At 64.2% G+C, this 57,532-nt stretch carries 49 protein-coding genes (2 of these 49 running past the window's edge); 30 read left to right on the top strand and 19 right to left on the bottom strand.

What is annotated here, in order from left to right:
- Positions 1–480: the 5' portion of a response regulator gene (locus PIN31009_RS22275; protein ID WP_150685015.1), read on the bottom strand. The gene continues 204 nt to the left of window position 1, outside the view; the window shows 480 of its 684 coding nt (coding positions 1–480); the start codon lies at positions 478–480; its stop codon lies off the left edge, out of view.
- Between the two features lie 392 nt (positions 481–872).
- On the opposite strand from PIN31009_RS22275, the gene PIN31009_RS22270 reads away from it, so the two are divergent.
- The gene (locus PIN31009_RS22270) at positions 873–7,016 is read left to right on the top strand and encodes an autotransporter outer membrane beta-barrel domain-containing protein (RefSeq protein ID WP_174997336.1); all 6,144 of its coding nucleotides are present in this window, start codon (positions 873–875) and stop codon (positions 7,014–7,016) included.
- Positions 7,017–7,108: 92 nt separating this feature from the next.
- Here the strand turns inward: PIN31009_RS22270 and PIN31009_RS22265 are convergent, their stop codons facing one another.
- The gene (locus PIN31009_RS22265; protein ID WP_150791606.1) at positions 7,109–8,119 is read right to left on the bottom strand and encodes a serine hydrolase; all 1,011 of its coding nucleotides are present in this window, start codon (positions 8,117–8,119) and stop codon (positions 7,109–7,111) included.
- Between the two features lie 297 nt (positions 8,120–8,416).
- Between PIN31009_RS22265 and PIN31009_RS22260 the strand changes: the two genes are divergently transcribed.
- The 3 genes from PIN31009_RS22260 (at position 8,417) to groL (ending at position 12,068) form a co-directional block, all read left to right on the top strand.
- Positions 8,417–9,826, top strand: coding sequence for a methyltransferase family protein (locus tag PIN31009_RS22260; RefSeq protein ID WP_150791605.1), 1,410 nt, complete (start codon positions 8,417–8,419; stop codon positions 9,824–9,826).
- Between the two features lie 257 nt (positions 9,827–10,083).
- Positions 10,084–10,374, top strand: a complete 291-nt coding sequence (locus PIN31009_RS22255; RefSeq protein WP_058377623.1) for a co-chaperone GroES — start codon at positions 10,084–10,086, stop codon at positions 10,372–10,374.
- A 47-nt stretch (positions 10,375–10,421) separates the two neighbouring features.
- Positions 10,422–12,068 (top strand): chaperonin GroEL, encoded by a 1,647-nt coding sequence (gene groL, locus PIN31009_RS22250; RefSeq protein WP_058377624.1) that lies wholly within the window; start codon positions 10,422–10,424, stop codon positions 12,066–12,068.
- A gap of 154 nt (positions 12,069–12,222) precedes the next feature.
- On the opposite strand, the gene PIN31009_RS22245 is transcribed toward groL, so the two are convergent.
- A complete protein-coding gene (locus tag PIN31009_RS22245) occupies positions 12,223–13,170 on the bottom strand; it encodes a LysR substrate-binding domain-containing protein (protein ID WP_150685011.1) in 948 nt (315 codons plus the stop codon).
- Between the two features lie 103 nt (positions 13,171–13,273).
- Between PIN31009_RS22245 and PIN31009_RS22240 the strand changes: the two genes are divergently transcribed.
- Complete coding sequence (locus PIN31009_RS22240) at positions 13,274–14,485, top strand: MFS transporter (RefSeq protein WP_150791604.1); 1,212 nt, start codon at positions 13,274–13,276, stop codon at positions 14,483–14,485.
- Between the two features lie 18 nt (positions 14,486–14,503).
- Here PIN31009_RS22240 and PIN31009_RS22235 read toward each other — a convergent pair whose 3' ends face one another.
- Entirely contained in the window at positions 14,504–15,034 is a 531-nt protein-coding gene (locus PIN31009_RS22235; protein ID WP_150791603.1) for a MarR family winged helix-turn-helix transcriptional regulator, read from the bottom strand.
- A gap of 77 nt (positions 15,035–15,111) precedes the next feature.
- On the opposite strand from PIN31009_RS22235, the gene PIN31009_RS22230 reads away from it, so the two are divergent.
- The gene (locus PIN31009_RS22230; RefSeq protein WP_174996128.1) at positions 15,112–15,996 is read left to right on the top strand and encodes an EamA family transporter; all 885 of its coding nucleotides are present in this window, start codon (positions 15,112–15,114) and stop codon (positions 15,994–15,996) included.
- A gap of 31 nt (positions 15,997–16,027) precedes the next feature.
- Here the strand turns inward: PIN31009_RS22230 and moaC are convergent, their stop codons facing one another.
- On the bottom strand, positions 16,028–16,504 hold the full coding sequence (gene moaC / locus PIN31009_RS22225) for a cyclic pyranopterin monophosphate synthase MoaC (RefSeq protein WP_058377629.1): 477 nt from the start codon (positions 16,502–16,504) through the stop codon (positions 16,028–16,030).
- Positions 16,505–16,621: 117 nt separating this feature from the next.
- On the opposite strand from moaC, the gene PIN31009_RS22220 reads away from it, so the two are divergent.
- Positions 16,622–18,190, top strand: a complete 1,569-nt coding sequence (locus PIN31009_RS22220; RefSeq protein WP_150791602.1) for a M48 family metalloprotease — start codon at positions 16,622–16,624, stop codon at positions 18,188–18,190.
- A 25-nt stretch (positions 18,191–18,215) separates the two neighbouring features.
- Here PIN31009_RS22220 and PIN31009_RS22215 read toward each other — a convergent pair whose 3' ends face one another.
- The 5 genes from PIN31009_RS22215 to PIN31009_RS22195 form a co-directional block, all read right to left on the bottom strand.
- The gene (locus PIN31009_RS22215) at positions 18,216–18,905 is read right to left on the bottom strand and encodes a DUF2946 family protein (protein WP_150791601.1); all 690 of its coding nucleotides are present in this window, start codon (positions 18,903–18,905) and stop codon (positions 18,216–18,218) included.
- Positions 18,898–19,935 (bottom strand): YheT family hydrolase, encoded by a 1,038-nt coding sequence (locus PIN31009_RS22210; protein ID WP_150791600.1) that lies wholly within the window; start codon positions 19,933–19,935, stop codon positions 18,898–18,900. The genes PIN31009_RS22215 and PIN31009_RS22210 overlap by 8 nt, the downstream gene beginning before the upstream one ends.
- A 24-nt stretch (positions 19,936–19,959) precedes the next feature.
- Positions 19,960–20,415 carry a nuclear transport factor 2 family protein gene (locus PIN31009_RS22205; protein WP_058377634.1) on the bottom strand — a complete coding sequence of 152 codons (456 nt, stop codon included), beginning with the start codon at positions 20,413–20,415 and terminating at the stop codon, positions 19,960–19,962.
- A gap of 48 nt (positions 20,416–20,463) precedes the next feature.
- Complete coding sequence (waaF, locus tag PIN31009_RS22200; RefSeq protein ID WP_058377635.1) at positions 20,464–21,489, bottom strand: lipopolysaccharide heptosyltransferase II; 1,026 nt, start codon at positions 21,487–21,489, stop codon at positions 20,464–20,466.
- Positions 21,490–21,592: 103 nt separating this feature from the next.
- Positions 21,593–21,790 (bottom strand): zinc-finger domain-containing protein, encoded by a 198-nt coding sequence (locus PIN31009_RS22195; RefSeq protein WP_058377636.1) that lies wholly within the window; start codon positions 21,788–21,790, stop codon positions 21,593–21,595.
- Between the two features lie 369 nt (positions 21,791–22,159).
- Here PIN31009_RS22195 and PIN31009_RS22190 point away from each other — a divergent pair, with 369 nt between their 5' ends.
- The 5 genes from PIN31009_RS22190 (at position 22,160) to fba (ending at position 27,419) form a co-directional block, all read left to right on the top strand.
- Entirely contained in the window at positions 22,160–22,942 is a 783-nt protein-coding gene (locus PIN31009_RS22190) for an AzlC family ABC transporter permease (RefSeq protein WP_246185806.1), read from the top strand.
- Positions 22,942–23,265: an AzlD domain-containing protein gene (locus tag PIN31009_RS22185; RefSeq protein WP_150685005.1), complete on the top strand. Its 324-nt coding sequence runs from the start codon at positions 22,942–22,944 to the stop codon at positions 23,263–23,265. Before PIN31009_RS22190 ends, PIN31009_RS22185 begins: the two co-directional genes overlap by 1 nt.
- A gap of 87 nt (positions 23,266–23,352) precedes the next feature.
- Positions 23,353–24,558 carry a phosphoglycerate kinase gene (locus PIN31009_RS22180; RefSeq protein ID WP_058377638.1) on the top strand — a complete coding sequence of 402 codons (1,206 nt, stop codon included), beginning with the start codon at positions 23,353–23,355 and terminating at the stop codon, positions 24,556–24,558.
- 239 nt (positions 24,559–24,797) lie between these two features.
- Positions 24,798–26,231 (top strand): pyruvate kinase, encoded by a 1,434-nt coding sequence (pyk, locus tag PIN31009_RS22175; RefSeq protein WP_058377639.1) that lies wholly within the window; start codon positions 24,798–24,800, stop codon positions 26,229–26,231.
- A gap of 123 nt (positions 26,232–26,354) precedes the next feature.
- Positions 26,355–27,419, top strand: a complete 1,065-nt coding sequence (gene fba, locus PIN31009_RS22170) for a class II fructose-bisphosphate aldolase (protein WP_150791599.1) — start codon at positions 26,355–26,357, stop codon at positions 27,417–27,419.
- Positions 27,420–27,456: 37 nt separating this feature from the next.
- On the opposite strand, the gene PIN31009_RS22165 is transcribed toward fba, so the two are convergent.
- A complete protein-coding gene (locus tag PIN31009_RS22165; RefSeq protein ID WP_150791598.1) occupies positions 27,457–28,065 on the bottom strand; it encodes a hypothetical protein in 609 nt (202 codons plus the stop codon).
- A 291-nt stretch (positions 28,066–28,356) separates the two neighbouring features.
- Here PIN31009_RS22165 and PIN31009_RS22160 point away from each other — a divergent pair, with 291 nt between their 5' ends.
- The 5 genes from PIN31009_RS22160 to PIN31009_RS22140 all read left to right on the top strand — a co-directional run bounded on the left by PIN31009_RS22160 (position 28,357) and on the right by PIN31009_RS22140 (position 33,916).
- Positions 28,357–30,087 (top strand): type 1 periplasmic-binding domain-containing protein, encoded by a 1,731-nt coding sequence (locus tag PIN31009_RS22160; protein WP_150791597.1) that lies wholly within the window; start codon positions 28,357–28,359, stop codon positions 30,085–30,087.
- A gap of 88 nt (positions 30,088–30,175) precedes the next feature.
- On the top strand, positions 30,176–31,066 hold the full coding sequence (locus tag PIN31009_RS22155; RefSeq protein ID WP_058377643.1) for a phosphoribosylaminoimidazolesuccinocarboxamide synthase: 891 nt from the start codon (positions 30,176–30,178) through the stop codon (positions 31,064–31,066).
- Between the two features lie 17 nt (positions 31,067–31,083).
- Positions 31,084–31,599, top strand: coding sequence for a 5-(carboxyamino)imidazole ribonucleotide mutase (gene purE / locus PIN31009_RS22150; RefSeq protein ID WP_150685000.1), 516 nt, complete (start codon positions 31,084–31,086; stop codon positions 31,597–31,599).
- 40 nt (positions 31,600–31,639) lie between these two features.
- The gene (locus tag PIN31009_RS22145) at positions 31,640–32,833 is read left to right on the top strand and encodes a 5-(carboxyamino)imidazole ribonucleotide synthase (RefSeq protein ID WP_150791596.1); all 1,194 of its coding nucleotides are present in this window, start codon (positions 31,640–31,642) and stop codon (positions 32,831–32,833) included.
- 3 nt (positions 32,834–32,836) lie between these two features.
- Positions 32,837–33,916: an L-threonylcarbamoyladenylate synthase gene (locus PIN31009_RS22140; RefSeq protein WP_150791595.1), complete on the top strand. Its 1,080-nt coding sequence runs from the start codon at positions 32,837–32,839 to the stop codon at positions 33,914–33,916.
- Here PIN31009_RS22140 and PIN31009_RS22135 read toward each other — a convergent pair.
- Together PIN31009_RS22135 and dacB are read right to left on the bottom strand one after the other, a co-directional pair.
- Positions 33,842–34,738, bottom strand: a complete 897-nt coding sequence (locus PIN31009_RS22135; RefSeq protein WP_246185805.1) for a sterol desaturase family protein — start codon at positions 34,736–34,738, stop codon at positions 33,842–33,844. The two genes, PIN31009_RS22140 and PIN31009_RS22135, sit on opposite strands and share 75 nt — an antisense overlap.
- A gap of 166 nt (positions 34,739–34,904) precedes the next feature.
- Positions 34,905–36,416 carry a D-alanyl-D-alanine carboxypeptidase/D-alanyl-D-alanine endopeptidase gene (gene dacB / locus PIN31009_RS22130; RefSeq protein ID WP_150791594.1) on the bottom strand — a complete coding sequence of 504 codons (1,512 nt, stop codon included), beginning with the start codon at positions 36,414–36,416 and terminating at the stop codon, positions 34,905–34,907.
- 426 nt (positions 36,417–36,842) lie between these two features.
- On the opposite strand from dacB, the gene PIN31009_RS22125 reads away from it, so the two are divergent.
- Positions 36,843–37,565, top strand: coding sequence for a response regulator (locus tag PIN31009_RS22125; RefSeq protein ID WP_246185804.1), 723 nt, complete (start codon positions 36,843–36,845; stop codon positions 37,563–37,565).
- A complete protein-coding gene (locus PIN31009_RS22120; protein WP_150791593.1) occupies positions 37,565–38,923 on the top strand; it encodes an ATP-binding protein in 1,359 nt (452 codons plus the stop codon). Before PIN31009_RS22125 ends, PIN31009_RS22120 begins: the two co-directional genes overlap by 1 nt.
- Before the next feature lie 45 nt (positions 38,924–38,968).
- Here the strand turns inward: PIN31009_RS22120 and PIN31009_RS22115 are convergent, their stop codons facing one another.
- A complete protein-coding gene (locus PIN31009_RS22115) occupies positions 38,969–39,361 on the bottom strand; it encodes a hypothetical protein (RefSeq protein WP_150791592.1) in 393 nt (130 codons plus the stop codon).
- A 354-nt stretch (positions 39,362–39,715) separates the two neighbouring features.
- Here PIN31009_RS22115 and PIN31009_RS22110 point away from each other — a divergent pair, with 354 nt between their 5' ends.
- Entirely contained in the window at positions 39,716–41,266 is a 1,551-nt protein-coding gene (locus tag PIN31009_RS22110) for a DegQ family serine endoprotease (RefSeq protein ID WP_150791591.1), read from the top strand.
- Between the two features lie 157 nt (positions 41,267–41,423).
- Positions 41,424–41,870, top strand: coding sequence for a hypothetical protein (locus PIN31009_RS22105; RefSeq protein ID WP_058377651.1), 447 nt, complete (start codon positions 41,424–41,426; stop codon positions 41,868–41,870).
- A gap of 136 nt (positions 41,871–42,006) precedes the next feature.
- Here PIN31009_RS22105 and PIN31009_RS22100 read toward each other — a convergent pair whose 3' ends face one another.
- On the bottom strand, positions 42,007–43,029 hold the full coding sequence (locus PIN31009_RS22100; protein ID WP_150791590.1) for an XdhC family protein: 1,023 nt from the start codon (positions 43,027–43,029) through the stop codon (positions 42,007–42,009).
- A gap of 339 nt (positions 43,030–43,368) precedes the next feature.
- Between PIN31009_RS22100 and PIN31009_RS22095 the strand changes: the two genes are divergently transcribed.
- The 5 genes from PIN31009_RS22095 to PIN31009_RS22075 all read left to right on the top strand — a co-directional run bounded on the left by PIN31009_RS22095 (position 43,369) and on the right by PIN31009_RS22075 (position 46,504).
- The gene (locus PIN31009_RS22095; protein ID WP_174997334.1) at positions 43,369–43,986 is read left to right on the top strand and encodes an SRPBCC family protein; all 618 of its coding nucleotides are present in this window, start codon (positions 43,369–43,371) and stop codon (positions 43,984–43,986) included.
- A complete protein-coding gene (locus tag PIN31009_RS22090; protein ID WP_150684992.1) occupies positions 43,976–44,437 on the top strand; it encodes a winged helix-turn-helix domain-containing protein in 462 nt (153 codons plus the stop codon). Before PIN31009_RS22095 ends, PIN31009_RS22090 begins: the two co-directional genes overlap by 11 nt.
- A 121-nt stretch (positions 44,438–44,558) precedes the next feature.
- Complete coding sequence (locus PIN31009_RS22085; RefSeq protein ID WP_150791588.1) at positions 44,559–45,230, top strand: cytochrome b/b6 domain-containing protein; 672 nt, start codon at positions 44,559–44,561, stop codon at positions 45,228–45,230.
- Positions 45,231–45,318: 88 nt separating this feature from the next.
- A complete protein-coding gene (locus tag PIN31009_RS22080; RefSeq protein WP_150684990.1) occupies positions 45,319–46,131 on the top strand; it encodes a molybdopterin-dependent oxidoreductase in 813 nt (270 codons plus the stop codon).
- Positions 46,132–46,162: 31 nt separating this feature from the next.
- Positions 46,163–46,504, top strand: coding sequence for a pentapeptide MXKDX repeat protein (locus PIN31009_RS22075; protein ID WP_150791587.1), 342 nt, complete (start codon positions 46,163–46,165; stop codon positions 46,502–46,504).
- Between the two features lie 72 nt (positions 46,505–46,576).
- Here the strand turns inward: PIN31009_RS22075 and modC are convergent, their stop codons facing one another.
- From modC to PIN31009_RS22055, 4 genes are all read right to left on the bottom strand, one after another.
- The gene (gene modC, locus PIN31009_RS22070) at positions 46,577–47,680 is read right to left on the bottom strand and encodes a molybdenum ABC transporter ATP-binding protein (RefSeq protein ID WP_150791586.1); all 1,104 of its coding nucleotides are present in this window, start codon (positions 47,678–47,680) and stop codon (positions 46,577–46,579) included.
- Positions 47,670–48,374 (bottom strand): molybdate ABC transporter permease subunit, encoded by a 705-nt coding sequence (gene modB / locus PIN31009_RS22065; RefSeq protein ID WP_237172081.1) that lies wholly within the window; start codon positions 48,372–48,374, stop codon positions 47,670–47,672. Before modB ends, modC begins: the two co-directional genes overlap by 11 nt.
- A 164-nt stretch (positions 48,375–48,538) precedes the next feature.
- Complete coding sequence (gene modA / locus PIN31009_RS22060) at positions 48,539–49,351, bottom strand: molybdate ABC transporter substrate-binding protein (RefSeq protein ID WP_246185803.1); 813 nt, start codon at positions 49,349–49,351, stop codon at positions 48,539–48,541.
- A 438-nt stretch (positions 49,352–49,789) separates the two neighbouring features.
- The gene (locus tag PIN31009_RS22055) at positions 49,790–50,455 is read right to left on the bottom strand and encodes a TetR family transcriptional regulator (protein ID WP_150684988.1); all 666 of its coding nucleotides are present in this window, start codon (positions 50,453–50,455) and stop codon (positions 49,790–49,792) included.
- Positions 50,456–50,947: 492 nt separating this feature from the next.
- Here PIN31009_RS22055 and PIN31009_RS22050 point away from each other — a divergent pair, with 492 nt between their 5' ends.
- From PIN31009_RS22050 to PIN31009_RS22035, 4 genes are all read left to right on the top strand, one after another.
- Positions 50,948–52,180, top strand: a complete 1,233-nt coding sequence (locus tag PIN31009_RS22050) for an efflux RND transporter periplasmic adaptor subunit (RefSeq protein ID WP_150684987.1) — start codon at positions 50,948–50,950, stop codon at positions 52,178–52,180.
- A 15-nt stretch (positions 52,181–52,195) separates the two neighbouring features.
- Positions 52,196–55,375: an efflux RND transporter permease subunit gene (locus PIN31009_RS22045; protein WP_087691584.1), complete on the top strand. Its 3,180-nt coding sequence runs from the start codon at positions 52,196–52,198 to the stop codon at positions 55,373–55,375.
- A 3-nt stretch (positions 55,376–55,378) separates the two neighbouring features.
- Complete coding sequence (adeC, locus tag PIN31009_RS22040) at positions 55,379–56,869, top strand: AdeC/AdeK/OprM family multidrug efflux complex outer membrane factor (RefSeq protein WP_058377661.1); 1,491 nt, start codon at positions 55,379–55,381, stop codon at positions 56,867–56,869.
- A gap of 408 nt (positions 56,870–57,277) precedes the next feature.
- Positions 57,278–57,532: the 5' portion of an acyl-CoA-binding protein gene (locus PIN31009_RS22035; protein ID WP_150791585.1), read on the top strand. Its footprint extends 6 nt past the window's final position; 255 of the gene's 261 nt are visible here — the first part of the coding sequence; it begins with the start codon at positions 57,278–57,280; its stop codon lies beyond the right edge, outside the window.

Raw genomic sequence — 57,532 nt, 5'->3', positions numbered from 1 at the left:
GGCCGTCTGCGATGGCCGGGTGACGCCGACAAGGCTGAGGATGTGTCTGGCCACAAACGGATCGATCGGCGCGCCCCCGCGTAACGCGCTGCGAATCGATAGCGCGATCTCCGTATCGTCGCGCTCCTTGAGCAGATAGCCGGTGGCGCCTGTGCGCAGCGCGCCCACGATGATCTGCTCGGTACTCCACGCGGAGATTACCAGAATCGGTAACGCCGGATCACGGGCATGAAGCTCGCCAATCAGGTCGATGCCACTGCCGTCGGGCAGGCCCATGTCGATGAGCGTGAGCGCGAACGGTTGATCGGCCAGAATCGCGCGCGCCTGCGCCAGACTGCCGGCCACGTGCACGGCGTCGTCCGTATAGCCAAGGGACGTGAGGATGCTGCGCATCCGCGTCTGGGTGGCGGGATCGTCTTCCACAAGCAACAGCGGGCCGGGCAGAACCGGCTCGGCAACGACGGGCGTGCTGGCAGACATGGCGGTGTGGGGAAGCGGAAAAAGGACCAAAAAGGATCAAAAAGGACCACAAAGTACCCAAGGCACCGAAAGGGACCGACGGATAACGCAAATTAGCACGCCGGCGCAACCGGCGCCCATCCCCGAAACAGGGGAGGCGGCGCCCCCCGGCTCCCCTTTGCTCCCCTTACTCAATTCGGGGGATAGTGCACAAGGGCTGCGTAGTGCTAAGTTTCTCCGGAAATTACCGCGCCTTTCCAAACGCACCAAAAACGATCAAAAGCGATCAGCAGAGCGGCGCGCATCCTGTCAGTCGGCACACGATTCGGAGTACGGGGGCAAGCGTGCGAGGCAAATCATCTCAGGTGGCGGTACCGCTTCGTTTGAAGGCGCTTTGCAGCGTCGCAGGCGTCATGCTCGCCGGCCCGGCGTTCTCTCAAACCTCGGGGCCGTTGTTCCTCGACTATCGCGGTGCCGCAGGCGGGTGCTGTCACAGCGACAACGGCTACGACGGCGCGCCCGGACAAATCGACGTCGAACGCACGATCACCGGCCTGAACATTCGCTCGGCCAATGGTGCCACCGGCGTGGCCGTCGACGTGAGCGGCGGCAACGGCGGCAACGGCAACACCAACGACGACGACAACGGTCGCGATCACTGGGGCGGCAACGGCGGCTTCGGCCGTATCGTCGACTTTGGGCTGGTCAACAGCACGGTCATCAGCAACGGCGCCGGCGTGTCGGTGCTCTCGAAGGGCGGCGATGGCGGCCTTTGGGGCAACCGCGGGAACGGCAATGGCAACGGCAGCGACGGCAATTTCGCACGGCTGACGATCGACGGCGGCGCGGTGACGGCCGTGGGATACGGCCTGTCGGCGCAGGCGATTGGCGGCAACGGTCAGGCGAGTACGATTCCCTCGTTCGCGGGCATCCAGCCCGGCTTGAACGCCGGGGTCGGCGGCAACGCCGGAGACGCCAGCGTGGTGGTGCGCGGCGGGGCCAGCATCACGGCGACGGGCGTTGGCAACAACGGCGGCGCGGCGATTCGCGCTGAGTCGCTGGGCGGACAAGGCGGCCTTGGCGTGGACGATTCGGAGAGCGGATACGTGCTCTCCGGATGGGGTGGAAACTCGGGCAACGTCACGGTCTCGATCGCAGATGGCACGGTCGCCGCCCACGGCAACGGCGTCGTGGGCGTGCTGGCGCGCTCGATCGGCGGCAGCGGCCCGGCGGGTGTGAGCACAGACGTGAAGGGCTCGAATGGCGGCAACTCGGGGCAGGTGACGGTGACCAATGGCGCCGCCATCACGACCGACGGTGCCAATGCCCCGGGCATTGCCGTGTACAGCCTTGGAGGGCGCGGCGGCGACGGCGGGGGCGGTGTGACGGGCAGCGGCTTCACCGGCGGCGATGGCGGCACGCCGGGCGGGGCCTCCGTGACCAACACCGGCAGCATCGCCACGCTGGGCCTCGGCTCGATGGGCATTCGCGTATCCGTGGTTGGCGGCGCGGGCGGCAACGGTGGGGCGGCGGGCCCGTGGTCGGGCCACGGCGGCAACGGCGGCGGAGGCGGCAGCACCGGACAGTTGGCCGTCACGATCCATAACGACGGCAATATTTCGACCGCAGGCAAAGACGCGCTCGGCATTCTCGCGCATGCCGTGGGCGGCGGCGCAGGCTCGGCCGACGTGAGTCAGGGCCTAATGAATATCGGCGGTGGCGCGGGCGGCAACGGCGGGCTGGGCGGCAATATTCAGGCCGACAGCAACGGTTCGATCTTCACGACCGGCGATCAGAGCGCCGGGGCCTTAATTCAGAGCATTGGCGGGGGTGGCGGACACGGTGGCGACGCCGATACGACCGGCATCATCGTGGGCATCGCCACTGGCGGACATGGGGGTGCCGGTGGCGCCGGGGGCACGGCCACGATGGATCTGGGCGGCGCGATCTCGACCGCCGGCGCCGGTTCTGCCGGCCTTATTTTGCAAAGCATCGGCGGTGGCGGCGGCGCTGGCGGGTCGGCCAGCGCCATCACTGTAGGTGTCGGGCTCGGCGTGTCGGTCAGCCATGGCGGCAGCGCCGGTGGCGGTGGCCAAGGGGGCACGTCCCGCCTGACGCTGGATAACGGCAGCAGCATTACCACGCAAGGCGCGGCCAGCGACGGTGCGGTGGTGCAGAGCATCGGCGGCGGTGGCGGCTACGGCGGTCTGGCCAGCTCGGCGGCCATTACTATCGCGCCCGATCTTGGGCCGGAAATCCCGACGGCCACCTTGAGCCCGCACTACACCGCAGGCGGCAGTGGCGGCGATGGCGGCAACGGCGGTTTCGCCCAAGTCGACAACGCGGGTGGCGTCTGGACGCAAGGCGACAAGAGCATCGGCATTCTGGCGCAGAGCATCGGCGGCGGTGGCGGGGGCGGCGGCAGTGCGGCGGCGGCGTTGCGCACGTCGACCATCGCGGCGGCGGGTAGCCGGTTCAATATCAGCGTGGGCGCGTCCATTGGCGGTTCGGGGGGGCAGGGCGGGTTCGGTGGTGTGGCAACGGTGACCAACGAGGTCTCCGGCAGCGTCGCCACCGCAGGCGATCACGCGCCGGGCATCGTTGCGCAGAGTGTCGGTGGTGGTGGCGGCAGCGGCGGTATCGTCCAGCAGGAAACCGCGCAATCGTTCTCCGCCACTCTCGGTGGGCCCAGCGCAGCGCTCGGGAGTCTGAAGTCGCTGGTCAACTGGCTGGCGAGCGGAAGCCAGCCGCCATCAGTCTCGTTCGGATCGCTGACGGTGGGCGTAGATGTTCGTGTGGGCGGCACCGGGGGCAGCGGCGGTGATGGCGTGGGGGCCAGCGTCTTCAACAAGGGGCGGGTGACGACGGCCGGTGACGGCGCTGCGGCCATCGTCGCGCAGAGCATCGGCGGCGGGGGCGGTCAGGGCGGGACGGCGGCCTCGACGAGTGTGTCGAGCCTGATGTCCAGCATCGACAATCTGCTCGGCGTGGTCGCAGGTAAGGTCGGCTCGTACTTCGATCTCTCGCCCAACGTCGGCACGAATGTCGCCGTCGGCGGTTCCGGAGGCAGTGGCGGCAATGGCGGTCCTGTGAGCATCGCCAACAGTGGCCTTCTCGCGACGAAAGGTTTTTCGTCCCCGGGGATCGTGGCGCAAAGCGTCGGTGGCGGGGGCGGTGCAGGCGTGGCCACCGCGCAGAACCTCGAAGCGTTCGTCGCCAACTGGGCACCCGACAGCGCGCCGGAAATCATCGGCGAAGTGACGCGCATCGTCGATCTGCTCGGCTCCAATCTCGCGAGCGCACAGCACAACGTCAATGTCAGTGTCGGCTCGCAAGGCGGCAGCGCGGGCGTGGCCGGACAGGTGAACGTGGATGCGAGCGACCCGACCAGCAACATTCAGACAAGCGGCGACAGCTCACCGGGCATTCTCGCGCAAGGCATTTCCGGTGGCGGCGGGATGGCGGGGGCCACCAGTTACACGTTCGGTTCGAGCAGCTTCGGCACCGCCGCCGGCGCATCGACACCAGCGTTGTCGCTTTCGCTCGGCGGGACTTACGCGGGCAATCTGGCCAGCATCAATACCGCCCCGTATCCCGTGGTGGTCAAGAGTGGCGGTGTGATTGCCACGCAAGGCGCCGATGCAAGCGGCATCGTTGCGCAGAGCATCATGGGCGGCGGCGGGGCGGCATCGGTTGGCCTCGCGGGCAACGCGAGTACGCATCTGGCCGATGGTCAGCAAGCCAGTGCGCCGACCATCACGCTCGGCAGCACGTTGAGCGGTTCAATGTCGCCGGCGCTGATGACGGCGAGCAGCGTCAACGTCCTCAGCGGCGGCAGCCTCTACACCAGCGGCACGCTGTCGCACGGCATTCTGGCGCAGTCGGTCTCGGGCGGCGGCGGGGTCGCCGGGCTGACGTCGAGCGCGTCGATGACGGCGTTGCTCGCGGGATCTGTCGTCACGCTGGGCGCATCGCAGTCGGGGAACAATAGCCTGCTTGCCAACGCCGGCAGCGTGCTTGTCGATCTGTCGAGCGCCACCGGCAACGCGAATGCGCCTTCGGTGATTGCAACGCAAGGCGCGCTCTCCTTCGGCGTGCTTGCCCAAAGTATCGGCGGTGGCGGCGGCTATGCGGCATTGACGAGCGGCGATGTGCCGTCGACGCTACCTGTGACTCGCCTGACGCTCGGTGCGCAGAATGACACCGGTGGCGCCGGGTCGGATGTCGCCGTGACAGTGGGCAATAACGTCGTGGTGCAAACGCAGGGACAGAATGCCCATGGCGTCGTCGCACAGAGCGTGGGCGGGGGCGGCGGTATCGCCGGTCTCACGACGGCGCCGGGGCTCGTCACGCTGGCGCCGGTGAACAACACGTTCAGCAACGCGGGAGCCAATGACGGCGGCACGGTCGAAGTGATGGTTGCCGGTGGCATTCGCACGCAGGGCGATGGCGCGGCGGGGGTGCTCGCGCAGAGCGTCGGGGGCGGGGGTGGTATCGCGGGCGATGCGGCTGCCGTGACTTATGGTCTGGACATGGTCCGCTTGGCCAACGTGTCCGGTGCAGTCGGGGCGGGCAACACCGTGCGAGTGAGCGCGTCGGGCAGCATCGTGACGTATGGCGTGAACGCCCCCGCCATTCTCGCGATGAGTCTGGGCGGCGGCGCGGTGTTCACCGACGGTGGCGTGCTGCTGAAGAACCCGCCGAACTGGAGTGGCAATGCTGGTGGCGAGATCGACGTGAGCGTGCAACCGGGCGCGACAGTGGCGGCCATGGGTGCTGGCTCCCCCGCCATTGCCGCGATCAGTATGGGCAATGCGGGCACGACCGGCAACAACGTCATGGAGGGCAAGCCGATCAGCGTCACGGTGGGCAAGGGCGCGACGGTCATGGCGAATGCGACGTCGGGCATCGGCATTCTGGCGATCAACACCGATGGCGTGACGATCGACAATGCGGGCACCGTCTCGGCGGCCACGGCCATCGAGTCGTTGGGCAAGGCGAGCGTCAACAACAGCGGCATCGTGCAGGGCAACGTACAACTCACGACCGACAGTACCTTCGTGAATCAGACCGGGGGCGAGTTGCGTGCGGGCCAAAGCGTGACGGTGGGACAACTTCAGAATTTCGGCACGTTCAGCCCCGGCGGCGCGGGCGTCTTTCAGGTGTCGCATGTGTACGGTGCGTTCTCGCAGACCGGCACCGGCGTGTATGCGCCCGATCTCGATTTCACGCATCACAACAGCGACTTTCTGGTGGTGTCCGGCGCGCTGACGTTCGGCGGCAGCGTGGTGCCGGTGCTTCACAACCCGGTGAAGAACGTCTGGCTCGGGATCGGTCACTTCGATCAGGCGCCGACGGGCGAGACGGCTGTCGCGAAGAGCACCGCCATCGTGTTCAACTACCAGATGAAAAACAACGGCGGCGGCTCGCAAGATCCGCTGATTTCCGTCGACGCCAATTTCCGGCCGGCGGGCGTCGCCCTGAACGCGAACCAGACGTCGTTCGCCAACTTTCTGCAGACGCATTGGGACATGGGGGTGGTGGATACGGGGCCGCTGTTCCAGCCGTTTGCGAATGTGAACGACGCGGCGTCGTACCGCAAGGCGCTGGATGTGCTCTCGGGGGCGGCAACGCTCATGCGCGCCGGTTCGCGCGGACACGAAAACTACGACTTCCTGAATCGGCTAATGAGCTGTCCGCAGTTCGACGGCGTGGGCACGCGGCTGTCCGAGGGCAGTTGCGTGTGGGGGCGCGTGATCGGCACGCGTGCCGATCGTTTCGATACGGCGGATGACGTCGGTTTCCGCAGCCAGCAGGTGACGTATCAGTTCGGGGCGCAAAAGGAGATTGCGCCGGACTGGTTCTTCGGCGGCTCGGCGAGTTATGTGGTGACGCATGCGCGCTCGTCGGATCGCTCGCTCGATGTGTCGAGTGACGGTTTCCGTGGCGGCGTGACGTTGAAGCGGCAGATGGGGCCGTGGCAAATCGCGCTGGCGGTGCTGGGCGGTTACGAGAGCGGTACGCAGAATCGGACGATCAATTATCCGGAGGCCGTCGCGCGAGCGACGAGCAAGCCCGATGCCTTCTTTGTCGGGGCCCGGTCGCGGCTGTCGTACCAGTTGAATTTCGCCGACTGGTATGTGAAGCCTTATGCGGATCTCGATGTCGTGTACGACCGCAGCGGTGCCTACAGCGAGAGCGGGGCGGGTGTGCTCGATCTCGCGGTGCAAAGTCAGGGACGCACGACGGCCGTGCTGAGTCCCGCCGTCGAGGTGGGCGGGCGCTTCGATTATCGCGGTGTGACGTTGCGGCCTTATCTGTCGCTCGGGATGAGTTTCGCGTCGAAAGGCGATGTGAGTACCGAAGTGTCGCTGGTGCAGTTTCCGAGTGCGCCGTTCGTGATTTCGTCGTCGCAACCCCGCGCCTACGGCAACTTCGCCGTAGGGGTGGAACTGCTCTCGGGCAAGGGGCTGGAGATGCGTGCCGAATACAGCTTGCGCACCGCGCCTTCGCAGACGGTGCAGAGTGCGGCGCTACGGTTGGCGAAACACTTCTGACGCGTTGCTGATGTGACGCAATGACAAAGGCCTGCCCGCTTGGATCGCGGGGCAGGCCTTTGTTTTGATGCGGATCGCCGTGGTTTCGCAGGTCAGGCGGCGGCCTTGGCCGCAGCCTTGAGCACGTCGCTGGCGGCGGCGATGAACTCGCCGGTGCGCTCGACGCTCGTCTTACCGTCGAGCCAGTTCGACGTGAAGCAGAACGTCACGGGGGTCTTGCCTACGAGCATTTCGCCCGCGAAGCACAGCGCGTGGAAGTTCTCCCAATCGAGACTGCCGCCCTTGCCGTACGCGAGCAGGCCGTCGGGAACTGCCATCCACACCGCATCCGCCATGGCAGAGATTCGCTTGAATTCGGTGAGCGACGACGGTTTTGCGAACAGCTTTCCGCGCAGCACCTGCCGATACCACTTGACCAGATCGGCGGCGGAACTCGTCATCGTTTCGTGATCGTTGATGACGTCGGTGCGCGGCTTCAGCCCGAGGTCTTCGTTGCGCTCCATCTTCTGCATGCCGGCCCAGCCGAGGTCGACGCCCGGTGCTGCGCCTGCCAAATACGAGAACAGCTTGCGCGTGGAGTCCGGGATGCGTGCCGTGGGCAGGCCCACACGCTTGAGCAGTTCGCGAACGCGGTCGGGGCCGACGGCAGCCAGTGAAATGTCGGTGCCCAAGTTGTCGCTATGCGAGATCATCGCTTCGAGGGCGGTGCGGTATTGGGTCTGTCCGGTGAGTCCGATCAGCACCGGGCTGCCCGGTGTTCGCACGGCGTCGTTGACGTCGCAGAGCTGGGACTCGGAGCGCTGGTTGTAGCCGGTTTCCACGTCGAGCAGAAACTGCCCGAGGATGTACGTTTTGACCGCGCTGCCGACGAACAGCATCCGGTCCGGCGCATAGGCCGACTGCCAGCCACCGGACGGAATGTCGGCGAGTACGAGACAACCCGTCGTTTGCGGTGCGAGGGCGCCGAAGCGGCGCACGGCGGCGTCGAGATCTGCACGGCCGGCTGCGATGGCGTTGGCGGCTGGTGTGAGCAACGCCGGTGTGGCGAGCGAGGCGGCGGCAAATTGCAGGGCTTGCCGGCGGGTGGGACGAAAGTCGGTCATTGCAAGAGGTCTCCGAAGCGTAGGCAGTGGGCAGGGCGGAACATGAGGCTTGTATGCCGCATGTTCTTGCCTGTGTTGCTTTGCGGCGAGGCCGGGGCTGACGTTAGCACGCAGTTTTTACGATGACGATCCCCTCTTTTGAGTAGTCGCCAATGCGCGGCCGCGCCACGCTATGATGGCGACGTGCGCGGGCTGCCCGGGTAGGTCAGGAAGGTCGGAGTCGTGGGGGCGGCATCAGTCGTGAGCGCGGACGTGACGAGCAACATCGTATCCCCGTAGTGCCACCGATTGGACGACATGACGGAAGACATGACGAACGACATGACTGGTACCGTGACCGACACCGCACGCCATAACCCCGACAGCCCCGGCAACCGCGACGATCGCGGCAACCGAGATATCCCCGGCAACCCCGGCGGCCCCGGCAATCCTGAAGGACCTGTGCCGGCGCGGCCCCGCTCGGCGACACACGGCGCGGTCGGCGCCGCCGGTTTCGCGGCCTTTCTCCTGTCGTTGATCCTGCTGCGCGCCTACCACCCCTTCGGGAACGACGTGGTGGCGAGCGCCCTGTTCATGGTCGGCATGACCTCGGCGACGGTGCTGCTGGTGGATCTGTTGTGGCAGAAGACTTACCGGCGCGCCTCGACCGGATTGAGCTTCGAGCGTGACGCTCCGTCGTGGTCCCGCACGATGGTCAAGTTCACGGGCCTGTTGGGCAGTCTGGGCTTTGTCGCGGTGTTGTACTGGCTGTTTCCGGAGTATCACGGCGACTTCTACGATCGCTACTACCGGATGCTTGCGCTGATACTGCCGCCATTGCTGGTGCTGGCGCTGCCGTATCTCTATTTCGTCGACCGCAGGATGCCGCAGCCGCACGACGGTTACTGGCACGTTGGCCAACTCGTGACATTGCAGTGGGCCAACATCGACCGCCGCATCGTCGGTCAGCATCTGCTCGGCTGGCTGGTGAAGGGGTTCTTTCTGCCGTTGATGTTCGGCTATTTGTGCAACGACCTTGCCCGATTCCTGAACGCCGATGTCAGTCAGCTCTCCGGCTTCAAACCGTGGTTCGATCTGTTGTACGGCCTGTGCTATTTCGTCGATGTCGGTCTGACGGTGATGGGCTACCTGCTGACGTTGCGCCTTGCCGATACCCATCTGCGCTCGGCCGAGCCGACCATGCTGGGGTGGGCGGTGGCGCTGGCGTGTTACGAGCCGTTCTGGTCGTTGATCGGCCGCCAGTATCTGCGTTACGACACGGGTTTCGCATGGGGCGAGTGGCTGTGGGGGTCTCCGCTGCTTTACGGCATTTGGGGCAGCGCGATCCTGCTGCTGACCATGATTTACGTCTGGGCCACCGTGAGCTTTGGCGGGCGTTTCTCCAACCTCACCCATCGCGGCATCATCACCAACGGCCCCTATCGCTGGACCAAGCATCCGGCGTATGTGGCGAAGAATCTGTCGTGGTGGCTGATCTTCATCCCCTTCGTGGTGCACGGGCCGGTGGATGAGGCGCTGCGCCACTGCCTGCTGCTGTTGGGCGTCAACGGGCTCTATGCGATGCGGGCGTGGACCGAAGAGCGCCATCTGTCGCGCGATCCGGTCTATGTGGCGTACGCGCGCTGGATCGACGCGCATGGGCTGTTTCGATTTCTGCCGAATTTGTCATGGTTTGGCAGGCGTCGGCAGGCACAGGGCGCCAGCTAGGCGGGGAACCCCCGGCGGCCGGGCATCGTCAAAAACGGGACAATCGCCCGTGAAAGTGGCGTCGATCCCGTCGATGTCGATCCGTCGCATCCAAGAATATTCACCTCCGGGAAAACCCCGCGTCTTGAAATCGTAAAACCCCGTCCCTATAATTAGCACTCGTTGGTGTAGAGTGCTAACGTCATGAATTCATCTTATATGCAACATCTTGCATATATCGTTTTGACAATCTCACTGAGAGAAAAGAGGAGCTTGTAATGAACCTTCGTCCCTTGCATGACCGCGTTATTGTCAAGCGCCTGGACAACGAAACGAAGACCGCATCGGGCATCGTGATCCCTGAAGCCGCCGCTGAAAAGCCGGATCAGGGCGAGATCCTGGCGGTTGGCCCGGGCAAGAAAGACGATCAAGGCAAGTCGATCGTGCTCGACGTGAAGGTGGGCGACCGTGTCCTGTTCGGCAAGTACGCCGGCCAGACCGTGAAGGTCGATGGCCAGGAACTGCTGGTCATGCGCGAAGAAGACATCATGGCCGTTCTGGTCAAGTAAGACTGTCCCCCCAGACATCTACGTAAAGAATTCAAGGAGTTATTGCAATGGCAGCTAAAGAAGTCGTTTTCGGCGATTCCGCTCGTGCAAAGATGGTCGAGGGTGTCAACATCCTGGCCAATGCCGTCAAGGTGACCCTGGGCCCGAAGGGCCGTAACGTGGTGCTCGAGCGCAGCTTCGGCGGCCCGACGGTGACCAAGGACGGTGTGTCGGTCGCCAAGGAAATCGAGCTGAAGGACAAGCTCCAGAACATGGGCGCGCAAATGGTCAAGGAAGTGGCTTCCAAGACCAGCGACAACGCCGGTGACGGTACCACCACCGCTACGGTGCTGGCCCAGTCGATCGTTCGCGAAGGCATGAAGTACGTTGCCTCGGGCATGAACCCGATGGATCTGAAGCGCGGTATCGACAAGGCTGTCGCCGCTGCGATCGAAGAACTGCGCAAGATCAGCAAGCCCTGCACGACCAACAAGGAAATCGCGCAAGTCGGCTCGATCTCGGCCAACAGCGATTCGTCGATCGGTGACCGTATCGCCGAAGCGATGGACAAGGTCGGCAAGGAAGGCGTGATCACCGTCGAAGACGGCAAGTCGCTGCAAGACGAGCTGGATGTTGTCGAAGGTATGCAATTCGACCGCGGCTACCTCTCGCCGTACTTCATCAACACCCCGGAAAAGCAAGTCGCCATCCTGGACAACCCGTTTGTCCTGCTGTTCGACAAGAAGGTCTCGAACATTCGTGACCTGCTGCCGGTGCTCGAGCAAGTCGCCAAGGCTGGCCGTCCGCTGCTGATCATCGCCGAAGACGTCGAAGGCGAAGCCCTCGCAACGCTGGTGGTCAACAACATCCGTGGCATCCTGAAGACCTGCGCCGTCAAGGCTCCGGGCTTCGGCGACCGCCGCAAGGCCATGCTCGAAGACATCGCCATCCTGACGGGCGGCCAAGTCATCGCTGAAGAAATCGGCCTGACGCTGGAAAAGGCAACGCTCAACGAACTGGGCCAAGCCAAGCGCATCGAAATCGGTAAGGAAAACACCATCATCATCGATGGTGCTGGCGAAGCCGTGAACATCGAAGCACGCGTCAAGCAAATCCGCGCCCAGATCGAAGAAGCCACCAGCGACTACGATCGTGAAAAGCTGCAAGAACGCGTGGCCAAGCTGGCCGGCGGTGTTGCCGTGATCAAGGTCGGCGCTGCGACCGAAGTCGAAATGAAGGAAAAGAAGGCACGCGTCGAAGATGCGCTGCACGCTACCCGCGCTGCCGTGGAAGAAGGCATCGTCCCGGGCGGCGGTGTTGCACTGCTGCGCGCTCGCGTGGCCGTTGCCGACATCAAGGGCGCCAACGCTGACCAAGACGCCGGTATCAAGATCGTGCTGCGCGCGATGGAAGAGCCGCTGCGTCAGATCGTTGCGAACGGTGGCGAAGAAGCCAGCGTCGTCGTGGCCAACGTGATTGCCGGTAAGGGCAACTACGGCTACAACGCATCGACCGGCGAGTACGGCGATCTGGTGGAAATGGGCGTTGTCGATCCGACCAAGGTCACGCGCACCGCGCTGCAAAACGCCGCTTCGGTGTCGGGCCTGCTGCTGACGACCGACTGCGCTGTTGCCGAACTGCCGAAGGAAGATGCCCCGATGGGCGGCGGTATGGGCGACATGGGCGGTATGGGCGGCATGGGCATGGGCATGTAAGTCTCGCAAGAGACGGCATGTCCGGGGCGCCTCCATGGTTTGGGGTGCCCCGATTGCCCGGTCGTCGGACTTCAACGGTTGGCTATGCTTTGCCGTCGAAGTCCGCGCCAACGAAAAGCGGCAACGAGTTCTTACGAATTCGTTGCCGTTTTTTTTATGGGCGCGCGGTTTTGCCCCCGCGTGCGATGCCCTTGCCGAGTGGCACCGTCGCGGCAATCTCATCCTGCATCCACTGCCAGAACGCGTGGATAGCGCGCTCGCGCGGATGATGTTCACGCCAGCTGACGTAGTACTCAAGACTCGGCGGGATGCAGACGTCACCCACCTGCACCAGTTCGCCCGCCGCGATGGCGTCGCGCACCAGCAGGCTGCGCGTGGTCGCGAGCCCTTGCCCCGCGACGGCGGCGCGTAGCAGCAAGCCCGCATCGTCGAAAATCGGCCCGCGCGTGGGCTCGTGTGGCGGCAGACCTGCGGCAACCAGCCAGTCGCGCCATGACCGGTGCGCGAAACGCAGCATCGGCAGCTTCGGGGTGTCGTCGATCGTGAAGTCCGGGAGCCGGTCGATCAACTCGGGGCGGCAGACGGCGATGACGTAGTCGGTCAGCAGTTTGCGAGACACGAACCCGGTCGCTTCCACGCGCTGATGCCAGATGCCGACGTCGACCGAATATGGGTCTGGCGCGGCGACATCCGTGTGGAGCCGGATCATCAGATCGATACCCGGGTGCTGCGCGCTGAAGCGATCGAGCCGTGGGATCAGCCACTGCGCCGCCAGATCGGTCATCACGCTGACTTCCAGCCGCACCGTGGCGGGCGATGCCCCCGCTGCCGTGCCCGCCCGGGCTTCGGTGAAAGCTTCGTCCAGTTCCGACATGCCGATGCGGATGCGCTCGGCCAGACGCGCCCCGACACTGGTCGGAATCATGCGGGCACCGACCCGGCGGAAGAGGGGCGTGCCGAGTTGCTGCTCGAGCGAGCGCATGTGATGACTGACAGCACTGTGCGTCAAATTCAATTCGTCGGCCGCCCGCGTAAAACTCCGGTGACGGGCAGCCGCTTCAAGTGCACGCAGCGATTGGAGGGGAGGGAGGTGTCGAAACATGATGTCAAATTCTACTCACAATGCGCGCTCAAAGGTTTCGTTGGCTTGGGATCGCCGTTCCTCGGACAATGGATACCCAAGTAAATTACTAAGGTATGGCTTCATGTCGAAAGCACTACGCATCTTTGTGCTGTTCGCCTGCGGGTACTTCGTTTCCTACGTGTACCGCGGTGTGAACATTGGGTTTGCGCCGTTCATGACGCGTGAACTCGGACTCTCCTCGGCCGATCTCGGCTTGCTCACGAGTCTCTACTTTCTAGGCTTCGCCGGTGCGCAGTTGCCGGCGGGTGTGCTGCTCGACAAGTTCGGGCCGCGCCGCGTGGCGTCGATCGTGTTGTTGCTGGCGGCGGCGGGCGCGGTGCTGTTCGGTCTTGCGCATGGCGTGGGCGCGCTGATGGTGGGGCGTCTGCTCATCGGTGTGGGCGTGTCGGTGTGTCTGGGCAGCGCGTTCAAGGCGTTGGCGCAATGGTTTCCGGTGGCGCGTCTGCCGTTGCTCAACGGGCTCGTGATGGCCGTTGGCGGCTTGGGCGGCGTGGTTGTCGGCACGCCACTCAACTGGCTGCTCGGCATGACCGACTGGCGCGTGGTGTCGTTCGGCTTGGCCGGACTGACCGTCTTCATGTCGGTGGCGTTGTGGTTTGGCGCACCGGAGAAGCAGGGGGCGCATGCGCAGGGTGGTTTGTCGGAGGCGCTGCAAGGCGTGCGCCAAGTGCTCGGTAGCGCCATGTTCTGGAAGGTAACGTCGCTCTCGGGGATCACGCAGGGTGTGTTCTATGCGATGCAGTCGCTCTGGATGGCGCCCTTCATGCGTGACTTCGAAGGCCTGTCGGCGGCAGAGGCGGCGTCGCTCGTGTCGGTGGTCGGGCTTGCGATGATGGCCGGCAGTGTGGTGTTCGGTGCGGCGGCACGCTCGCTCGAGCGTCGCGGGGTGAGCGTGTTTGCGTTCTCCGGCGTCGGCATGGTGATCTTCGTCGCGGTGCAGTTGCTGCTGATGCTGGGCGCGCCGATTCCGCCGGTCTGGCTGTGGACGGCTTACGGCATTTTTGGTGGCACGGGCATTCTGTCGTACGCCGTGTTGGCCGAGTATTTCCACGGCACGCTGATCGGACGCGTGAACACGTCGCTCACGCTCGTCATCTTCGTGCTGATCTTCTTGTGTCAGGTGGGCATCGGCGCAGTGCTCGGCGCTTATCCGGCACACAGTCCGAATGCGCACTTCACTGCGTGGGCGGCGCTGATCGTGCTTCAGGTGCTGGGCGCCGTGTGGTACTTCTGGCCGCAGCGCCAGCGTGTGGGGAATGCCGCGGCGGCTTAACGAACGGACTAGCTCAGGCTAGCGCTCGCTTTCCAGCAGCTTGAGCCAGGCGATCAGCCCGGCGTCGATCTGCGCGAGCGCTTCGGCCGACAGGGGAGCGAGCATGCGATGCTCGTTCGCCACGTGCGCGTCGACGGCGCGCTCGATCTGTGCGAACCCGGTGTCGGTCAACTGGACGAGCGTGCTGCGCGCGTCCTCCGGGTTCGGCACACGCGCGATCCAGCCGCGCGTCTCCAGACGTTGCAGGCGATGCGTCATCGTGCCGGACGTCACCATCAATGTGGAAAACAACGCCGTCGGCGCCAGTCGATACGGCGCCCCTGCGCGACGCAACGTCGCCAGCATGTCGAATTCCCAACCACTCATGTCGAACTCGGCGAACGTCGCGTCGAGTTGCTGCTGAACCAACGCGGCACAGCGCTTCAGCCGGCCGATGATCGCCATCGGCGCGACGTCGAGATCGGGGCGCTCGCGATTCCACTGCGCGAGGATTGTGTCGACCGCGTCGCCCGTACTATCTGCGCCCTTGCTAGTTTGTCGGCTCACCATGCGTGACCTCACTTATCTTGACATCAAGACAAAATGATACCAAACTGCAATTTATCTTGAATTGAAGATAAATAATCATGACGACTTCGACGTTGATTTCGCCCGCGCGATTGAACTGGATCGACGTGTTGCTGACGGCCTTGGCCCCGATGATCTGGGGATCGACCTACATCGTGACGACGCAGCTTTTGCCACCGGACCGGCCTTTCACCGCCGCACTGATTCGTGTGTTGCCGTCGGGGCTGTTGCTGCTGATCTACGCGCGCCGATGGCCGGTGACGCGCGATTGGGGGCGGTTGCTGGTGCTCTCGGCGTTGAACATCGGCGCATTTCAGGCGTTGCTGTTCGTGGCGGCATATCGCTTGCCGGGCGGCTTGGCTGCGGTTGTCGGCGCGATTCAGCCGTTATTGGTCATGGGCTTGGCGTGGGGTGTAGAGCGCAATCGGCCGTTGGCTCCCACGGTGTGGGCGGCGGTGGCGGGTGTGGTCGGCATGGCGATCCTGCTGCTTTCGCCGACGACGGTGTTCGAGCCGGTAGGCATTCTGGCGGCGCTCGCGGGGGCCGCGAGCATGGCGACGGGGACTTATCTCACGCGTCGCTGGCGCGTGGACATGCCGGTGCTCGCGTTGACGGGCTGGCAGTTGGTGCTGGGCGGGTTGATGCTGGCGCCGTTGGCGCTGTTCGTCGACGCGCCGCTGCCGTCGCTCACAACGTTACAGACGCTGGGATATCTGTATTTGTCGGTGGCGGGGGCGTTGCTGGCTTACGCGTTGTGGTTTCGCGGGATTGCGCGTCTTGCGCCGGTCGCGGTGTCGTCGCTCGGGTTGTTGAGTCCGCTGACGGCCGTGGTGTTGGGATGGGTGTTACTGGGGCAGGCGATTACGGGGGTAGCGTTTGTCGGGCTCGCGATGGTGTTCGCAAGCATTCTCGCCGTGCAGTGGACGGCGTCGCGAGGGAAGTGATGTCCCCCCGGCCGCTCGCGAAAGTCGCTGGTTACGCCGCGACCCAGTCGCCCGACTTGCCGCCGTGCTTCTCCAGCACGCGCACGTCGGTAATGGTCATGCCGCGATCGACGGCTTTGCACATGTCGTAGATCGTCAGCAGGCCGACTTGCACGGCCGTGAGGGCTTCCATCTCAACGCCCGTGCGGCCGATGGTTTCCACCTGCGTGCGGCAATGGACGGCATTCGCGCCGTCGTCGACGAGAAACTCGACCGTCACGCGCGTGAGCGCCAACGGGTGGCACAGCGGAATCAAATCTGCCGTGCGCTTGGCGCCTTGAATGGCGGCAATGCGCGCGATGCCCAGCACGTCGCCTTTCTTCGCGGTGCCTGTGCGAATCAGCGCGAGCGTTTCGGGTTTCATCAGGATGGTGCCGCGTGCTACGGCAATGCGGTGCGTGCTGTCCTTACCGCCGACGTCGACCATATGGGCCTGACCAGCGGTGTCGAAATGGGTGAGTTCTGCCATGGATAGGTGCCAAATGTGATGTGCGGAGCCCGTCGGGAAACACGCCGGGAACGTCCACACTTGGCTGCTATCATAGCAGCAGCCTCGAATGACCTGCGCCATGCCGCGCCCATTTCCATGACGCGTTCATCACGTTCGTTCCGCGCTTTGTCACGCACTTCCCCTTGGCGGCGGGCCGTCGCTTGGGCGTTGCTGCCGGTGATGAGCGTGATGACGTTCGCGGCGGCCGTGGTGCCCACACAAGCGGCGGCGCAGTCGCTGCCGACACTCGGACAAAGTTCGGCTTCCGATTTATCTCCCGCGATGGAACGCAAGCTCGGCGAGCGGGTGATGCGCGAGATTCGCGCCGACCCCGACTATCTCTCCGATCTGCTGCTCTCCGATTACATCAATACGCTTGGCGGCAAGCTGGTCGCGGCCACGCGCAAGGTGGGGCTCGATGCGAGTCAGAGCTTCGAGTTCTTCGTGGTGCGCGACGCCGCCATCAATGCGTTTTCGCTCCCCGGCGGGTTCATCGGCATCAATACCGGCTTGATCGTCACGACGCGTACCGAATCGGAACTCGCGTCGGTGGTCGGCCACGAGACGGGACACGTCTTGCAGCACCACATCGCGCGAATGCTCGGACAGCAGGCGCAGAACTCGTGGATTGCGCTTGGCGGCATGCTGCTTGGCTTGCTCGCCGGGATTGGCGCGCGCAGCTCCGATCTGGGGATGGGCATCGCGATGGGCGGGCAGGGGTTGGCGGTGGATCGGCAACTGCGTTTCTCGCGCGATGCCGAACGCGAAGCCGATCGTGTCGGCTTTCAGTTGCTGCAAGCGGCGGGCTTCGATACGTATGCGATGCCGACGTTCTTCGAGCGCCTGCAACGTGCGGATGCGATCAACGAAGCGGGCGTGCCCGAGTATGTCCGCACTCACCCGCTGACGACCGAGCGCATTGCCGACATGCTTAACCGTTCGCGCAACGCCGGCTATCGTCAGCCGGAGCAATCGCCGGAATATGCGTTTGCGCGGGCGCGTTCGTTGGTGTTGCAGCAGAAGTCGGCGAGCGATTTCGCGACGATTGCCGATGCGCAACGCACGGCCATTCGCTCGCAGACGGCACCGAGCGTTGCGGGCGCATGGTATGCGGTGGCGTTGGCGGAGTACAAGCAACATCGCTGGGAGCCGGCGCGCGAGGCGCTGGAGAAGTCGCGTGCCGCGTTTGGCGGTACGGGCGTAGGCACGCCGAGTCTGGCGGTGCTGGCGTCCGACATCGCGCGCATGCAGGGCAAGCCGGCCGAGGCGCTGCGCATTGCCACGGAGGCGCGGGCGGCGTTCCCGCTGTCACAGGCGTCCGACATGGCCTATGCGGATGCGCTGGTGGCCAGTCAGCGAATTCCCGAAGCCACCAAATTTCTGAAGGATCAGGTCGAGCGCTATCGCAGTGAGCCGATCTGGTGGCGCGCATTGGCGGGTGCGTGGGCGGCAGGCGGCAAGCGTGCCAAGCAGCATGAAGCGCTGGCTGAGCAGTACGCGCTACAAGGCCAATGGATGGCCGCCGTCAGCCAGTTGAAACTCGCCCGAGACGCCGGCGACGCCGACTTCTACGAGATGTCGACCATCGACGCACGACTGCACGAATTCCAACGTCGCTATAAAGAAGACAAGGAAGACGAGAAGGACTTCAAGCAGTTTGGGTGAAGAGGGCAGCCGTTCCCGTGACTTGCTAATTTGTCCCGTCGGCCTGCGGATCCCGCTCGAACCCATACGTCTTTGGCAACGTGCCCGCATGCACGGTGGTGAACGGTAACGATTCACCGTTCTGCCAATGCAGTCGAACTGCGGCTTCGGCGTCTGCCGTGTCGTCAGCGGTTTGCGCGATTTCGGCGGCCTGCGCCAGATCGGAGACGCGCGTCAGCAGATCGATGTCGTGATCGTGCAGCAGGGCCAGCGGCGCAACGGGGCGAACGCGATCACCCGCATCGTCTTCGCCATTCCCACCACTCCCAAGCCCAACCGGCGTCTCTCCAACAAACGCCACGTTGCCATCCTCATCGAGCAGACAAGCCTGCGGCACGAACGCATGCCCCAACTGATCCGTCAGCACCGGTGCACCCTTGCCCTCGTTCGCCGCGGCATCCCACGACAGTCGCACGACGAACGGCGCATACGCCAGCCCGACATACACGCGCTGCGGGCCGTTCTGGAAATACCACCGTCCCGCTTCGTCACTGTCGTAATTGCGAGCGATGAACGCCAGCAATGCCGTGTGGCGAATCGGATCGCCCGCCGTGCCCGCCGCCTGCGCAGCCTCGTCGCGCATGCGCCACTGCCCGCGACGGTCGAGCGAGAGCCAGCCGTAGCAGTGCGGCACGTTGGGCCACTTGGCCATGGCCTGTCGAACGATCTCATCCATGGGGTGCTCGGGGAAGGAATTGGCGGAAGTAATCGACGACGGTACGCGGCATCCACGTCATGCCGCCCGGAAACGGACCGCTCATGAAGCCGACATGCCCGCCATTGGCCGGTTGCAACAAATGCACGAAGCGGCCGACATCGGCCTCGCCGGGCAACGCGCTGGCCGGCTGGAACGGATCGTTGCGCGCGTTGAGCACCAGCGTCGGCACTTCAATGGCCGGCAAGATCGGTTTGCTTGACGCCCGCGTGTAGTAATCAAACGCGCTGTGATAACCATGCAACGGCGCCGTCACCACATGATCGAACTCGCCGAGATCGCGCGCCGACATCATCAGATCGCGGTCATACAGCCCCGGGTACTGCTCCAACTTGGCGAGAGCCTTCTTCTTGAGCGTGCCGAGAAAGTTGCGCGTGTACACCATGTTGAAGCCGTGCGAAAGCGCCAGTCCACCGGCACGCAGATCGAGCGGTGCGGACACGGCACTCGCCGCAGTCACGATCTGCGCAGCATCCCCTTCGCGCTCGCCGAGCCAGCGCAGCAACACGTTGCCGCCCAGCGACACGCCCGCCGCAAACATCGGCCCCGACACATGCGAGCGCAAGCGCCGCAGTATCCAGTCGATCTCGGTGCTGTCGCCCGAATGGTAAAAGCGCGGCGCACGGTTCATGCGGCCGCTGCAACTGCGAAAGTGGGGAATGACGCCGCGCCAGCCGAGCGCTTCGACTTCACGCATCAGCGTGCGCGCGTAATGACTGTCGGAACTGCCTTCCAACCCGTGGAACAACACGACGAGCGGTGTTTCGACAAGCCCGGTCGGGGCGGGCGGTGCCTTGTCCGATGCCGGTGGGGCGACCAGCCAGTCGACGTCGACGAAATCGCCGTCGGGGGTATCCCACGTCTCGCGCCGGAATTCGACGGGCGGACGCCGGCCCAGCAGCGCCGGGTAAATCGTCTGGCTGTGCCCGTCGGGCAACCACCGGGGCGACCGGTAATCGGGCGGGAAAAATGTCGCTGGCCGGGCCGTCATGTTGACCTCATGACCTTGTGACGATCAGTGCAGCCCGTCCGGACGGGCGTGCATCATCAAACTGAATTGCTCGACGGCGTGCTGCGGCAGCGGGCTCGAATGGATGTGCGCGAAGCGCCAGTCCCCTTGCTCGTGCACCAGCACGTACGTCGTGTGAATGAGCTGGGCGGTCGTCTGCCCAGCATCTTCCTTGCCCACGCGCATCGCTTCGGTGGCGGTGTGCACGACGGTGCCGACGGTGTCGTACTCGGTCGTATCGAGCGAATCGATCAACACCACACTCTGCGAGAACTGCGCGACCAGCCCGCTGCGAATCTGCTCCAGACCGTCCCAGCGCGTACCGTCGGGGCGGATGTAGCTCACGAAGTCTTCGTTCGCCCACAGCGACATCGCACGATCCGTCTGGCCCCTGCGCAGCGCGTCATAAAAGGCCGTGATGGTTTCACTGGCGGCATCGAACAGGCGGACAAAACGTGGCATGAGGATTTACCGTTGGGTTTAACCGTTAGGACTAACCGGGGGCGAAACTTACCGCTGCGTGAGCAGAATGTTGCGCAGATTGGCGAACACATGCTCCGGCATCAGCTCGTTCAGGCAGCGCGTATGGCCCAGCGGACACTCGCGCGCGAAACACGGGCTGCATTCCAATTGTAGCCACAGGATGTGGGCTTGATCGGACAGCGGCGGGGTGTGGCGCGGATCGGACGATCCGAACAGCGCGATCTGCGGGCGGCGCAGGGCAGCCGTCACGTGCATGAGCCCGGAATCGTTGCTCACCACGGCGTTGGCGCGTGCCAGCAACGCACAGGCTTCCGCCAGTGACGTCTGACCGCACAGGTTGCGCACGAACGGGGCGTCGGCAGCGATCTGCTGGGCCAGCGCACCGTCCTTGCCCGAACCGAGCGCGATGATCTGCGCATACGGGAACGAGCGGCGCACCAGTTGTGCCAGCTGCGCGAAGTGGCCCGGCGGCCAGCGCTTGGCCGGCCCGAACTCGGCGCCCGGGCAGAACACCACGAGCGGCACACGCAGATCGAGGCCGAAGCGCGCAAACACGCGCGCCGATTCGTTCAAGTCGGCTTCGATACGCGGCGTCGGCAGCGTTTCGGGCAGCTTGGCACCGGGCGCAAACGCCAGCGCAGCGTAATGCCGCACCATCGGCGGGCGCTCGTCCTTGCGCGGATTGGCGTGGCGCACGTTGAGCAGGCCGTAGCGCTGCTCGCCCTTGTAGCCGATGCGCAACGGAATGCGCGCCAGCCACGGAATCAGCGCCGACTTGAAGGAATTCGGCAGCACATAGGCGGCGTCGTAACCCTCGTCGGCGAGCACGCTCGCGAGCTGATAACGCGCGAGCGGCTGCAACTTGCCGTGCGCGAGGTCGGTCGAGACCACGCGCGAAATCTCCGGCATGCGCTCCAGAACCGGGGCGACCCAGCTCGGTGCGATCGCGTCGATGGTCAGACGCGGATGCAGACGCTTGAGCAGGGTAAACAACGGCTGCGCCATCAGCGCGTCCCCAATCCAGTTGGGGGCGATCACCAAGGCTTTATGCATCGTGGCGGAGACTCTAAACGTTAAGCGTAGCGATGAAACTCACAGGTGACCGGCACGGCGACTTCGCCCGCACGGTCAGGACTTGCATGACCTGTCAGGCAGCTTAGTGGTGACCCTTGAGTACCACACCGGCCTTCAGGCGATAGCGCGTGCCGCAGTACGGGCAGGCGGCTTCGCCATGGGTCACATCGATGAACACGCGGGGATGGGCGCTCCAGGCTTCCATCTTCGGGTTCGGGCAATGCACCGGCAGATCTTCGGCGCCGACTTCGACGATCGGCATTTGTTTGACTTCGCTCATGGGGTTCAGACCGTGATGGGTGTTCGGGTATTCGGAATTTCGGGGCCGGCACGGCTCACCGTACGGGGCGGCGTGCTCACCAAAAGTCGCTATTGTAAAGCAGCCGACCCCTTTGCGGACGGCTCGCGGCACGCACCGGCGCGCGTCGCACGGGCCATCGCCACCCCAACGTGGCGCATATGCGACACCTCATGCGTTGTACCTGCAAAAACCGGCAGTAACTGCCGCTTAGCTTACTAAGCAACTATTTACCGTGACTATAATGGCCTGTCGTCCGCCATAGATGATGAATATATTCAGGAGACAATCCGGCAACGCCAGGCGGGCGAACGGGCGTGCCGGGCGCCGTCGGGACCGCTTTGCCCCGCAATGCCATCCAGTGCGTCGCTTGCCACGGCGCTCGCCCCCAAGACCATGCCAACGCTTCGTTTGCCAGCCGCTGAACGTGAAGGGTTCGCGGCCGGTTTTCGCATTATTTCGCCGCTGTTGCCTGCCATCTTCTCGTGGGGCCTCGTGACCGGGGTGGCCATGAGCAAATCGGTGCTCACCGTGCCGCAAGCCATCGGCATGAGCCTGATGCTCTATGCCGGCTCGGCGCAGTTGGCCACGCTGCCCCTCTTCGCCGCCGGCATGCCGCTCTGGACGATTCTGCTCACGGTTGCCATCGTCAATCTGCGCTTCGTGATCTTCAGCGCGGCGCTGCAACCCCACTTCTCCTATCTGTCGCTGCCCCGGCGCATCGTGCTGGGCTACGTGAACGGCGATCTGGGCTTCGTGATGTTCATGAACCAGAACTTCGCCAATGGGTACGTGCCGGGCAAGGAGGGCACGTACTTCGGCATCACGATCAGCAACTGGGCGGTGTGGCACGTGTCGTCGATCCTCGGCATCATGCTCGGCGCCCTCGTGCCCGACAGCTGGGGGCTGGGCTTCGCGGGCACGCTAGCGCTCATTCCAATGATGGTGCACACGATTACCACCCGCTCGATGCTGCTCGCGGTGACGCTGGCGTCGGTCATCGGGTTGCTCGCGTTCGATCTGCCCTATCGGCTGAACCTCGTGCTGGGCGTCGTCGGCGCCCTCGCGGCGGGGATGGTGTGCGACGAGCTGACCGCACGCCACGCGCGCAAGCTGAGCGGAGGGCAGCGCTGATGAGCACGCTCGAAATCTGGTTTGCCTTCGTGGCCATGACCGCCGTGACCGTGCTCACGCGCACCTTCTTCCTGCTGGCCGGCGAGCGGGTGACGCTGCCGCAGCGCCTGCAACGCGCGCTGCGCTACGCCCCGGCGGCGGCGCTGGCGGTCATCGTGGTGCCTGAGGTGCTGCTGCTCGACCATCAGTTCGCGCTTCACATCGGCAATCACAAGCTGGCTGCTGCGGTGGCGGCCACCGGCTGGTTCGTCTGGCGGCGCAACATGATCGAGATGATCGTCATCGGCATGGCGGTCTACACCCTCGGGCGGTTGTTCCTCTAAGCAAAACCCCGGGGCACCCAAAATGGTCAATCGGGCGGTGGGATCAGTTAAAATGCATGTTTTTCCCACTATTTATTCCGGATTCTCATGGCTTCCGTCGTACGTCTTTCCGATTTGATCGCTCAGGGCCGCCTCGCCGGCAAACGTGTCTTCATCCGCGCCGATCTGAACGTGCCGCAGGACGATGAGGGCCGTATCACGGAAGACACGCGGATCCGCGCTTCGGTGCCGGCGATCCAGATGGCGCTCGACGCCGGTGCTGCCGTGATGGTCACGTCGCATCTGGGCCGTCCCACGGAAGGCGAATTCAAGCCGGCCGACTCGCTGGCCCCGGTGGCACAGCGCCTGTCGGAACTGCTCGGCCGTGACGTGAAGCTCATCGCCAATTGGGTCGACGGCGGTTTTGAAGTCGCGCCGGGCGCAGTCGTGCTGCTGGAAAACTGCCGCGTCAACAAGGGCGAGAAGAAGGACAACGACGAACTGGCGCAGAAGATGGCCAAGCTGTGCGATGTCTACGTGAACGACGCGTTCGGCACGGCCCACCGCGCCGAAGCCACGACGCACGGCATCGCCAAGTACGCCCCGGCCGCCTGCGCCGGCCCGCTGCTGGCCGCCGAACTCGAAGCGCTGGGCAAGGCGCTGAACGCGCCGGCCCGCCCGCTGGTGGCTATCGTCGCCGGCTCGAAGGTCTCGACCAAACTCACCATTCTCAAGACGCTGGCCGACAAGGTCGACCAACTGATCGTGGGCGGCGGCATCGCCAACACGTTCATGCTGGCCGCCGGCCTGCCGATCGGCAAGTCGCTCGCCGAGGCCGATCTGATCGAAGAAGCCAAGGCAATCATCGACGCCATGGCCGCACGCGGCGCATCGGTGCCGATCCCGACCGACGTGGTCTGCGCCAAGGAATTCAGCCCGACGGCCGAGGCGACCGTGAAGGCCGCCGCCGACGTGGCCGCCGACGACATGATTCTCGACATCGGCCCGCAAACGGCCGCCAAGCTGGCCGAACAACTGGGCAGCGCGGGCACCATCGTCTGGAACGGCCCGGTCGGCGTGTTCGAATTCGACCAGTTCGGTCATGGCACCGAGACGCTGGCGCGCGCAATTGCCGCCGCCAAGGGCTTCTCGATCGCCGGTGGCGGCGACACGCTGGCCGCCATCGCCAAGTACGGCATAGCCGATCAGGTGAGCTACATCTCGACGGGCGGCGGCGCTTTCCTCGAATTCCTGGAAGGCAAGACCCTGCCGGCCGTGGACGTGCTGCAACAACGCGCAGCCCAAGCCAACTAATTGGACTGAAGGAGATCTAAGTGGGGCGGGGCTGGAGGACCAGTTCGTCGGTCCGGAAATGGAGCGTGCATGGCCGTTTTGCACGCTTTATTGCGAACGTTTGAGTTCGAATCGAACGATTTCGTACGGACAATACGAACTTTTTGGTTAACCTCTGGCCGCGTAAATAAAGTACAACCATCGAAGCGCCAGCATTGTCGAACGCGCTGCTACCAAAAGAGGATGAAGAGATGGATGTAATGAACCGCTCCACCAAGATCGTCGCCACCATCGGCCCGGCATCGAGCACGCCGGAAGTGCTCTCGCGCATGATCGCTGCCGGCGTGGACGTCGTGCGGCTGAACTTCTCGCATGGCAAGGCGCAAGACCATATCGAGCGCGCGCAGATGGTGCGCGACGCCGCTAAGGCCGCTGGCCGCGAAGTGGCCATCATGGCTGACCTGCAAGGCCCGAAGATTCGCGTCGGCAAGTTCGAGAACGGCAAGACGACGCTCGAAACCGGCGCCCCGTTCATTCTGGATGCCGATTGCGAAGTCGGTAACGACGAACGCGTGGGTCTGGACTACAAGGAACTGCCCCGCGACGTGCGTCCGGGCGACGTGCTGCTCCTGAACGACGGCCTGATCGTGCTGACCGTCGACCGTGTGTTCGGTAACGAGATCCATACGACCGTGAAGGTCGGCGGCGATCTCTCGAACAACAAGGGGATCAACCGCCAGGGCGGCGGGCTGACGGCACCGGCGCTGACCGCGAAGGACATGGAAGACATCAAGACCGCGATGGCGCTGGGCGCCGACTACGTCGCGGTCTCGTTCCCGAAAAACGCCACCGACATGGAAATGGCGCGCCGTCTGGCCAATGTGGCCGGCGAGCCGTACGGCATCAAGCCGCGCATGATCGCCAAGATCGAGCGCGCGGAAGCCATTCCGGCGCTGGAAGAAATTCTGGCGGCCTCCGACGCCATCATGGTCGCCCGTGGCGATCTGGCCATCGAAGTGGGTAATGCTGCCGTCCCGGCGCTGCAAAAGCGGATGATCCGTCTGGCGCGCGAGATGAACAAAGTGACCATTACGGCCACGCAGATGATGGAATCGATGATCCACAACCCGGTGCCGACCCGCGCCGAGGTCTCGGACGTCGCCAACGCCGTGCTCGACGGCACCGACGCCGTGATGCTGTCGGCCGAGAGCGCTGCGGGCAAGTATCCGGTGGAAACCATCGCGACGATGGCGACCATCTGCGTCGAGGCCGAGCGCTTCGAGACGGTGGAACTCGACCGCGATTGGCTGGACCAAACTTTTACGCGCATCGACCAAACGATTGCCGCCGGCGCTCTGTTTACCGCGTATCATCTTGGCGCGAAAGCTATCGTGGCGCTGACCGAATCGGGCGCGACCGCGCTCTGGCTGTCCCGGCACAAGATCCACGTCCCGATTTTTGCGCTGACGTCGCAGCTCTCGAGCCTGCGCAAAATGTCGCTTTATCGCAACGTTTTTGCGATGGGTGTCGAGTCCACGCATGACCGCGATCAGGCGTTGAAGCAGGCTGAGCAATTGCTGCTCGCGCGCGGTGTGGTCAAGCGCGGCGACACGATCGTGTTGACGGTCGGTGAGCCGATGGGGCAACCCGGTGGTACCAATACGTTGAAAATCGTCCAGGTGGGGCACGCGTGATTGAATGGGCCGCGCGCGTGAGGCGAGGCGCAAAAGCGCATCGCCCCGTGCGAGCCGTCGTCATGAAGGGCACCCCTGGGTCGACGAAAGATTTGCTTAATTTGTGATTCCAAGGAGAACATCATGCCCCTAGTCTCTATGCGACAGCTGCTCGATCATGCCGCCGAAAACGGCTATGGTCTGCCGGCCTTCAACGTCAACAATCTGGAACAGGTGTCCGCAATCATGGCCGCTGCCGACGAAGTCGGCGCGCCCGTGATCATGCAGGCTTCGGCAGGTGCACGTAAGTACGCCGGTGAGGCGTTCCTGCGTCACCTGATTTCCGCCGCTGTGGAAGCCTATCCGCACATTCCGGTGGTGATGCACCAGGATCACGGCCAGTCGCCGGCGGTGTGTATGGCCGCCATCAAGAGCGGCTTCTCGAGCGTGATGATGGACGGTTCGCTCGAAGCCGACGGCAAGTCGGTCGCCAGCTACGAATACAACGTCGAAGTGTCGAAGAAGGTCGTTGAGTTCTCGCACTACATCGGCGTGACGGTGGAAGCCGAGCTGGGCGTGCTGGGTTCGCTCGAGACGATGAAGGGCGACAAGGAAGACGGTCACGGCGCCGACGGCACGATGACGCGCGAGCAACTGCTGACCGATCCGGATCAGGCCGCCGACTTCGTGAACCAGACGCAGTGCGACGCCCTCGCGATCGCCATCGGTACCTCGCACGGTGCCTACAAGTTCAGCCGCAAGCCGACGGGCGACATTCTCGCCATCGACCGCATCAAGGAAATTCACCGCCGTATTCCGAACACCCACTTGGTGATGCACGGTTCGTCGTCGGTGCCGCAAGAGCTGCTCGCCGAGATCCGTGAATTCGGTGGCGACATGAAGGAAACGTACGGTGTGCCGGTCGAAGAAATCGTCGAAGGCATCAAGCACGGCGTGCGCAAGATCAACATCGATACCGACATCCGTCTGGCCATGACCGGCGCGATCCGTCGCTATCTGTTCGAAAACCCGAGCAAGTTCGACCCGCGCGACTACCTGAAGCCGGCCCGCGAAGCCGCCATGCAGGTTTGCAAGGCGCGCTATCTGTCGTTCGGTTGCGAAGGTCAGGCAGGCAAGATCAAGACGGTGTCGCTCGACAAGATGGCCGAGAAGTACAAGAGCGGCGCGCTGTCGCAGATCGTGAAGTAAGTCGAGAAGTCAGTATCAGACTTGGGGTCTTCGGACCTCAGGTTGCAGGCCCGGCCTTCGCCAGCACACGCTGGAACAGAAGCCGGGCTTTTTCTTTGGGCATCTGCAACTGGAATTTGCCGCCCAGCTCGGAGCGGATGGTGGCGGTGAGCATCTCCACGCCATCGACGATCAGTGTCATCGGCTCGTTCATGTGCTGACGCGAGAAGTCGCGCATGCGCGTGGTTGCCCCTTCGCGCAGGCTCAGCGTGATCACCACGTCGCCGTCGGGCGCGATGCCTTCGGCCTGCATCGGGAACTGCAAACCCATCGTTTCGATATCTCGCGCCGCGTAGAGCGCGAAACGCGGAATAGCGTCGTCGGGCTCCGGCGTGGCGATGGCGATCAGTCGAGGCAGCACGGGGCGGTCGTCGGCGGTCGATGTGGAGGCCGCTGCGGCGCCGGAGGCGGCATGCGCCGGGGCGGGGCGGTGTACCGGAGCGTGGATATGCGGTGACGCCGGCGATGAGGCAGCGGGGGCGGACGACTGGCCGGGCGGCGCGGCGGACGACGCCTGCGCCCCGGCGACTGGGCTGGTGATTGTGGCGAGTGTGGTGAGTGCCATGACGGCCGCGATCACAACAGTGACGTTCGACGTGGTTGACATGACAGCCCCTCTCCCGGGTGGACATTTCCATTGTAGGCGGCGCAACCGTCGCGCCAAGCAACGCAAACCCGACCCGTGTCCTGTTTAGGTGCAGCTAAGGTCCAAGGTCGCCAAGTTCCCAGCAATTTCCCGCAATTTCCCGCTAAGGCCGCAAATCCGCAGCCGACTCCCGAATGCCAAAGCCCCGCCCCGGTGGACGTGAAAGTCTCTCGGGCCCTGATCACGTGGCCCGATCCTGATCTTGATCTTGATCTTGATCCGGATGCCGGCAGCCCCGCTTTGGAGTTTGCGATGCCCCGCATTTTCTCGTTCATTTCCCGTTCCCGCGCCACCGTCCCGGTCGAACCTCCGCCGCGGCAAGTTGCGGCGCCGGCCGATACCTTGTCCAACGCGCTGTGCGGCGTCGCGAACCGCCCTTCGGATCGCTCTGCCGGCGGAGGCGAGCCGCCGTCCCCGTGGGTTGGCTCGCCCATTCTCACACTCGGTCAACTAGACCCGTTCCAGCAAGGCGCGCTGCTCGCGAATTCGGAAAAGGCCACGTGGATCAACGCATACGGCGTGAATCCGCAGACGTTGATTTGCGTCGATGGGGAATGCACACGCTACGGCTTGCTCACATTTGGCGAACACCGGTTCATCGTGGGGCCGACGGCCACGTCCGCGGAAGGCGCCGCCCTGACCCGCATGCTCAAAGCGCATCCGGACATCGGGGCCATCTTCTCTGTCGAGCCGGGTGCGATTCAGCAGGCAGGGGAGGCAAACGAGAACGAGGAGACCAATCGCTATCTGCCACGATCGGCAGTCCGTTATCTCGCGAGGGTCTCCGCACAGCAGGGCCCCCATCCGCAGTCACGGCTCGCGGTACGCATGGCTGCCGATGTTTCGAAGGTCGAGGAAAGTCTCGCACACGTGACATGCATGGAATTCACCGGGATGGAACACGGCGGCGCTGCCATTTCCGGTGCAACGCTCTGGCAGGCGGGTAAGGGCGTGGCAGATTACCTTCGCCAAAACCCCGGCAAGATCGCACTCGTGTGTTCCGAGCAGGGCGTCTCGCGCCCGTGCGCCGTCATCGCCAGCGCCTTGCTGCAACTGCCTTCGGCCGACGGCAGGCCGCCGAGCGTGGACACGATCGTCGATCAGGTGCAGATGCAGCGTGCGCAGCAGAGCGCCCACCACATCGGACGGGCGCGCGCCAGCTTCGGGCAAATTGCCGAGTGTGCCGAACTGATCAACACACTGAGAAGCCCCGACGGCTGGTGCATGGCAGCGAACCGCCTGTTGCCCCGGGCGATCGACCGCCTGAAGGACTTCGATGCACTTCACGTCTCGGTCATCGCGCGGTGCGATCCGCCAGAGGGTTATCACGGCCCCGTCATGCCGCCTGCGACGAACCGGTCGAATGAACTCGCGGTCTTCGTCTCCAACGGCCTGTACTTCCCGACCCACGATCGGCACATGCCCCCGGCCATGCGGGCGTCCGATCCGGCCGGATTCCTGTCGGCGCTGTATCGCCGCCTGCAACGGGTGCGTGACAGTGACGCGAGGGGACGTACGCCGCCGATCGACCTGAACGCCGAAACGCAATGCATCGCGCGTTGGCGGCACCAGATGGCCGACTACCTCGAAGCCGACTTCGACCGTACTGTCTCGCTGCTGGCGTCGACTACCTTGCCCACGGGCACCGAATTGGTCTGGCTGCCGGGCCAGACCGACTACTTCACCGGCTTCCGGCACGCCAGTGAGCATTACCTCGGCCCGCACACCGACCGGATCTCGCTGGAGGATATCGACCCCGCCAGCCCAGACGCCATGCGCCTGATCACGCGCACCGACGACGCCACGCTCATGTGCGACAACAAGTTTTACGCGGCGGCGTCGGTCGAGCAGTGGCATCGGCAATGCCAGCGCTCCGGCAAGCCGATGTCGCATCCCACTTCGCGTGCACCGGTCGTGGCGCTACTGGTGGGCGAGGGCCATGCGGCGCGAATTGGCGCCCTGTTGCACGAGTTGGCGGTGTAAGTCCCGAAGGCCGCCGAGGGGCGCGCAAGGCGCGTATAATTACGCCTTTGCCCTTCTGACATCGGGTCCCGCCGTGACTACCCCCGCCTTGAACGCCCTGTACGAATCCTCCCTCAAGAGCCTGCCGCTGCTCTCCCGCGGCAAAGTGCGCGATAACTATGCCGTCGGCGACGACAAGCTGCTGATCGTGACGACCGACCGCCTTTCGGCGTTCGACGTCATCATGGGCGAGCCGATTCCGGGCAAGGGCCGTGTGCTCAACCAGATGGCCAATTTCTGGTTCGACAAGCTCGCGCACGTCGTCCCGAATCACCTGACCGGCGTCACGCCGGAATCGGTGGTGTCGGCCGACGAAGCCGCCCAAGTGGCCGGCCGCGCCGTCGTGGTCAAGCGCCTGAAGCCGATTCTGGTGGAAGCCGTGGTGCGTGGTTATCTGGCCGGCAGCGGCTGGAAAGACTATCAGGCCACCGGCGCCGTGTGCGGCGTGAAGCTGCCCGCAGGCTTGCAAAACGCACAGCAACTGCCGGAGCCGATCTTCACGCCGGCCGCCAAGGCCGAGCTGGGCGAGCACGACGAGAACATCAGCTTCGACGACATGGTGAGCCGCATCGGCCGCGAGTTGGCCGAGCAGATCCGCGAGATCTCGATTCGCCTGTACAAGGAAGCCGCCGCCTACGCCGCCACGCGCGGCATCATCATCGCCGACACGAAGTTCGAATTCGGTCTCGATGACGACGGCAAGCTGCATCTGATGGACGAGGCTCTGACGGCCGATTCGTCGCGCTTCTGGCCGGCCGATTCGTACGCCGTGGGCAGCAACCCGCCGTCGTTCGACAAGCAGTTCGTGCGCGACTGGCTCGAGACGCAAGTGTGGGGCAAGACCCCGCCCGCGCCGAAGCTGCCGGATGAAGTCGTCGAAAAGACCGCTGCGAAGTACCGCGAGGCGCTCGAGCGCCTGACCGGCCAGCAACTGGCCTGAGCGGGACGGAAACGACAATGACCGCAACGAGTGATAAGCAAGCCGCTGCGCCCCGCGTGGGCGTGGTGATGGGGTCCAACTCGGACTGGGAAGTGATGAAGAACGCGGCCGCCATTCTGGCCGAGTTCGGCGTGCCGTACGAAGCGCAGGTGGTCTCGGCGCACCGCATGCCGGACGACATGTTCCGCTACGCCGAAGCCGCTCGCGAGCGCGGGCTGGTGGCGATCATCGCCGGGGCCGGCGGTGCCGCGCACCTGCCCGGCATGATTGCCGCGAAGACGACCGTACCGGTGCTGGGTGTGCCGGTGCCGAGCAAGTACCTGCGTGGCGAAGATTCGCTGCTCTCGATCGTGCAGATGCCCAAGGGCGTGCCGGTCGCGACCTTCGCCATCGGCGAAGCCGGTGCGGCCAACGCGGCGTTGTTTGCCGTGGCCATGCTCGCTGCCGACGATAAGACGCTGGCTGAAAAGCTCGACGCCTTCCGCGCCAAGCAGACCGAAGCGGCGCGCGGCATGACGCTGCCGGCACTCTAAAAACAAGCCCGTCCCCGCACGCTTTCTCGCCTCAACGAAGATGAATCCTGCCTCCGCTGCGCCCATCCTCCCCGGTCAATGGCTGGGTATGCTGGGCGGCGGCCAACTCGGCCGCATGTTCTGTTTCGCCGCCCAATCGATGGGTTACAAGGTCTGCGTTCTCGACCCGGATCCGCGCTGCCCGGCGGGTGCCGTGGCCGACCGTCTGATCGTGGCCGATTATCGCGACGAAACCGCACTCGCCGAGCTGGCAGCGTTGTGTCCGGCCGTGTCGACCGAGTTCGAGAATGTGCCGGCGCAGTCGCTCGACTTCCTCGCGCAAAGCACCACCGTGAGCCCGGCGGGCCGCTGCGTTGCGATTGCGCAGGACCGCGTGGCAGAGAAGCGATTCATTGAAAGCTGCGGCGTGCCCGTGGCCCCCCATCTGGTGATCGAGTCGACCGACGCGCTGCACGCCATTGGCGAAGCAGCGTTCGAGACTGTGCTGCCGGGCATTCTGAAAACCGCCCGCATGGGCTACGACGGCAAGGGTCAGGTGCGGGTCAATACGCCCGCCGAAGCGCGTGCCGCGTATGCCGAAATGGGCGGCGTGGCGTGCGTGCTGGAGAAGCGTCTGGCGCTGGCCTACGAAGTGTCGGTGCTGAGCGCGCGTGGCGCCAACGGCACGGTCGCGACGTATCCGCTCGCGCAGAACGTCCATATCGACGGCATTCTGGCCACTACCACCGTCCCGGCGCCCGATGCGGCCCCGGCGCTCGCCGATGCAGCGCGGGCGGCGGCAGCGGCCATTGCGTCGCAAATGGACTACGTGGGCGTGCTGTGCGTCGAGTTCTTCATCCTCAAGGATGGCTCGCTGATCGCAAATGAGATGGCACCGCGTCCGCACAACAGCGGTCACTACACGATCGATGCGTGCGCCGCGAGCCAGTTCGAGCAGCAGGTGCGTGCCATGGCCGGCCTGCCGCTGGGCGAGACGCGTCAGCATTCTCCCGCCGTGATGCTCAACCTGCTGGGCGACGTGTGGTTCGAGGGCGACGCCAAGGATCAACCCCGCGCACCGGCGTGGGACGACGTCGTGGCACTGCCGTCGGCGCGTCTGCATCTGTACGGCAAGGAAGAAGCGCGCGTGGGCCGCAAGATGGGCCACATCACGTTTGCAGGCGCCACGCTCGACGAGGCACGCGATGCCTGCGTTGCCGCAGCGGCTAGCCTCAATATCGCGCTGGAAGACTGACCGATGACGTCGTCGCAGGCCCCTCGCATCGTCATGCCGTCGGCGCAAGCGATCACGCAAGCCGCCGGGCAACTGGCCGCGGGCGAACTGGTCGCGTTCCCGACCGAGACCGTCTACGGCCTCGGGGGCGATGCCGAGAACCCGCAGGCCGTCGCGGCCATCTATGCGGCCAAGGGCCGGCCGGCGAATCATCCGGTCATCGTGCATTTTTCGCCCGAGGGCGACCCCGGTTACTGGAGCGACGACGTGACGCCTGCCGCGCGCAAGCTCATGGACGCCTTCTGGCCCGGCCCCCTCACGCTGATCGTCAAACGCGCGCCGCATATTCCGGCGGCGGTGTCGGGCGGTCAGGATTCCGTGGGTCTGCGTGTGCCGTCGCATCCCGTTGCACAAGCGCTGTTGCGCGAGTTCGCTCGCGTGAAAGGCGGTGCCAGCGGGCAGGGCGGTGTGGCGGGCCCGTCGGCCAATCGATTCGGTCAGGTGAGCCCGACCGCCGCGCAACACGTGCGCGACGAGTTCGCCGGTCTGCCGGGCGTGACCGTGCACGTGCTCGACGGCGGCGAAGCGGCCGTGGGTATCGAATCGACGATTGTGGATTTGTCGCGGGGCTTCCCGGCACTGCTGCGTCCGGGGCACATCACGCCGGAACAGATCGCCGAAGTGCTGGGCGAGATGCCGCGCCTGCCGGGACAGGACGCCAATGCGCCGCGTGCTTCGGGCACGCTCAAGGCACATTACGCGCCGCGCACGCCGCTTTATCTTTGCGACGCGGCGCAGTTCGCGCCGGCACTGGCCGTGCATCCGAAAGGCGAGCGAGTGGCTGTGGTGGCCTTCACCGGCACGCTGGCGTCGCTGCCGTCACTGTCGGGTGCCGACGCTTTGGTTGAACTAGGCGACGACGTGGTGAAGTTCACGTTGCCGCCCACGCCCGACGCGCTGGCGACCGATCTCTACGCGCTGCTACGCCGTCTGGATCGCGCAAACGTCACACGTATTCTCTTCGAGCGCTTACCGGACACGCCCGCGTGGGCTGCCGTCAACGACCGCCTCGGCCGCGCTGCGGCGGCTTTCGAGCAAGCCTGACGACCATTCGGGAGGCCCGAACAGGGCCATCCACTTGTTACGCCAGCCGGGCAGCGTGACTGCATCGCGCGCCATCGACCTCCACTCGTGAAACGTCAGCGTGATCGGGTTGTGGGTGTGAATCTGATTCACGATGCCGTACTCGCACGGCTCCGCGTCGCTTTCTTCCACATACGAGCCGAACAGGCGATCCCAGATCACCAGCACGCCCGCGTAATTGCGGTCGATGTAACGCGGGTTGCGTGCATGATGCGCGCGGTGAATCGACGGCGTATTCAGCACGTACTCCAGCCAGCCGAGTTTCGGAATGGCCTGCGTGTGCACGAAGAACTGGAACGCGAGATTGAGCAGCACCACGCCGACGATCTGAATCGGCGTGAAGCCGATGAGTGCCATCGGCGTCCAGAACAACCACATGCCCGCGACGGGATACATCAGGCTCTGGCGGAATGCCGTCGACAGGTTGAGCCGCTCCGACGAGTGATGCACGACGTGCGCCGCCCACAGCCAGCGAATGCGATGGCTGGCGCGATGGAACACGTAATAGAGGAAGTCCTGCACGACGAAGAGCAGCAGGAAACCGACCCAGCCCGCCGGCATCGTGTAGATGCGGTGGTGGTCGTAGAGCCACGCGTAGAACGGCACGATGAGCAGCCACGCGAGCTTGTCGGCGCCCTGATGCATGAGCGCGAGCGTGGCGTTGCTCACGGTATCTTTCAGGCTGTACATGCCGGGGCGGCGGCGTCGCCAGTACCATGCTTCGATACCGATACACAGCACGAACACGGGCGCGAGCGCCAGCAGAATCAACTCGACGTTCATGACCTCGCGTCTCCTCACGATAGGGTCATCTGACCGGCGTCTTTCCGTCTGAGCGGAAATGACGCCGATGAAGCGTCTATTCTGAGGCCAATGTCACGCCTTGGCGCAGCGGCTAGAGTGAATCCTCGAAAGCCGCTTTTATGCTCGGTGAGTGCTCAGGGCGCGCTCAGGGAGCATTCTCGTACACCCACGAAATCAGCGCATCGTTGAAGGCGCGCGTGTTGTTGGCCTTCGCGTCGTTCACGAGGGAAACCACCACGTAGATGTCGCCGTTGCGCGTGCCGACGTAGCCCGCTACCGCGCGCACGTCGTCGAGCGTACCGGTCTTGATGTGTGCGTTGCCGGCGACCGGGCTGCCGGTCAGGCGGTTACGCATGGTGCCGTCCACGCCGACCGTCGGCATCGACTCGACCAGCACCTGCGCCGTCGGGCTGTTGATCGCGTGCTGCAAGAGCCCGGTCAACTCGGCGGCGCTGATGCGTTCGCGGCGCGACAGGCCGGAGCCGTTCTCCACCACCAGACCCGGCATCGACAGATCGTGCTTGTCGAGCCAGCGAGCGAGGGCTTCGCGCGAGCGCGTGACGCTGGCCGGTGTCTTGCCATCGGGCGGCAGGCCCAGCGTCAGGAACAACTGACGCGCCATCACGTTGTTGCTGAACTTGTTCATGTCGTGCACGACTTCCGCGAGCGTCTGGCCACGGTGCGTGACCAGCAGCTTCGCCCCGGGGGGAACCACACCGGTGCGCACGTTGCCGTTGAACTGGCCGCCCGACGCTTGCCACAGCGCACGGAAACCGCCGAGGAAGAAGCGGTCGCGATCAGGCGCGGCAACGTTCCAGTCCTTGTCTTCGCAGGCCGTCGGGTAGGTGCCCGAGAAGCGCGCGACGTACATGCCATCGGCGCCTTGATTGAGCGTCGGATGAATGCGGGTGAGCCAGTCGCCGCAGTTACCGGCATCCGTCGACGACAACTCGTTCGACACCTGCAGATTCGCCAGCGGCGGCAGCACGTTCACGTTGACCGTGCCGTTCGGGTTGCCCGAGAAGCTGAACGAGACGGCCTTGAACGAATAGAGCAACGCGTCGGGCGCGACGTTGTACGGGCGATCGCCACCGCCGTCGATCGCTTCGATCGCGCCGATGTCAGAGCTATAAGCCGAACGGTCGAGCACGATGTCGCCGTTGATGTTGGTGACACCGGCGTTATGCAACTCGGCGACGAACTTCTCCATTTCTTCGGGCACGAGTTTCGGATCGCCGGTGCCCTTGAAATACAGATTGCCGTTGAGCGTACGCCCGTCGAACTGGCCGTCGGTGAATGCCTGCGTGCGCCAGCGATAGTCGGGGCCGAGCGTGTCGAGGGCGGCAATCGTCGTGACGAGTTTCATCGTCGATGCGGGATTGCGCGGCACCTTCGCATTCATCGAGATGAGCGGTGCAGCGAGACGGCCGCGCGTTTGCAGCGGATTGTCGACCTTCGCGACGATCACGCTCACGTGGCCCGCAGGCACTTTGCTGGCGGCGAGCAAACGGGCGAGCGGCGCGGGCAGCGGTGTTGCACTCGGCGCCGCGGCTGGCACCTTCGGCATCTTGTGCTTGGCGGGTTTCGCCTGCACAGATGCGCTCATCGCGACGGCGACGGCAAACGCGGCGCAACCGGCGGCACGCGCGACGGTCATTGCTGACGCGCGTGCTGTCGCCTGCGAGGACGTACCGCAAGGTGCGTGCGCGGACAATGACGTGATGGAAAGGGAGCGTGCGGACAAGAGCGTGTGGCGGGAGCGGCGGAAGACGCGCATGGCGGGCGGTGTTCTCCAGTGTTACGCGCAGCGAAACCGTACGGGCACCTTGGCGGGTGCGGGGGCGTGCGGTGGGCTGCGGGCGAAGCGGTCGTGTGTTCGGCGTGCGGTGGCGAGTGTTTTGACGCGCACCGCACAATGTCCGCCATTGTAAGTCGGGCATGCAACGAACTGTCGCTACAATGGGTCGAAAATCGACGGAATGTCACTCAGAGGCAACATCGCGGATGGCGCGGGTGACGTCGCAATTGCGCACGGCAACGCGGACTACCGCGTGACGATGTCGCGCCGTTGGGGGCCAAATACATGCGAATTCTATTGGTAGAAGACGACGCGATGATCGCTGCGGCAGTGACGAAAGGCCTGCGGCAGGATGGCTGGACGGTCGATCACGTCGACGACGGTCAGCGCGCACTCGACGCCTTGTCGCTCGAGTCGTACGACGCGCTGCTGCTCGACCTCGGGTTGCCGCGCCGCGACGGTATCGACGTGTTACGTACGTTACGAGCACGTGGCCAAACACTGCCGGTCATCATCGCCACCGCACGCGATGCGGTGGCCGATCGCGTCAAGGGGCTCGATGCCGGTGCCGACGACTATCTCGTCAAACCGTTCGATCTGGACGAACTGGCGGCGCGTTTGCGGGCGCTGGTACGGCGGCAGGCCGGACGCAGCGAACCGTTGCTGCGGCACGGCGGCATCGTGCTCGATCCGGCCACACGGCAAGTGAGTTGCGACGGCACGCCGGTGACGCTGTCCGCGCGCGAATATGCGGTGCTCGAAGCGTTGCTCAACCGGCCCGGGGCGGTGCTGTCCAAATCGCAACTCGAAGAGCGCATTTACGGCTGGGGCGAGGAAATTGCGAGTAACACCGTCGAGGTGCATATTCACGGGCTGCGCAAGAAGCTCGGTGCTGATGCCATCCGTACCGTACGGGGCGTCGGATACATGATGCCGTCACCGGGGGCGCAGGGCACGCAGGCTGCGTCGGGTACCTCAGGTGGCGCAGTGGCGCCGGAGGCCGAGTGATGCGCTCGATCCGTCGCCGTCTGCTCGTCGGCTTGCTGCTCACGCTGGTCGCGGCGCTGTTGCTCGCGGGCATCGCCATCTTCCGTCAGGCGCGTACCGAAGCCAACGCGCTGTTCGATTTCCAATTGCAGCAGATGGCGTTGTCGCTGCCTGCCGAGCCTTTTTCCAGCGTGCCGGGCGACCATAGCGACGCGGGCGGCCTGGTGATCCAGATCTGGAGCCGAAACGGCGTCGAGCTGTATTACTCGCATCCGCGCACGCCGTTGCCGCCGCGCGCCGAACTGGGGTTCACGACGGTACAGACACCTGAAGGCGACTGGCGCGTGTATGCAGCGCTCGTGGGCGACAACGTCGTGCAACTGGCGCAACCGATGGTGATTCGCGATTCGCTCGCGGTGTCGATGGCGCTGCGCACGCTGTTTCCGCTGGTCATCGCGATGCCGATTCTCGCGCTGCTCGTGTGGATCGTCGTTGGCCGGGGGCTGCAACCGTTGCGTCGTGTGACGCGCGCACTCGATGCCCGCGCGCCGGGGGCGCTTTCCGAGTTGCCCGAGGCCGGGCTGCCGGACGAGGTGCGCCCGCTCGTGCGCGCGCTCAACAGCTTGCTCGGGAGACTCGACGAAGCGCTCGTGCAGCAGAAGGCTTTCGTCGCCGATGCTGCCCATGAACTGCGTACGCCACTGGCCGCGTTGCAATTACAGGTGCAGTTATTGGAGCGGGCGCATACCGATGGGGAGCGCGCCGAAGCGATGCGCGATCTGCGCGATGGCGTACGTCGCGCGTCGCATCTCGTGGGGCAGTTGCTGACGTTGGCGCGTCAGGAGCCCGATGCCGCACGCGCGGCGAGTGCGTTCACCGAGTTGCCGCTCACGCCGTTGCTGCAAGATGTGGTGGCGCATCACGCGGCGCTCGCGGTAGCGCGCGGTATCGATCTGGGACTGGATGCGCCTGACGACATGACCGCGCGTGCACGCGTGCATGGCGACGCTCATGCATTACAGACGCTCTTCGGCAATCTCGTGGATAACGCACTGAAATACACGCCGCAGGGTGGGCGAATCGATGTGCGGCTCGTGAGCGCTGGTCCGGTGACCGTAGAGATCGAGGACACTGGCCCGGGCATTGCGCCGGCCGAGCGCGAGCGCGTGTTCGATCGATTCTTCCGGGGCGGCGATGGCGAACCGGCAAAGACCGGCGATGCGCGTGCCGAAGGGAGTGGCCTTGGGCTGGCGATCGTGCGCAATATCGCGCAGGCGCATGGTGCACGGGTCGAGTTGCTCGATGCGCGCAGCGGCCATGGACTGCGTGTGCGCGTGAGTTTCGACGCGTCGACGGCCGGTGTGCCGCCCGCGCTTTGATGTGTCGAAAATGCGCGGCGCAAAATCGCGCCGCGCTGTCGGACCTCACCCACGCGTCACGTTCGTGACCTTGTCGTTTTCAATGGTGAGGGTGCGACGCTCGGGGCGATGATCGCGCGTGAGCGGCATAGCCTTGCCGTCCTGCTCGCCGATGCGCCACGGACAGCCTTGCAGCAGCGACTTGGCTTCGGTCAGCGACTTGCCCACGATGGCATTGTCCGCCGGCATCTCGCGGGAGCAGTTGCCTTGGGCCTGCTGCGTGCCCTGCATCCCTTGCATCCCCTGCGCTTGCGTCGAATCGGCGGGGCCTTGTGTGCCCTTGCCGTTACTGCTGCCCGGGGCGGCCTGCGCGGAGAACGCCAGCGCCATGCCGAGCACGAAGCCTGCGGTGCCGATGGTGCGCGTGGCGCGAGCCAACATCGAATCGGTGATTTGCATCGTGATGCCTCCTGAATGCGAGAGTGGTGGAGCGGTGGAATGTGAAGCTCATGCGGCGCGAAATCGCACCACCTTGCCACCGTAGCCAGCGGGGCACACCACACGCAAGCCGAACCACGCGAGCCCCGCTATCAAACGCCTGAAAGCGTTACGCATAGCAATCAAAATCCCATCCTCCTGCACTCGATGCGTGACACCCTCATCCGAACGGATGTCGCATCGACGCGCTTTGGATTTCCGCTTCTACGATCTCTCGTTGTCGCGTCCTCGCGTTTTCGCGTCTTAAGGTTCTCTTAAGGGAGCCTCTCTAGGATCACAGTCATGTCAAACGTGGTCGTCTGGAAGGAGAGACTCATGCGGACTTCGAAGCTCACTCGTACGTTGGTTGCTGGCGCCGTGCTCGTCGCATTGACGGGCGGCTATGTCGCGGGTCGTCAACACTGGCAGGCCCCGCTCGCCTCGGACGTGGTCTCCGACGCCAGCGCGGCGTTGCCGGCCGCCGCCTCGGCACCGGGCGCCGTCAATACGTCGAATACCGCGCCGCGCATGCTGGTGCCGGACTTCTCGCAACTCGCGGAACAATACGGACCGGCCGTAGTCAACATCAGTGTGACGCACGATGGGAAACCTTCGGCGGGCCGTGGCGCTTCGACGATGCCGATGCCGCCGGGCATGGATCAGAACGATCCGCTGTTCCAGTTCTTCCGCCACTTCTACGGCGCACCGGGTAACGACGGCGGCGATGGGGGTGACGATGGCGGCAGCAGCGCCGACAGCGGACCGACGCGCAGCCTTGGCTCGGGCTTTATCGTGAGCCCGGACGGCTACATCCTGACCAACGCGCACGTCGTTGACGACGCGAGTCAGGTGACGGTGAAACTGACCGACAAGCGCGAGTACAAGGCGAAGGTCGTGGGCAGCGACAAGGCGAGCGACGTGGCGTTGCTCAAGATTGCCGCGACCGATCTGCCGACGGTAAAGATTGGCGATCCGTCGAAGTCGAAAGCGGGTGAATGGGTGGTGGCCATCGGCTCGCCCTACGGTTTCGACAACACCGTGACGGCGGGCATCGTATCGGCGAAAGCGCGTGCGTTGCCCGACGAGAATTACACGCCGTTCATTCAGACGGATGTGCCGGTCAACCCGGGCAACTCGGGCGGACCGCTGTTCAACCTGAACGGTGAGGTCATCGGTATCAACTCGATGATCTACTCGCGTACCGGCGGCTTCCAAGGGCTGTCGTTCGCGATTCCGATCGACATGGCGATGAAGGTCAAGTCGCAGCTTCAGCAGTACGGCAAGGTGAGTCGTGGGCGCATCGGCGTGACGATTCAGGAAGTGAATCAATCGCTGGCGAAGTCGTTTGGTTTGCCCAAGCCGACCGGGGCACTCGTGTCGTCGATCGACAAGAACGGCCCTGCGGCGAAGTCCGATCTCAAGGCGGGCGACGTGATTCTCGCGGTGAACGGCGCGACCATCAACGACTCGGTGCAACTGCCCGAGAAGATCGCCGATATGCGTCCGGGGCAAACCGCGACGCTGACGGTGTGGCGTAACGGCGCGCAGCAAACGGTGTCGGTGAAGGTGGCGGCGCTCAACGAGAAGAAGGACGTGGCAAGTGCCGACGATTCGGCCACGCACGGCCGGTTGGGGCTCGCGGTGCGCGAACTGTCGCCGGACGAAAAGCGTGCGGCGCAGGTGACGAACGGTTTGCTCGTCGCCCGTGCTGGCGGCCCGGCAGAGCAGGCCGGTGTACAGGCGGGCGACATCATTCTGTCGCTCAACGGCACGCCGGTGACAAGCGCCTCGCAACTGAGCGACAAGCTCAAGAAGGCGGGCAATAATGTCGCGTTGCTTGTGCAGCGCGACGGGCAACAGATTTTCATCCCGGTCGATCTCGGCTAAGGCGAGTCACGCAGTTGAAGACGCGCCGCCGAGGGCGGCACTCGCGGGATGCCACGCACTACCTTGTGTGCCGGCGCGGCTGCGGTGTCATCGCAGAGATACCGCCGCCGTACCGGCACGATCCGGCATCGTGAAGTCATGAAACGGGAGGTCGAACATGTGGCAACAATGGCAACGCTGGTCAGTGGCAGGTGCCACGGCCGCTGTGCTGGCAGGCAGTCTCGGCGGTATCGGACTGGCACACGCACAGGGCGGCAATCTGCCGCAGGAGATGCATCAGGGCAACGTGACGTATGTCTCCGGGGGCATCGATAGCGACGAATCCGGCGCGTTCAAGCGCTCGGCGGGCGGCTGGCCGCTGTCGATCGAGATGGCGGCGCGCGGCGACGGCGCGAACGAGTATGTGGCCGATGCGCAGGTGCAGATCATGCGCGGCGGCGAGACGGTGCTCGATGCGCATTCACGCGGGCCGTTCATGCTGGTGAAACTGCCGGCCGGCGACTACACCGTGAAGGCGACTTACAACGGCAAGCCCATGACGCGGGAAGTGAAGGTGCCCGCCAAGGGGCATGCCACGGCAACATTCTTGTGGCCGCACGATTGATGTGCCGATCGATCCGCAGCCACGGATGAGGGAGTAACCCAGGTAGTAGGCAGTACCCGTAGCAACGAGTGAGCGAGTTGCGCCGCCGAAAGGCGGCGCTTTTTTTATGCCTGCGCGCGGCGTGCCGATTCGGATTTCACGCCGCTGTACGGCATTCCGAGGCGGGCGAGGAATTATCCAGATCGTCCGGCGAGCGCACCGCGAACGTCTGCGTCACCGTGATGCCGTTCTTGATGGCGGTCATCTCGGCGAGAATTGCCACGGCAATTTCAGCGGGCGTGCGCGCGCCGAGATGCATGCCGACCGGGCCATGCAGCCGCTCGATTTCTTCCTGACTCAGATCGAACAACGACAGCCGCTCGCGGCGTCGCGCGTTATTCACGCGTGAGCCGATTGCCCCGATGTAGAACGCGGGCGACTTGAGCGCTTCGAGCAACGCCATGTCGTCGAGCTTCGGATCGTGCGTGAGCGTGAGCACGGCACTGTGCGAGTCGAGTTGCAGTCGCACGATCAGATCGTCGGGCATCTCGCGCGAGAGTTCGGTGCCCGGCACCTGCCATTCGTCCGCATACTCGGTGCGGGGGTCGCAGACGATCACGTGATAGTCGAGCGCGTTGGCCATGCTCGCCACGTACTTCGACAACTGCCCGGCGCCGATGACCACCAGCCGGTGGCGCGGGCCGTGCGACGTGATCAGACGCCCGCCGTCGAATTCGACCGACGGCGTGCGATGGCCCGGTGCAATCTGCACGGCGCCGTTGGTCATGTCGAGCTCGCGCACGACGAGGCGGAATTGCGAGATGGCGTCGAGCAGATCGGGAATGCGCGACGATTCGCGCACCGGCTCGAGCACCAGTTGCAGCGTGCCGCCGCACGGCAAGCCAAAACGATGGGCTTCTTCGGCCGTCACGCCATAACTCGTGAGTTGCGGCCGGTCTTGCGGCCAGTCACCCGCGCGGATGCGCGCGATGAGATCGTCTTCGACGCAGCCGCCGGAGACGGAGCCGACCAGATGGCCGTCTTCACGAATTGCGAGCATCGAGCCCACGGGGCGCGGAGCCGAGCCCCACGTACGCACGACAGTGCCCAGCGTGACGAAAAAGCCCGCGCGGGTCCACTGTACGGCGGACTTCAGCACTTCCAGATCGACACTGTCCATTGCACGGTTCCTTCGCCATTACGCGAGCGGCAGCCCGGATGGGCCACGGCACCGAAGACGCGGTCACACGGCAATGCCAGCGCATTCCCGACACTTGTTCGCGAAGCGCGGAGGCAAGTGCCAATGCAGGCAGCCGAGGGACCGGCTGTTGCCGAAGAGATACCGCTCGATGTGATTCGGCGAGTATATCGCGCCCGCGCCCAGCTTGCCTTGCGCTGTATTCGAGCGGATATTCGGCAGTGGACTCCCATGGCGGTAACTCGTGTCACAATGCCTCGATGTTCGAGACGATTCCGTATTCCATATTCCGTATGGCCTGACGGCAAAGGGGAAAGGGCAATGGAACTTCAGAACCGCCGGCAATTGCCGATGGCGCGAGACGTCGCATGGATCGCGCTGAACGATCCCGGCGTATTGCGCCAGTGCATTCCCGGGTGTGAATCGATCGATCGCCTCGACGACACCACCTGGTCGATCGTGATGGCCGCGTCGGCGGGGCCGGTCAAAGGGCGCTTCACCGGGCGCATCACCCTCACCGACGTGATCGCACCCACCTCGTACACCCTCCATTTCGACGGTCTGGGCCCGTCCGCCGGGTTCGGACGCGGCACGGCCGCTATCACGCTTGAACCGCAAGGACCGATGAACACCGTACTGACTTACGACGTGAACGCCCAGATCGGTGGCGAACTGGCGCACGTAGAAAACGCGCTGGTCGACGACGCGGCGCGCCGTCTTGCCGACGAATTCCTGCGACGCTTCATTGCGGTCGTCGCACCGCACCACGCCGTGGGCGAACCCGTGGCGGCCGATGGCGAGGTGGCCGCAGCGATGGCCGCTGGCGCAGCGACGCGTGAAGGGACACCGGCGCGCAGCCCGTTGTCACGCTGGTGGCCGTGGGCGGTCGCCATCGTCATTCTGATTCTCATTGTGATGTGGGGGAACCATGCCAGCTGAGCGCCGTTCGGGAAAGACCGGCGCGGCCGGTGCGGCTGACGCCCCGCAAGCGGTGCCTAAGACGCCAGCACAGCCCGGCGTGGCCGGTTACGACGTGCGCGTGCGCATTCGCGACGGCGACGCCCCCGTGTTCGGCCCCGGGCGCCTGACGCTGTTGCGCGCCATCGACGAGACGGGCTCGATTTCTGCCGCCGCCCGTGGCATGGGCATGTCGTACCGGCGGGCGTGGTTGCTGGTGGAAGCGATGAATCACGAATTTCGCGAGCCGCTGGTGACCCGCCACATCGGCGGCGTGTCGGGCGGCGGCGCCCAACTCACGCCGTTCGCCCAGAACCTGACCGCGCACTACGACACCCTCGTCCGGGAGATCCGCTCCCTGCTCGACGCCCATGTACCCACCTTCGACGCCTATCTGAAAGGCCGCCCGGTACAGGACCCCGACGACGCGTAATCCCGTAATTCCACGAGTCCTGACCAAATCTCACAAAATGATTATCTTTTCGACAGGACTTTGTGACTGAAAGCGCACGACACTGTCTCCATCGACGCCAAAAACAAGCGATGGAGACGTCATGCAAGCCGCCACGAAACCTTCTGCTGCACACGAGCCCGCCGCGCACGCTGAGCGGGCTCCCTCGCCACCCCCGGCCCCCGGCGCCTCGCCGGTAGTTCAGCCGGGCTGGTTGCGCGTCACCCATTGGATCAACGTACTGGCCGTGCTCGTGATGATTACGAGCGGCTGGCGCATCTATAACGCCTCCCCGCTGTTCGACTTCCGCTTCGCCAACGGCATTACGCTTGGCGGCTGGCTCGGTGGCGCACTGCGCTGGCATTTCGCGGCGATGTGGCTGCTCGCCGCCAACGGCCTCGTCTACCTGCTGCTGAATCTGGCGAGCGGGCGCATGGCGCGCCGGTTCTTCCCGCTGTCCGTCAAAGGCATCCTGCACGACGCGTTTGCCGCGTTGCGCGGCCGTCTCGCGCATGCCGATCCGCGTCACTACAACTATGTGCAGCGCGCCGCGTATCTGTTCGCCGTGCTCGATCTGATGTTGCTCATCGCGTCGGGACTCGCCATCTGGAAACCCGTGCAACTCGGCTGGCTGTGCGACCTGTTCGGCGGGTTTCAGGGGGCGCGCTGGGTGCACTTTCTGGCGATGTCAGGGTTGGTGGCCTTCATCGTGGTGCACGTGGTCATGGTGGCGCTCGTGCCCCGCACGTTGCGCACGATGATTACCGGACGCTGAGCGTCCGGGCGTACTCGATATCACGCGGTCTCCAGCGATCTCCAGCGATCTCACAAGCGAACACACAGGCTCAGGACGAGGCACTGCCATGGCTTTCTTCAAACGTAACGACGACAAGACCTCGCTGATCGTGCGCGACGGCGACGCGATTCTCAAGGAAGCGCGCACGCTGGTGACGCGCCGGGTGACGGAGCCGTCGCGCCGTGCGTTTCTTTCCCGCACGTTGTCGCTGGGTGGGGTGGCGCTGCTCTCGGGTTGCTCGCTCGACGACAACGCTGGTGTCGAATCGGCGCTCGACACGATGTCGCGCTGGAACGATCGGGTGCAGGCGGCGCTGTTTCGCTCAGACGTGCTGGCGCCGACCTTTTCGGCGTCGCAGATGACGCGGCCGTTTCCGTTCAACGCGTTCTATTCGATGGACGAGGCCCCGGTGGTCGACGCGGCCGACTATCAACTGGAGTTGTCGGGCCTGATCGCCGACAAGGCGGCGTGGAACCTCGACACGCTGCGCACGTTTGCGCAGGCACGTGCCGCCGAGCAGATCACGCGCCATGTGTGCGTGGAAGGGTGGAGTGCGATCGGGCGCTGGGGCGGCGTGACGTTTTCCGACTTTCTCAAACGCATCGGCGCCGACACCACGGCCCGCTACGTCGGCTTCAAGTGCGCCGACGATTACTACACGAGCATCGACATGCCGACGGCACTGCATCCGCAGACGCTGCTCGCGCTGACGTACGACGGCCAGACGCTGCCGAGGGAGTACGGCTTTCCGATGAAGCTGCGTATCCCGACGAAGCTTGGCTACAAGAATCCCAAACATATCCGCGCGATTTTCGTCACGAATACGTACCCGGGCGGGTACTGGGAAGACCAGGGCTACAACTGGTTTGGTGGCAGTTGATTTTTCTCACTCAATTCATGGAGCAACGACAATGAAAATGCGATATCTGGCAGTGATGACGATGGGCCTTGCACTCGGCACCGGCGCGGCGTTTGCGCAGGACGCCATGAGCAAGGGCGATGCGATGGGTCAGCAAATGGACAAGAGCGGTTCGATGTCCAAGGACGGCATGTCCAAGGGCGGCGCAATGTCCAAGCACGATGCCATGGGCAAGGGTGACGCGATGAGCAAGGGCGGCGCCATGTCCAAGGGTGATGCGATGGGCAAGGGCGATGCGATGGGCAAGGGCGATGCGATGAGCAAGGGTGGCGCTATGTCCAAGGGCGATGCCATGGGCAAGGGCGACGCGATGAGCAAGCCGCAGGGGCAGTGAGATGTCACCGGGCGGCACGGTGAAGTTCTGCCGTGACGCCCGGTGTGTTGGCGCTTTCTTGTTGACGCTTTGTCAGCGCGTGAGGGCGACCGACTTGATCAGCAGATACACCTCGCGCGCCGGCGCGAGTTGCAGTTGATCGGCGGAGAAACGCGTGATGCGCGCATGCATCGGCGTGCCGTCGGGCAGCATGGCTTGCACTTCCACCGAATCGCCCAGATCGCGCAGCGCGCTGACGCGGGCCGGCAACACGTTCAACACGCTGGTTTGCGTCGGTGGTTCCGTGGCAACGGCAACGGCAACGTCGCGTGCACGCACCAGAATCCGGCAGACGTCGCCTGCTTCACCGCTTACACGCGGCACGCGCAGGCGAATCGTGTCGCTGCCATTCACCGCAAGCTCGGTCAGCCCGTATGCGGCGTCGTGCGCGACGACCTTGGTTTCCAGCACGGTTCCCGGCGCTTCGGCGGCGCCGTCGAGCGCATCGCGATGCAGGTTCAGCACATCTGCGGGATTGCCTTGCGAGATCGTGCGGCCTTCACGGAACAACACTACCTGATCGGCCAGACGCATCACTTCGTCAAGCGAGTGCGTGACGTAAAGCACAGGCAACTTCAGTTCGTGCCGGATGCGGTTCAGGTAGTCGAGCACTTCCATGCGTCGCGAGTGGTCGAGCGAGGCGAGCGGCTCGTCCATGAGCAACAAACGCGGGCACGACAACAGCGCACGGCCGATACCCACGCGTTGCTTTTCGCCGCCCGACAGGGCACCGGGACGACGGCTGAGCAGATGGCCGAGATTGAGCACTTCGACGACGTGGTCGAGCGCAATCGCGCCGGTGCCTGCCGCGCTCACGTCGCGACGTCGCAGCCAGCGGCCGAACAGCAGGTTCTGACGCACGGTGAGGTGCGGCAGCAGACGCGCGTCCTGAAACACGTAGCCGATGCGGCGCCGCCACGTCGGCAGTGCGATACCGGCGGCGCTGTCGAAGAGCACGTCGTCACCGACGACGATGCGCCCGGCTTCGGGCTTCAGCAGACCGGAGACGGCATTGACGACCGTGCTCTTGCCACTGCCGGACGGCCCGAACAGCGCCGTGACGCCCATGCCGGCAGCGAATTCGGCGTCGAGTTGGAACGCACCGAAGCGATGTTGGAGGCGAACTTCAACCGTCATAACCAAGCGCCTTGCGATTACCGAAGCGAATCAGCACTTCAGAGAAGATGAGCGTGGCGACAGCCAGCACGACAGAAATGGCGCATAGGCGCCAGACCATCGCGTCGCCGTCGGGCACCTGCGTTGCCGTGTAGATCGCCAGCGGCAGCGTCTGTGTCTGCCCGGGAATATTCGAGACGAAGGTGATGGTCGCGCCGAACTCGCCCAGCGCTCGCGCGAACGCGAGTACGAAGCCGTGCAACGCGCCCGTGGCCGTGAGCGGCAGCGTGACCGTCAGGAACGTCAGCCACGGGCCGGCACCGAGCGTTTGCGCCGCTTGTTCGAGTTTGGTGTCAGACGCTTCGAGCGCCTGCCGGATGGCGCGCACGAGCAATGGAAACCCCATCACCCCGGCCGCGAGTGCGGCACCCGTCCAGCGAAACGCGAACGTGAGGTTGAACCACTCGCGCAACAGTTTGCCGATGGCGCCTTGTGCGCCGAACAACACGAGCAGTGCGAAACCCACGACCACGGGCGGCAGCACGAGCGGCAAGTGGAGGATGGCATCGAGCAGCGCCTTGCCGGGGAAATTCCGGCGGGCGAGCAACCAAGCCGCTGCGTAGGCAAAGGGCAGGCTGCACAGCGTGCCCCATAGGCCAACGCGCAAACTGAGTTCGACGATGCCCCATTCTTCCGGGGTAAGACTCATGGACATACGGCGAGAACACCTTGAAAGGATCCGCGTGAATTGGGGCCTGCGCGCGGTGGCCGGCGCACATGGCAAAACCGGGGCTGTCGAGGACAGTCCCGGTCTGGGTTCGTCATTCTTACAGGTGCAGCTTATGAATGCGAATTAAGGATGCGAACTACGGATACGAATTACGGACGCGTGAAGCCGTAGCGCTGGAAGGTCGCGAGGGCGGCCGGCGTCGTGATGAACTTGTAGAACGGATCGGCGGCAGCGCGATCGGCCTGCTTGGTCACAGCGACCGGATAGACGATCGGGGCGTGGCTGTCGGCGGGGAACGTGCCGGCGATACGCACGCGCTTCTCGGCGTTCGCATCCGTCTTGTAGACGATGCCGTACGGCGCTTCGCCGCGAGCCACCAGCAACAGCGCGTTACGCACGTTGTCGGCAGCGGCGACCTTGCCTTGCACCTTCGACCAGACACCGAGTTTTTCGAGTGCCGCCTTGCCATAGAGGCCTGCGGGCACGTGGGCCGGATCGCCCATGGCGAGCTTGCCGTTGCCCAGCTTGCCGTCGAGGTCGACGCCCGGCTTCAGATCGATGTCGCCCGACGTGGTCGTCGGGGCGATCAGTACGAGTTCGTTGCCCAGCAGGTTGCGACGCGATGCCGTGTCGATCAGGTCATGCTTCTGCGCGTAGTCCATCCAGTCTTGGTCGGCCGAGATGAAGAGGTCGGCCGGTGCGCCCTTTTCGATCTGACGCGCGAGCGTGGAGCTGGCGCCGTACACGAGCACCGGCTTCTTGCCGGTTTCCTTGGTGTAGGCAGCGGACAGATCGTCGAGCGCGTCTTTCATGCTGGCCGCGGCAAACACTTGCTGGGCGGCCGCCTGACCGGCGAACAGCAGGCTCGCGCCGAGGGCGGCGGCGCCCAGTACGCGGCGCAGCGTCACGCGCGAGTGGGTGGCTTGGGACTTGTTGGGCGTAGCAGTAACGACAGCTTTCACAGGGTGGTCTCCAGCATGTAGTGGCTTGATGGTCTTGCGAAGTCGTGCGAAATCCGTGCGATCGCGTTGCAATGGCAGTTGCGAAATTGCAACGGTGGCGTCACCGGGGCGCTGCGAAATTGCCGCGCAATCGCTGCAAGACAGCAGTGAGTTCGCAGCGCAATCGGCGCCGTGATGGTGCGTCGCGTTGTGTAGGATTATATATAACGGTGCGACGCTGTACAGGTATACGAAGTATCACGGCGTCCGAATGGATTTCGACGCGGCAACACCGCATGCGGATCCCGAATATTCGGGACGGCAGATGAAATGCTGCGTCGGCGCGCAGCCCGTACCCACCAAAAAAAAGCAGGCACCGCGAAGGGTGCCTGCTAATTAATATATGTACTAAATCGGGAATCGAACGATTCGGTAGATTCGGCAGATTCGGCAGATTCGTTATGCCATCGCCGGGGTTTTCGCCGGTGCGCCGGGGCGCAGCATGGCGGGGCTGGTGCGCAGCATGTCGAAGAACCCGTCGACGATGGCGTCGCATTCCAGACCGAGATCGTAGTCGGGCAGGAACAGCCAGTCCGACATCATGCCGACCACCAGCGCGTGCAGCATGATCGCGGCGCGCCGGGTGTCGAGCCGCGCGGGCAGTTGACCGCGCTCAATGGCCCGTTCCATATCGCGCATGATGCGCTGCTTGCCGTCGGCGCAGGCTTCGCGCTGACGATCGAGCACCGAGAGCATCTCGTTGGTGTATTCACACTTGTGGAACAGAATGTCGAGCACGCGGCGGCGGCGCTCGTTGCGCGCCGTTTCCTTGAGCACCAGCTTGCAGATATCGTGCATGCGCACCATCGGGTCGCCGTGCTCGGGTTCGGCACATTCTTCGTCGATCATGCGCTCCATCGGCAGACGGATACGGTCCGTCATGGCGTTGAACAGGTCGATCTTGTTCTTGAAGTGCCAGTAAATCGCGCCGCGGGTGAGGCCGGCGGCTTCGGCGATGTCGGCCAGCGATGTGCGCGACACGCCCTTCTGTGCGAACACCGTCTCTGCGGTGTCGAGCAACAGGTTGCGCGTCTCTATCGCTTCCTCTTTGGTTCTGCGGGCCATCGTCGTGTCACGGGAACAGCGGAAATTGTGGAAGGTGCTGTAAACCGCGCCGCTTTATGGTGCGACGCAATGCGATTTACATACATTCATGAATGTATCTATAATAGCAGCCGCTTGCTCTATTGCACAGGGACCATTTAAGCTCCTTCGACTACGGGAAACACCTGAAGGGGCCCGAGGGGGCGAACCGACAGAGGCGCGCCGCTCGCGGTTGCCGTCTGTCACCTGGTGTCCCGGAGCCTGTTCGACGATCCACACGAGTGCCAGCACTGGCGGTGTATGCCGCGCTGGGGCGCGCGACCGGTAGCGATCCGGGCTCAAACCCGATCATCTGCGCTGCCGGTTCACCGCCGTCCGGTGACCCGTTGCCTGACACTCGCTTGCCCGCCTATGTGCGATGGGATTGCGGACCGGCCTTCGCCGTCGCAATCGTCGCAACGTACTGGTTACTTGTCATTTTGTTTGACCGCATTCCATTTATCGGGGGCGTATATGCACGTCAAGAGAAGTTCACTGGGGATGGTCACTGCCGTGGCACTCGCGGTTTTGACCCTGGCCGCGTGCGGCAAGAAGCCGCAGCAGCCGCAGGGCATGGTGCCGGAAGTCGGCGTCGTGACGCTGCAACCTCAGAACGTAACACTGACGACCGACCTGCCCGGACGCACCTCGCCCTACCGCGTCGCCGACGTGCGTGCGCGCGTCGACGGCATCGTGCTCAAGCGCGACTTCACTGAAGGCGGCGAGGTCAAGGCAGGACAGCGTCTGTACAAGATCGATCCGGCCACCTATCAGGCCGCCTTCGAGAACGCCAAGGCGACGCTCGCCAAGGCGGTGGCAAATCAGGCATCCACCAAGCTGCTGGCCGACCGTTACAAGTCGCTGGTAGCCGTTGAAGCCGTGTCGAAGCAGGATTACGACAACGCTGTGGCCGCCGCTCTGCAAGCCGATGCCGACGTTGCTGCCGGCAAGGCTGCCGTCGATACGGCGCGCATCAACCTTGGCTACACCGACGTGCCGGCCCCGATTACGGGCCGCACGGGGCTGTCGCAAGTGACCGAAGGCGCGTATGTGCAGTCGGGCGCGGCCACGCTGATGACCACGGTGCAGCAGATCGATCCGATGTACGTGGACGTAACGCAATCGGCCGCCGATGGCCTGCGTCTGCGTCGCGCACTGGCCGATGGCAAGCTGCAAAGCGCGGGTCCGAACGCTGCCAAGGTGGAACTGACGCTGGAAGACGGCACCAAGTATCCGCTGGACGGCAAGCTGCAATTCTCGGACATCACCGTCGACCAGACGACCGGCTCGGTGACCGTGCGCGCGATCTTCCCGAACCCCAACCGCGAGTTGCTGCCGGGCATGTTCGTGCACGCCAAGCTGGCCGAGGGTGTGAAGGAAGGCGGGTTGCTGGTGCCGCAACAGGGCGTCACGCGTGACCAGAAGGGCCAGCCGACCGCGCTCGTCGTGAACAAGGAAGGCAAGGCCGAACTGCGCCAACTGGTGACCGATCGTGCGATCGGCGACAAGTGGCTGGTGACGTCGGGTCTGTCTGCGGGCGAACAGGTGATCGTTTCGGGTCTGCAAAAGGCGCGTCCGGGCGCTCCGGTGAAGGCCGTGCCGGCGCAACTGCCGGGCGCTGCTCCGGCACCGGCGGGTGCCAGCGCACCGGCCGCTGCCGACCCTGCCACGCAGGCGAGTGCTGCTTCGGCCGCCAAAGCTCAATAACGCGGAGCCTTATTCATGGCAAAGTTTTTTATCGATCGCCCGATTTTTGCGTGGGTGATCGCGATTGTCATCATGCTGGCCGGTGCGCTTTCGATTCTGAAGCTGCCGGTCTCGCAATATCCGCCCATCGCACCGCCTTCGGTGCAGATCACCGCGACCTACCCGGGCGCTTCGGCGCAGACCGTGCAGGATACGGTTACGCAGGTGATCGAGCAGCAGATGAACGGGATCGACAACCTCGAGTACATGTCGTCGACGTCCGACGGCTCGGGTACGGCACAGATCACGCTGACCTTCTCGCAGGGCACGAACCCCGACATCGCACAGGTGCAGGTGCAGAACAAACTGCAACTTGCCACGCCGCTGCTGCCGCAGCAGGTGCAACAGCAAGGTATCAAGGTGGCCAAGGCGACCAAGAACTTCTTGCTGGTGATCGGTGCGTATTCCGACGACGGTCAGATGACCGACATCGACTTGGCGAACTACATCGCAGCCAACGTGCAGGATCCGATCAGCCGTGTGAACGGCGTGGGTCAGGTGCAGTTGTTCGGCTCGCAGTACGCCATGCGTGTCTGGGTCGATCCGCAGAAGCTCAACGGCTACAACCTGACGGTCATCGACGTTTCGAACGCGATTCAGTCGCAGAACGTGCAGATTTCGGCGGGTGAGCTGGGCGGTGCACCGGCAGTCAAGGGGCAGCAGCTTAACGCCACCGTGACGGCCCAAAGCCGTCTGCAAACGCCGGAGCAGTTCCGCAAGATTCTGCTCAAGGTGAACAAGGACGGTTCGCAGGTTCGTCTGGGCGACGTTGCCCGTATCGAACTCGGCGGTGAGTCGTATCAGGTGGTGGCACGCTACAACGGCAAGCCCGCTGCCGGTCTGGCCATTACGCTGGCCACCGGTGCCAACGCGCTGCAAACCGCAACTGCCGTCAAGCAGGCCGTCACCGAGCTGGAGCCGTACTTCCCGCCCAGCATGAAGGTCGACTACCCGTACGACACCACGCCGTTCGTGAAGATCTCGATCGAGGAAGTGATCAAGACCCTCATCGAAGGTATCGTGCTCGTGTTCCTCGTGATGTATCTGTTCCTGCAAAACCTGCGGGCGACGATCATCCCGACGATTGCCGTGCCGGTCGTGTTGCTGGGTACGTTCGGCATCATGGGCGCAGCAGGCTTCTCGATCAACACGCTATCGATGTTCGGGTTGGTGCTCGCCATTGGTCTGCTCGTTGACGATGCCATCGTGGTGGTGGAAAACGTCGAGCGGGTGATGGCCGAAGAGGGGCTGAGTCCGAAGGAAGCGACCAAGAAGGCCATGGACCAGATCATCGGTGCACTGGTCGGTGTGGCGCTGGTGCTCTCGGCCGTGTTCGTGCCGATGGCGTTCTTCGGCGGCTCGACGGGCGCTATTTATCGCCAGTTCTCGCTGACGATCGTGGCGGCCATGGCGTTGTCGGTGTTGGTGGCTATCGTGCTCACGCCGGCCATGTGCGCGACGATTCTCAAGCCGATCAAGAAGGGCGAAGTGCACGAGAAGCGCGGCTTCTTCGGCTGGTTCAACCGCACGTTCGACAAGGGCTCGAAGAAGTATCAGAGCCAGGTCGAGCGCATTCTCAAGCGCAGCGCACCGCTCATGATCGTCTACGTGGTGATCGTGGCGGCGGTGGGTTTCCTGTTCGTGCGCATGCCGACGGCCTTCTTGCCGGATGAAGATCAGGGCTACTTCTTCAACTTGGTGCAGTTGCCGCCGGGCGCGACGCAAGAGCGCACGCTCGAAGTGATGAAGCAGGTCGAGAAGCACTACCTCGAGAAGGAAAAGGACGCCGTGCGTTCGATCTTCACGGTGACCGGCTTCGGCTTCAACGGCCGGGGTCAGAACGTGGGTCTGGCCTTCACGATGCTGCGTCCGTGGGAAGACCGTCAGTCGTCCGACCTCAAGGTGCAGGCAGTGATTGCGCGTTCCTATCAGGCTTTCGCGAGCGTGAAGGACGCCATGATCTTCGCGATCAACCCGCCGTCGGTGCCTGAACTGGGTAACGCGGGCGGTATCGACTTCGAACTGCAAGATCGCGCGGGTCTCGGCCACGATGCGTTGATGGCCGCACGTAACCAGATGCTGGGTGCCGCGGCGAAGAACCCGAACCTCGCGAACATGCGTCCGAACGGTCTCGACGACACGCCGCAGTACAAGGTGGACGTCGACGAGGAAAAGGCGTCTGCGCTGGGCCTGTCGATTGCCGACGTGTACAGCACGCTCTCGGCGTCGTGGGGTTCGTCGTACGTCAACGACTTTATCGACCGTGGCCGTGTGAAGAAGGTGTACGTGATGGCAGAGGCAAAGGACCGCATGCTGCCGCAGGACATCAACAAACTCTTCGTACGTAACGCCAGCGGGACGATGGTGCCGTTCTCGGCCTTCGCGACCGGCAAGTGGACATACGGCTCGCCACGTCTGGAGCGCTACAACGGTGTGCCGGCAGTGGAAATTCAGGGCATGCCTGCGCCGGGCAAGTCGAGCGGTGACGCCATGAAGGCGGTCGAGGAGATTGCCAAGGATCTCCCGCCGGGTATCGGTCTGGAATGGACGGGGCTGTCGTTTGAAGAGCGCATTTCCGGCTCGCAGGCACCGGCGCTGTACGCCATCTCGATCCTGATCGTGTTCTTGTGTCTGGCCGCGTTGTATGAGAGCTGGTCGATTCCGTTCTCGGTGATTCTGGTGGTGCCGCTGGGTGTGTTGGGTGCCCTGTTGGCTGCGTCGCTGCGCGGGTTGTCGAACGACGTGTACTTCCAGGTGGGTCTGTTGACGACCGTGGGTCTGTCGGCGAAGAACGCGATTCTGATCGTGGAATTCGCCAAGGATCTGCAAATGCAGGGCCGCACACTGATGGAAGCGACGATGGAAGCCGTCCGATTGCGTCTGCGACCGATTCTGATGACGTCGATGGCGTTCATTCTCGGGGTGCTGCCGCTCGCGATTTCCAACGGTGCCGGCTCGGCTTCGCAGCACGCTATCGGTACCGGCGTGATCGGCGGTATGCTGGCGGCAACGTTCCTCGCGATCTACTACGTGCCTGTCTTCTTCGTGCTGGTGCGCAAGCGCTTCGCTCATGAAAACCTGGACACCGTGGAACATCCGGAAGCCCGTCATGAAGCACCGGACGCGCCCGAAGGCCCCGCCAAGGAAGGAAACTGACCTATGAAGCACAAAGCATTGCCGATTGCCTTGGCGGCAGCGTTCCTGGCAGGCTGTACCCTCGCGCCGCACTATGAGCGGCCCGAGGCACCGGTCTCCACGACGTTCCCCACTGGCCCGGCTTACAAGACGCCCGGTGCGGCCAACCAGAACGGCGCGACTGATCGCAATGCGGTCATCGCGGCCGAGCTGGGCTGGCGCGACTTCTTTACCGATCCGCGTTTGCAGAAGCTGATCGAGATCGCACTGGAGAACAACCGCGATCTGCGAGTCTCGATGTTGAACGTGGATGCTGCGCGTGCGCAGTATCAGATTCAGCGTGCGGCGTTGCTGCCGAACGTTGGCGTGGCGGGGCAGGGTTCGGTGCAGCGTTCGCCGGCCGACCTGTCGTCGTCGGGGCGCGCGGGCATCAGCCGCAGCTATCAGGTCGGTGTGGGCTTCACGTCGTATGAGCTCGATCTGTTCGGTCGTATTCAGAGCCTGAAGGATCAGGCGTTGGAGACGTACCTTTCGACCGAAGACAACGCGAAGGCTGCACAGATCACGCTGGTGTCGGAAGTCGCTTCGGCGTATCTGACGTTGCTGGCCGATCAGGAACTGCTCAAGCTCACGTCCGATACGCTCAAGAGCCAGCAATCGTCGTATGACCTGACCAAGCGCAGTTTCGACGTGGGTACGGCCTCCGGGCTGGATCTGCGTCAGGCGCAGACGCCGGTCGATACGGCGCGTGCGAACTTTGCGCAGTACACGCGTCAGGTTGCACAGGACGAGAACGCGCTGACGCTGCTCATCGGCCAGCCGTTGCCGGCCGATCTGCCGTCAGGGCGTCCGCTCGACGGGCAAGGGCTGTTGGCCGATCTGCCGGCGGGTCTGCCGTCCGATCTGCTGCTGCGCCGCCCGGACATCACGGCTGCCGAGCACACGCTCAAGGGTGCCAACGCCAACATTGGCGCGGCACGTGCGGCGTTCTTCCCGTCGATCTCGCTGACCGCGAGCGCGGGCACGGCGAGCGCGTCGTTGAGCAACTTGTTCAAGGGCGGTCAGGGTGCGTGGGCGTTTGCGCCGACCATCACGCTGCCGATCTTCGCGGGCGGGCAGAACATCGCCAACCTCGAATTGGCCAAGGTGCAAAAGCGCATCGACATCGCGCAGTACGAGAAGTCGATTCAGACGGCGTTCCGCGAAGTCTCGGACGGGCTGGCAGCACGCGGCACGCTCGACGATCAGGTGTCGGCGCAAGAGTCGCTCGTGAAGGCGAGCGACGAGAGCTACAAGCTTTCGGATCTGCGCTACCGCAACGGCGTGGACAGCTACCTGAACGCGCTGGTTTCGCAGCGCTCGCTGTACACGGCGCAGCAGTCGCTGATCGCAACGCGTCTGGCCCGCTGGACCAACCTCGTGACGCTGTACAAGGCGCTCGGCGGCGGTTGGGAAGAGCGTACCGTCCCGGCGAACGCGAACGCCGCCTCGGCTCCGGCAGCATCGGCGTCGTGATCGTGTCGTAATGGCACAGCGAGACGTCTTGCCGATGTAAATTTTCGGCGCGCGATTGTCTCGCCAGCCTGCAAGACTTGTAGTGTGAGACGCCCGGCAAACTGCCGGGCGTTTTTCATTGGGGCGATTGTGTGGCGCTGGCGAAGTGCGGTGCGCGGGGTAGCGTGCGTGTCGTCACGAGGGATGCGTCTGCGCGGCATCGTGATACAGCGTGCAGGAAATGCTCACAGTTCCCGAGAGGTTTAGACGCAGGGTTCTACGCTGACCTCTACCTCGCGCAAGGCTTCGTCGTTATCCTTGCCCCAGTTGTATTCGCAACACACAGAGCGTCTACGCGAATGTCGGCAAGTGATGGCAATCGACGCTCTGTGCACTTATAAGCTGACCGTTTTTCCAGGGAGAGACACCATGAGCGATCTTCAAGCCCGTTTCGACGAGGCAGTGGCACAGTCCAAGACGCTGCCTGAACGCCCCGACAATCTCACGCTGCTGCGCATTTACGCGCTATACAAGCAAGGCACGGAAGGCGACGTGTCGGGCTCACGTCCGGGCGCGATGGATTTCGTCGGCCGCGCCAAGTACGACGCGTGGGAAATGCTCAAGGGCAAGTCGAAAGACGACGTGCAACAGGCGTACGTCGAGCTGATCGAAACGCTCAAGCAG

Source organism: Pandoraea iniqua (assembly GCF_902459685.1).
GTDB classification, from domain to species: domain Bacteria; phylum Pseudomonadota; class Gammaproteobacteria; order Burkholderiales; family Burkholderiaceae; genus Pandoraea; species Pandoraea iniqua.
This window is presented reverse-complemented; position numbering and strand designations above follow the sequence as displayed.

Coding starts and splice junctions, on each gene's coding strand:
- PIN31009_RS22270 (WP_174997336.1), top strand. CDS start 873: ATGCTCGCCGGCCCGGCGTTCTCTCAAACCTCGGGGCCGTTGTTCCTC.
- PIN31009_RS22265 (WP_150791606.1), bottom strand. CDS start 8,119: ATGACCGACTTTCGTCCCACCCGCCGGCAAGCCCTGCAATTTGCCGCC.
- PIN31009_RS22260 (WP_150791605.1), top strand. CDS start 8,417: ATGACGGAAGACATGACGAACGACATGACTGGTACCGTGACCGACACC.
- PIN31009_RS22255 (WP_058377623.1), top strand. CDS start 10,084: ATGAACCTTCGTCCCTTGCATGACCGCGTTATTGTCAAGCGCCTGGAC.
- groL (WP_058377624.1), top strand. CDS start 10,422: ATGGCAGCTAAAGAAGTCGTTTTCGGCGATTCCGCTCGTGCAAAGATG.
- PIN31009_RS22245 (WP_150685011.1), bottom strand. CDS start 13,170: ATGTTTCGACACCTCCCTCCCCTCCAATCGCTGCGTGCACTTGAAGCG.
- PIN31009_RS22240 (WP_150791604.1), top strand. CDS start 13,274: ATGTCGAAAGCACTACGCATCTTTGTGCTGTTCGCCTGCGGGTACTTC.
- PIN31009_RS22235 (WP_150791603.1), bottom strand. CDS start 15,034: ATGGTGAGCCGACAAACTAGCAAGGGCGCAGATAGTACGGGCGACGCG.
- PIN31009_RS22230 (WP_174996128.1), top strand. CDS start 15,112: ATGACGACTTCGACGTTGATTTCGCCCGCGCGATTGAACTGGATCGAC.
- moaC (WP_058377629.1), bottom strand. CDS start 16,504: ATGGCAGAACTCACCCATTTCGACACCGCTGGTCAGGCCCATATGGTC.
- PIN31009_RS22220 (WP_150791602.1), top strand. CDS start 16,622: ATGACGCGTTCATCACGTTCGTTCCGCGCTTTGTCACGCACTTCCCCT.
- PIN31009_RS22215 (WP_150791601.1), bottom strand. CDS start 18,905: ATGGATGAGATCGTTCGACAGGCCATGGCCAAGTGGCCCAACGTGCCG.
- PIN31009_RS22210 (WP_150791600.1), bottom strand. CDS start 19,935: ATGACGGCCCGGCCAGCGACATTTTTCCCGCCCGATTACCGGTCGCCC.
- PIN31009_RS22205 (WP_058377634.1), bottom strand. CDS start 20,415: ATGCCACGTTTTGTCCGCCTGTTCGATGCCGCCAGTGAAACCATCACG.
- waaF (WP_058377635.1), bottom strand. CDS start 21,489: ATGCATAAAGCCTTGGTGATCGCCCCCAACTGGATTGGGGACGCGCTG.
- PIN31009_RS22195 (WP_058377636.1), bottom strand. CDS start 21,790: ATGAGCGAAGTCAAACAAATGCCGATCGTCGAAGTCGGCGCCGAAGAT.
- PIN31009_RS22190 (WP_246185806.1), top strand. CDS start 22,160: ATGCCATCCAGTGCGTCGCTTGCCACGGCGCTCGCCCCCAAGACCATG.
- PIN31009_RS22185 (WP_150685005.1), top strand. CDS start 22,942: ATGAGCACGCTCGAAATCTGGTTTGCCTTCGTGGCCATGACCGCCGTG.
- PIN31009_RS22180 (WP_058377638.1), top strand. CDS start 23,353: ATGGCTTCCGTCGTACGTCTTTCCGATTTGATCGCTCAGGGCCGCCTC.
- pyk (WP_058377639.1), top strand. CDS start 24,798: ATGAACCGCTCCACCAAGATCGTCGCCACCATCGGCCCGGCATCGAGC.
- fba (WP_150791599.1), top strand. CDS start 26,355: ATGCCCCTAGTCTCTATGCGACAGCTGCTCGATCATGCCGCCGAAAAC.
- PIN31009_RS22165 (WP_150791598.1), bottom strand. CDS start 28,065: ATGTCAACCACGTCGAACGTCACTGTTGTGATCGCGGCCGTCATGGCA.
- PIN31009_RS22160 (WP_150791597.1), top strand. CDS start 28,357: ATGCCCCGCATTTTCTCGTTCATTTCCCGTTCCCGCGCCACCGTCCCG.
- purE (WP_150685000.1), top strand. CDS start 31,084: ATGACCGCAACGAGTGATAAGCAAGCCGCTGCGCCCCGCGTGGGCGTG.
- PIN31009_RS22145 (WP_150791596.1), top strand. CDS start 31,640: ATGAATCCTGCCTCCGCTGCGCCCATCCTCCCCGGTCAATGGCTGGGT.
- PIN31009_RS22140 (WP_150791595.1), top strand. CDS start 32,837: ATGACGTCGTCGCAGGCCCCTCGCATCGTCATGCCGTCGGCGCAAGCG.
- PIN31009_RS22135 (WP_246185805.1), bottom strand. CDS start 34,738: ATGAACGTCGAGTTGATTCTGCTGGCGCTCGCGCCCGTGTTCGTGCTG.
- dacB (WP_150791594.1), bottom strand. CDS start 36,416: ATGACCGTCGCGCGTGCCGCCGGTTGCGCCGCGTTTGCCGTCGCCGTC.
- PIN31009_RS22125 (WP_246185804.1), top strand. CDS start 36,843: ATGCGAATTCTATTGGTAGAAGACGACGCGATGATCGCTGCGGCAGTG.
- PIN31009_RS22120 (WP_150791593.1), top strand. CDS start 37,565: ATGCGCTCGATCCGTCGCCGTCTGCTCGTCGGCTTGCTGCTCACGCTG.
- PIN31009_RS22115 (WP_150791592.1), bottom strand. CDS start 39,361: ATGCAAATCACCGATTCGATGTTGGCTCGCGCCACGCGCACCATCGGC.
- PIN31009_RS22110 (WP_150791591.1), top strand. CDS start 39,716: ATGCGGACTTCGAAGCTCACTCGTACGTTGGTTGCTGGCGCCGTGCTC.
- PIN31009_RS22105 (WP_058377651.1), top strand. CDS start 41,424: ATGTGGCAACAATGGCAACGCTGGTCAGTGGCAGGTGCCACGGCCGCT.
- PIN31009_RS22100 (WP_150791590.1), bottom strand. CDS start 43,029: ATGGACAGTGTCGATCTGGAAGTGCTGAAGTCCGCCGTACAGTGGACC.
- PIN31009_RS22095 (WP_174997334.1), top strand. CDS start 43,369: ATGGAACTTCAGAACCGCCGGCAATTGCCGATGGCGCGAGACGTCGCA.
- PIN31009_RS22090 (WP_150684992.1), top strand. CDS start 43,976: ATGCCAGCTGAGCGCCGTTCGGGAAAGACCGGCGCGGCCGGTGCGGCT.
- PIN31009_RS22085 (WP_150791588.1), top strand. CDS start 44,559: ATGCAAGCCGCCACGAAACCTTCTGCTGCACACGAGCCCGCCGCGCAC.
- PIN31009_RS22080 (WP_150684990.1), top strand. CDS start 45,319: ATGGCTTTCTTCAAACGTAACGACGACAAGACCTCGCTGATCGTGCGC.
- PIN31009_RS22075 (WP_150791587.1), top strand. CDS start 46,163: ATGAAAATGCGATATCTGGCAGTGATGACGATGGGCCTTGCACTCGGC.
- modC (WP_150791586.1), bottom strand. CDS start 47,680: ATGACGGTTGAAGTTCGCCTCCAACATCGCTTCGGTGCGTTCCAACTC.
- modB (WP_237172081.1), bottom strand. CDS start 48,374: ATGTCCATGAGTCTTACCCCGGAAGAATGGGGCATCGTCGAACTCAGT.
- PIN31009_RS22055 (WP_150684988.1), bottom strand. CDS start 50,455: ATGGCCCGCAGAACCAAAGAGGAAGCGATAGAGACGCGCAACCTGTTG.
- PIN31009_RS22050 (WP_150684987.1), top strand. CDS start 50,948: ATGCACGTCAAGAGAAGTTCACTGGGGATGGTCACTGCCGTGGCACTC.
- PIN31009_RS22045 (WP_087691584.1), top strand. CDS start 52,196: ATGGCAAAGTTTTTTATCGATCGCCCGATTTTTGCGTGGGTGATCGCG.
- adeC (WP_058377661.1), top strand. CDS start 55,379: ATGAAGCACAAAGCATTGCCGATTGCCTTGGCGGCAGCGTTCCTGGCA.